The following is a 56,342-nucleotide window of genomic DNA, read 5'->3' on the forward strand; positions in this document are numbered from 1 at the left end:
GCCTTGCGGCGTTGGACCTTGAAATAAAGGTAGAATGAATATCTAACCTTATTTGGTGAGTTTGCTCCATAATACCGACTTTTCCTATAGCTGTAATTCTCAATGACAAGATGGTTTGCACGCTCTCCCCGCCCAAAAGCTCGTGAAACACTACCTTCGTTCTTCTCACGTTTGGCTGCGTCGAAAGGGGTTGTCGCGCGGGATTTCGCTCGCGATATGGGAGTGCCGTTCAAACTACTTCCAAATCCTGATGTTTAATCTTTGTCACGCATTGCAAGGTGGGGTGACCTTGCTTCTGCTGATCTTCAAGATCTCTTGTCGTGGTCGGGTGAAAGGGTTGGGAACGTTCAGATGCGGTTTCGCGGAGAAGTGCTTGGGTCACGAGCGCTCCGAAATCCTGTGATCCGCGGGTGCCCCATTTGTCTTCGTCAGGATGCAGAAACACATGACGGTGACCCAGCAGAAGCTATGGCCATGCGCGGTGACTGGCAATTGCGAGAGGCAACCTTGTGCCTCAAGCACCAACATCCGTTGGTGAGCCTCTGGCGGGTAGACCGGCTTCCAGATCGCTATGATGTCGGCGCGCGTTTGAAAGAAGTCGAAGACGATTTGATCCGAGGTGCTCTTGATCGTCCAAGAGAAGATGCTTCGGCATACGACTTGTGGTTGGATGCTAGGCTCGAACATCGCGGGGATACTACATGGCTCGCGGGTCAGTCACTATATTCGGCAACCACTGTCTCGCGGCTACTGGGAACCGAACTCGCAAAATTCAAGTATGACAAAACCCTTTCGGCGGATGAGCAGCATAGGCGCGCGTTGGGCGATGGCTTTGAAGCGCTTAGAGGTGGAGAAGCCGCCTTTAAGGAAGCGCTTGATCGACTTGCCGCCAGTGCCTCAGGTCCATTGGACAAGCCGGCAAAAGCATTTGGAGAATTGTTCCGTAAGATGTCTCGTGACTTCGTTGCGGACGATACATTCGCAGTCTTCAGGGGCATACTGCGAGAGTGTATTCTTTCTCATTGGCCGTATGCATCAGGCGACATTCTATTGGGAGAGAAAGTCAAGGAGCGCCGTTTGCATTCTGTGGTTACAGCCGCTCGGCAGGTCGAGCTGTGGCCTGCAGGTCTGGACGCCATGCTGGCAGAGGCAGGCGTTTTGGCCAAAGAAGATCAGCGACCCTATAGCCGCAAGGTTTTTGACGCCATCCAACACGTCGATCTCCTATCAGAAATCCCCTCATTGGTGGGGCCAGGTGAAATGCAGACAGCTATGGGCGCAACGAAGGCTGCTCTCATCTCCTTGGAAGAAGGGGGCGTTTTGATACCCCGGACCCGGGCGCCGAAGATAATTGCGAGATGGCGCATTTCAGACGGTATCGGATTGGTTGAAGAAATCGCTGCGCTTGCGATCCCCATGCCAGAAAATCAGCTTAGCTGGGAGACGCTCCAACAAGCACGACGGCGAAAAGGTTTGGATGTCGGAACGATTATCAGGTTGGTGCGCTCTGGAGCATTGAAGATCGCCGCTTCAGACGTTTCTGCCGGATACAGTGGTTTCTCCGTCTTAAAGGCTGGCATTAATGCCATAGTTGCAGGGCGGGCTTCGGTCACGCCTCAATTTCCGGAGTTGTCGGACACAATTTCTGCTGCAGCTTTCGGACGATCTATTGGCCCGCGGGACGGTCGTCGTTTCCTTGCTTTGGTTGAAGCGGGTTATGTTCCCGCCACTGAACTCATCAACCCCAAGACGCAGAAGAAACAACTTCGGATGAACGATCAGGACATTGCTGCGTTTCATCGACAATTTTTGACCCTAACGACTGCTGAAGTTGAGTTCGGCATCAGCCGGAATAGAGCATCGGCGATCGTAAAAGCGCATGACGCAAAGCCGTTTTCGCCAGAGGGTCAGGACTTTGGCTCAATCTGGTTGCGCGTCGACGTAGCACCACTGTTTGCATCAGGCTCCCGTTGACTAAAGACGCGCCAGCGATGCTCGTTAACATTCAACAAATCACAAAAACCAGCTTTTGTCGAAAAGTCGGCCTTTCGATGTCGAACGACAAAAAGGAGAAGAAATGGCGATCCCGGGAGGACTCGAACCCCCAACATCCTGATTAGAAGTCAGGTGCTCTATCCAGTTGAGCTACGGGACCGTGGCTCTTTGATAACGGTTCGGAAAACGGTTCGCAAGCCGGTGACGTTTCCCTAACCGTCTGTTTTTCCAACTTCTTACGGCCCCAGACCTACGGCTTAGAAGGTCCTTGCTCTATCCAGCTGAGCTAAGGGGCCTGTGGTGCGACCCGATGCTTAAACGATTGGACGCGAAGGCACAATCGGGCATTAGCGAGTTATGACACGCATCCCGCACATAGAGCGGCCTTGCTGGCGTCGCTTGCTCGCACGAGCTCCAGAGTGAAGGCCTTGATAAGAAAGCCGCGCGTCGGGCATTTCGACGGGCGTTTCGGATCAAATCACGTTCTATGATGAATCTGATTGGACGAGGCGAGGCGCCTGCCATCCCATCCGATCAACCTCAGCGCACTCGAGCTCGACGATATTAGGGCACAGGTTTCCACGGCGCGCCTCGCCCAAAATATAGTGAGACAGGACTATGGGTCGACGGTGGCGAATACGTCGCTTCCGTCACCTTGCCTTGTAACATTGTGATATATTCAGCCAAAGTCGAAACTTCGGTTAGCGAACGGGAGTAACTCGCCTATGCTTTGGACATGGTCCGGAACAGATATGACCTGCAACGAAGTGACCAAGACCGAACTCGACGACTTCCTGCCCGAAAGCCTGCGCTGCAGGAACGTGTCGCAACTCACGAAGGCCTTGATGGACGGCCTGATTGATAAGCTTGAACGACATAAACGCTGGCCGAGGCCAAGGCGCTCGTATCCGAACCCACGATGGCCGACGAGATCGCTGGTTTGATCGACCTGCAAAAGCACGTTGTCGTTACCCTGCTTGCGGCGGGCATGGAGATCAAGGCGCCAAACCCGCCGCGCGCGTTCGCGTCCGTGCCATAACCGAACGTCAGCGCCTGCCCATCCACCGCATAGTCGAGCAGGTAGGGCAGTACGCGCTTGGGCCGGCGTCTGGCTTCATCAAGTTGCGGTATGGATCCCGGAGGTACCTTTTGATTGCTCGCTGCCGCAACGGGGATATCCGATTGTGACGGATGTGGCGCTGCCAAGTCGGCGCCCTGTCGGCCCCGGGGCATGAATGTGCCAGGGGGGTGCCTGCGGTCAGGCGCGTTGAAACCAGCTCGGGAGGCGTGTGCGGCAGACATAGTTGATGAACGGTGGCTTCACGAGGCCCCGCTTCGCATCCCGCACCGGGTTGTCTCTGATTTGTTCGTACCCGCGTTGCACTGCGCCCTCCCAATCAAGCTCCTCTGCGGCTGCAAGCTTGCGGAAAAACCGCTTCGCGTGGCGGTCGGGATTTGCCCAGCCGTTGACGTTCCAATCCTCGCCAACGGTGTCGGCGACGGACTTTCTGACGTCATTCGTGGTCTTCAGCGCGTCTGAGTTCGCGTGTTTGATGTGGACGAAAAAGACATCGTCGGGCATCTCGAAGGGAAATACGTCTGTTTTCCTGTATCCGCAGAAGACACCGTGGAACCTCAATGGGATTTCCCTGCGCACGGCCCAGGCCTTGCTGTAGTTCCCTGTCACGCAGGCCACGGAGCGCCGTGCGAACACGTTCTCGCCCTCGGCCAGTGGGCCGTCTTCCGTAACCTCGGCAAGATTGAGGCCAAGGCCGAAAATCGCCGGGGCCGACGTTTTCTCGAAGAGCGCGGAAAACGACGCATGGGCATCAGGGTTAAGGCAGACCAGTTCATCCGCGTCGGTCTGGATCACCCAGTCATAGAGGTTGGTCAACCCGGCCTGGATCGAATTCATCAGGCGCATGCGGACGCGATCGAAATGCCGCAACTCCTCGCGCGGGATGGTGATGATGCTCGCTTCGGGACAGATCCGCGCAATTTCGGGGTCATGCCCGTGCGAGATCACATAAAGGTTGCGCGGCCCGAGATGGTGCCCGTAGTGGCGGTACCACTGGGCCAGTGCCCAGTAATCCCGGTACACCATCGTGATCGCACAAATCTTCATACCCGCTCTCCCGCTGCGTTCGGCGTAGCTTCCGATTGGGGCGCGATCAAGGGCGGAGTTCGACAATCCCCTGGCCGCCGCCGCCCCGCGCGAGGCCCAAGCATGGACCCGTGCAGTCCAGATCTGTTCGCCCCCTACGGCGACGTTTTTCCACCAGATGCACAATTTCGTGATCAAAGCGCGGAACCCTCCAGCGCTGGATACCTGTTGGGCCTGTAGAACCGGAGCATTCAGGAGATAATATCATGTCGTATTGGCGCTTTTTCGCAATGATCCTCACATCGACAGTCGTGATGCTGGGATTGATGTACCTCAACACCTATGCTGTCGATCACATATTCTTCAGTGAAACCCGCACCTACATGGCAATCTACATGGGCGCCGTTATGGCAATCATCATGCTGGCGTTCATGTTGGGCATGTATTCCAACCGGACGGCGAACATCGCCATTTTCGCGGGCAGTGCGGTTGTCTTTGCCATCGCCCTGTTTCTGGTCCGCAGCCAGACAACCGTCGCCGACACATCGTGGATGCGGGCAATGATACCGCACCACTCGATCGCGATCCTGACCAGCGAACGTGCCAATATATCGGATCCGCGCGTCCGCAAACTTGCCGACGACATCATCGAGGCGCAGCGCCTTGAGATCGCCGAAATGAAGGCACTGATCGTCGATCTGGAAGGCGGCCCCGCCGCGACGCCCGAAATCGACGGAAAATGAAAGGAAACCCCGTGACATCCAATCAGACCAATCCCAAAGCCAGACTGTACCGGATGGTGATGAAAGAGCATACCTGTCCTTATGGACTGAAATCAAAAGACCTTCTGAAACGTCAGGGCTTTGAGGTCGAAGACCACCCTCTCACATCCCGCGATGAAACCGACAGGTTCATGGCGGAGCAAAATGTGGAAACCACCCCGCAGACGTTCATCGACGGCGAGCGCATCGGCGGATACGATGCCCTTCGGGTGCACTTCGGTCTTGATAAACCCGAGGCTGAACAATCCGATACCAGCTACCAGCCAGTCATCGCGATTTTTGCGGTCGCGTTCCTGATGGCGCTTGGTCTGTCGTGGTACAGTTTCGAGACGATCTTCACACTGCGCGCGTTTGAATGGTTCATCTCCATCTCGATGTGTGTTCTCGCCGTGCAAAAACTTCAGGATGTTGAACAGTTTTCGACCATGTTCCTAAACTACGATCTGCTTGCGCAGCGATGGGTACCCTACGGCAAGGTGTACCCGTTCGGAGAAGCATTGGCCGGCATTTTGATGACGGCAGGGGCGCTGACGTGGATCTCCGCACCGGTGGCGATCACAATCGGCCTAATTGGTGCGGTATCGGTCATCAAGGCGGTCTATATCGACAAGCGTGAATTGAAATGCGCCTGCGTCGGTGGTGACAGCAACGTACCGTTGGGTTTCATCTCGCTGACCGAAAACCTGATGATGCTGGGGATGGGCATCTGGATGCTGATCAAGGTGTTCTGAAGTGGTTGCCCGCACGGGTACCGGATCGGCCGTTACCTATCAGGGGGTAATGCGGCGATCCGGTCGCACATTTCGACCGCCTGTTTCAGATCGCCGATAAGGCGGGCGCGCAGTGCGCTTCCGTTGGAGGCGCGCAAAATGGCCGAGGGGTGTACCGTGACCAGCACGGGCAAGCCGTCCGTGCCCTCTTCGACCCGCCCCGCGCGCTTCAACACATCCGTACCGCTTCCCGTCAGGGCCTGTGCCGCAGTGGCCCCCATGGCAACGATCAACGCAGGACGAATTTGCTCGATCTCTTCCGCAAGCCAAATGCGGCAGGCTTCGACTTCGGACCGATGTGGGCTTTGGTGAATACGGCGTTTGCCGCGTGGCGTGAATTTGAAATGCTTAACTGCGTTGGTGACATAAGCGGCCCGCCGGTCCAGCCCCGCCTCAAGCGCCAGCGTATCGAACAACTGCCCAGCAGGCCCCACGAACGGCCGCCCGGCAAGGTCTTCGTAGTCGCCGGGTTGCTCGCCCACAATCATCAACGGCGCATCCCGCGGACCTTCGCCCGCGACCGCCTGAGTCGCTTTCGCGCCCAGTGGGCAGCGCGCGCAGGACGCAAGCGCACAGGGCATCTCCCGAAGCGGCAAGCGGTCGAGCACTTTCGCGGCACGCGGCGGCGGTTGGCTTTGCGCCTGTTCCTGCATCACGCGGACCTGCGCTTCCGCATTCGCAATCAGTTCGGGGATCAACTCGGCCTCTGGCAGGTTCTTCCAGTATTTCTTGGGCATTTCGGATTGCATCGCCTTGATCTTGAGACGTGCAGGATTGAAGATGTTGGCATAGTAGGTTTTCCACAACGCCTCGGTCTCATCGCTCAGATCCAGCCGCGCACTTTGTACCGCTTTCACCGACAGATCCCCCGCCGCAAACCGCATCGTGACCTCCGGCGTGACGATGGCCCAATCCATATCGGCAAACCGCCGGGTGAAGAAACCTCCGATCAATTCCTCTATCCGATGATCCGGCTCGAACCAGCTGAGAAAACTGCGCCGGTTCGCGCCCTGTTCGGTGACCTCGCGAAAGCGCACGAACGCCTTCATCTTGTGCATGTCGCGGCGAATGTTCTTGCCGATCTCTTCCAGCCGCTGCACCTGCGGGTCGGCGCGGTTCGACAGCAGGCGGGGTGCGCCGCGGCTGCGCAGCAAAACGCGGTAAAGCAGATCATGCGCGCCCGCCGTCCGACTAGCACATACTTGCCGGGCAAGCGGGATGAACGCCTTGGGCACCGTCATGTCGCGTGCCGACGGCAGCGGTGCGCCGCTTGCGCCGAAAAGTCCCGCGTCGCTGTCCTGCATTGCCCAATCGATCTGGTCCGGTGGCACATCATTGCTGGCCAGTGCGCGCGCCGCGTCGCGCCACGCGTCGAACGTCCCGATCCGGGGCAGACGGGGGGCATAGATCATATCAGGGCAAGCTGCTCCGGCGGCGGCGCGAACCGCGCGCGCAAATTGGCCGCATCGGTCAGCCCCCCCGGCGACCAGTCGCGCGTGATGATGAACGGTTTGGCCTTCTTCACCAGGGCACCGATGCGGATCAGATCGGCGTATCCCAACGCCCCGTTGCGACGCGCGGTCAGAATACGCGCGACAGTCTTGGTCCCGAATCCCGGCACCCGCAAAAGCATGTCACGACCCGCACGGTTCACATCCACCGGAAAAGCGTGCCTGTTGGCCAGCGCCCAGGCAAGTTTTGGATCAATGTCGAGATCCAGCATCCCGCCGCTCGACGCTCCTGCGATCTCCTGCGCGCCGTATCCGTAGAACCGCAACAGCCAATCGGCCTGATACAGACGATGCTCGCGCGCCAGCGGCGGCTTGATCAACGGCAGTGCGGCGGCGCTATCCGGGATCGGGGAGAAGGCGGAATAATACACCCGCTTGAGCTTGTACGAACTGTATAGCCGCGTAGAGCTTTGCAGTATCGTCGCATCATCCGCCCCGTCCGCCCCCACGATCAGCTGCGTGCTTTGTCCTGCCGGAGCGAATTTCTCAGCTTTCCGACCGGTGTGCGTCTTTTCCTTTGCCGCCAGCTTGCGCACCTGCACCCGCCCCATCGCGCGCCGAATCTCGTCGGGGTTCTTCTCAGGCGCATAGGTCTTGATCCCTGCGTCGGTAGGCAATTCGATGTTCATCGACAAACGATCCGCCAACAGCCCCGCCTCTTCGATCAGCTCCGGCGCGGCATCGGGAATCGTCTTGAGGTGAATGTAGCCGCGAAAATGGTGCGTGTGTCGCAATTCACGCGCGATCCGGACCATATCCGCCATGGTGTCGTCGGGGCTTTTGATGATGCCCGACGACAGAAACAGCCCCTCGATGTAATTCCGACGATAAAACTCGGTTGTCAGATGCACGACTTCCTCGACCGAAAACCGCGCGCGGGGCACGTTCGAAGAGACCCGATTGATACAATAGGCACAATCGTAGATGCAGAAATTGGTCATCAGGATCTTGAGCAGGCTGATGCACCGCCCGTCAGGCGCATAGGCGTGGCAGATGCCCGAGCCTTCGGTGCTGCCCAACCCCTTGCCATCGACACTGTTGCGCCGGGTGGTGCCGGAGGACGCACAGCTGGCGTCATATTTCGCCGCATCGCTGAGCAGGGCGAGCTTTTCTTTGAGGGTTTGTTTTGCCATGATGTTCTTATAATGTTCCATGCTGGCGCACAGTGCAATGGATAAAAATCACCGATAGGTGGGAACAGATGTCGCACCCTTTGCGTTCACAGGTATGATCAGAAAATACATAGCTTCCGCCGCCCTGTCCCTGTCGCTCGCCGCCCCGATTCACGCAGAGGTGATCGGCAATGTCGATGTTGATTGGCTCGGCAACGATCTGATCATCGAGGCGCTCGACGATCCCAAGGTTCAGGGCGTCACCTGCCACATCACTTATTTTGAACGCGGCATCATCGACCGGCTGCAAAAGGGCAACTGGTTCGAGGACCCGTCCAATTCGTCGATCTCCTGCCGCCAGACCGGGCCGCTTGAAATCGGCGATATCGACCGCAGTGACGAGGGCGAAGAGGTGTTCTCACAGCGCCGCTCGATCGTCTTCAAATCGATACGGGTAAAACGGATCTATGACGAAGCGCACCGGACGCTGGTCTACATCAGCCACGCGCGCGACGTTCAGAACGGATCGGCGAAAATGTCGATGTCGACGGTGCCATTGTACCAACCAGGCGCGCCAAGCAACTGATCGGCACGCGTCTGCGCAGACGATGCGAACGCTGTTGTCTTGGTCTGCCATTCCGCTAGCATGCACCGAAACAATTCCCTCAATGCGGATCGGGCAGAGCTATGAAAATTTCACGTCGAACCTTCGGATTTGGTCTGGGCGCTTTGGGCCTGTCGGCGTGCGGGGGCGGGCTGACGTCCCCGACGCTTACCCCCACAACCGGACTGCCGGCAGATCTGCGTCCCGTGCCGAATACAGCCTACGATAGCTGGGTGGCGAACTTCCGTGCGCGCGCCCAGTCACAGGGTATTTCACCGGCCACCCTGTCATCCGCGTTTCGCGGCACCGGCTATCTGCCCGGATGCGTCAAACGCGACCGGAACCAGACCGAATTCAAACGCTCGCTGGAAGATTACCTTGCCATCGCCGCATCGGACGAACGAATTGCCAAGGGCCGCGCAGCATTTGCCCGCCAGCGCGGAACCTTGGCGGCACTCCAAGACCGCTACGGCGTCGATGCGGAAATCATCTGTGCGGTCTGGGGGCTCGAAAGCTTCTTCGGCGAGCGGCGCGGCGATGTCCCGGTCGTCTCTGCGACGTCAACACTGGCCTTCGACGGTCGGCGCGGCGCGTTCTTCGAAAAACAGCTTATCGCGGCTCTCAGGATCGTGCAGAACGGTGACATCACCCCCGCGCGAATGACTGGAAGCTGGGCCGGCGCGATGGGCCACACGCAGTTCATCCCGACCTCCTATCAGGCGTTTGCCGTCGATTTTAACGGCGACGGTCGGCGCGACATCTGGTCCGAAGACCCGGCCGATGCACTGGCGTCCACCGCCGCGTATCTGCAACGCAACGGCTGGTCGCGTGGCGTCCGCTGGGGGGGCGAGGTCGGCAATGGCGCGCCGCAGGGCAGCATCATCCAGCCGCAGGCGGGCGGGCCGCGTTTTGCCGTGACCCGAAATTTCCGCGCGATCAAACGGTACAACAACTCGGATGCCTATGCGATCGGCGTTGGCCATCTGGCCGACCGGATCGGCGGGGCAGGGCCGCTGCGTGGCGCGTTCCCGCCCGATGCCAATGGCCTGACGAAAGACGACCGGATCGCAGTGCAACAGCGTCTTACCGCGCGCGGCTTCGACACCGGCGGCACCGATGGCGTCATCGGTCCCAACAGCGAAGCGGCGATACGCGCCTATCAGCAAAGCATTGGCGCGGCTCCCACCGGCACGCCTTCGCCCGACCTGCTGCGCAGCCTCGGATAACGTCTCACGCCATCAGGTCAAACGTACTGCGCGCGGTGTGAACCGTGATTTCGTCCAGATCCTGCCCATCCACCAGCGCCAAGAGGATCGCGCCGGCCGGCAGATAGCGCACAAAGACCTCGCCCGCGTCGCCGCCAAAAAGCGTGTCGCGGCCCGGCCCGCCGGTGATCGGACGACGCATGTCCGCGATGGTTCTATCATGGTCCTTGATCGCGATTCTGTCGTCGGGCCGTGCGTCGGGCGGCAGAGTGTTCTCGGGGTCGACATAGGCTATATCTCGCAACCGCGAAAACACCGGCAACATGTCGGCCGGAATGAAATGCGATTCCATTCTGCCGGAACTGGTCCCGCCGTTGCCGGTCATGTCGATCCGCGCATCTTCCAGCGCGTAGAAGATATGCCCGCCCGTCTGCGTCCCAATCAGGAGCCACTGCTGCGCCGCCGCCCCGGGATCATTGTGCACGCCGCCATAGGCAACGGTGCTCACATACGACGGTAAATTCAACAGATCGAGCGGTGCGCCAGCCACGTAAATGCGGTCCGCCGCATCCAGATCCTCAAGCCTGCCCACCGCGACACCTCCCGCACGGAATTTGCCGGTGTTTTCAAAATGATATTGGTCTGCCCCACGCGGCGGGTTGGTGTCACCGTCGGCGTGGGGCGTGGTGGCCAGCGCCGTATCCGGTAATGTCCGGCGCAAAATCAAGAACGAGGGTGTCATCACGCTTGCGGGCATAGATATGGATCGCGGTGCTGCCCTGTTGGGCAACGTCGGTCAGTGTATTCGCAATGATGGTTAACAAATTGATATCACGGCCCCTCACGCCGCAAGAATGCGCGCTGCGACCCGCTCCGCACCGGCAAGCGCACCCTCCATCAATCCGCCCATATCGGGTGCCGTTTCCGTTGAGGCAAAATGCAGATGCCCCTCCCGAAGTCCGTCCAGCATGGCCAACGGACCATAGGCGGGATGGCCGTGCGGCGGTGTGTGGTCCTGTGCCGTCGCAGTCGCCGGGTCCTGCGCCCAATCCTTGAACGCGGTCGCGCGGGGGTGCAGGGCGTCTGTCCCGAACAACCGGCCAAGCTGGTCAATCGCCGCCGCCTCGATCTGCGCGGCTTGTCCATTCCGCTGCGCTGCCGGAATTCCCAGAAAGCCGAACAAGGCGGCGGGGGTTCCCTCCGGTCCGCTCGCATCATGGATCTCGACCATCGGGCCGCGCCGGCTCGTCGCATCGCCAGAAAGCCCCGCCGCGCGCCAGAACGGCCGGTCATAGACCGCGACGAACTTGGCATGACCTGCCATCCAGGTTGGGATTTGCCGCAGGCTCTGCAGCGCCGGACCGGGCAGGGGTGGGTCATACACCAGATTCGCGGCCAGGCGCGGCGGTACTGTCACCACGGTATGCCGTGCCGTGCAGGTACTGCCGTTCTCCAAAACGAGCGCGCCGCGTTCGATCCGCGAGACAGGATGGCTTTCATGCAGCTGCGCGCGCGGCAGGCGTGCCACCAACCCGTCGATCAGCGCCGACAGACCACCTGCCACGCGCAAAGCACCCTCCATCGAAGCGAAGCCGACACCGCGCTGTACCTCCCCGCGCTGGTCTTCAAAGCAAAGATCGCCCGTCGCGTATTGCGCGAAGGCGCGCTGATCCAGATCCTCGATCAACCGCGCCATGCGGGCCTGACCGGGCCAGAACCACGATGGCCCCAGATCGACACCCCCCGCACCGTGGCGCAGCGTGTCGATGCGCCCGCCGAACCGCCCGCGCGCTTCGAACAGCTCGAACCCCACGCCGGCGCGGTGCAGCATATCCGCAAGCGCCAGACCGGACAGCCCGCCGCCCACAATGGCCACATCCGTCTGCATCGGCCCCGCGTCAGACATCGGACCCTGCCGCAATTTCCAAGTGGCCGGTCCTGGTCCAAAGCACCACACCCGCATCCGTGGCGTGCGTCACCCCCGCCGAGGACGATATTTGCCAAGACGGGCCTGCGGCCAGAACCAGCACAGGCAGCGAAAAATCGGCATTGAGTTCCATCATGTTCTCTTTTTGCGTTTCCGGACGGGCCGGTCCAATCGGTATCTGAACCTCTCTGCCCGGATGTCAATCGCCGCGCGAACCCCACGTGCCGACACGGCACGTGGGCTGCCGGTCGGCAACGCGTGCAGGTTTGCCCCGTCCTGCATACGTGCCAAGCGCACCGGAAAGGTAACGCTGCACCGTTACGTCGTTGCCGTTCTCCGCCGAGAAGGCATTACCGTCGATCAGGCCGGATATCCTGCCGTTCCCCGGCGTCACGAAACCGGGCACCGTTTGACACGAAACGCGCTGTTCTCAGAAATTCGCCGTCTGATCAGTACCGGGCGGGCATCTCGGAACTGGCCGCAGCTTGAGCTACCGAAACCATTTATACGTCATGCTACGCTACCACCGCGCGGCCCGGTCTCACTCCCGCGCAGATGTGCATCAAATGCGGATACGAGAATGCGAGATCCGATCGCGAGAGCAGGCCGGGTTTCGCGGCCAGCCTCGTCCGTGCGCGGACCTTGACAACGGCAGAAGGGTTCTGGGCATACTCGGCATTTCAGAGGGCGGGATGGAAATTGTGAGCGGCACCGAAATTCGCATCGAAGGCCAGCCGGTTTTTCTGTTCGGCGATACCGGCTACGACCACCTCTATTTCGTTCGCGTCGACACGGACGGTTCCGAAACGGTGCTGCGCGGGTATCCGTCCGGGGCGCTCGGCACCGGTGACGTTATTTTCGAATACTCCGTCCCGATCGCCGAAAGCGCCGATTACAGGCCGCTCGAAGACAGGGATCTGGTCGGCAGCACGGTGCTGGACCTCGGCGGCAGATCCGTGGACGCCGTTTGGCATCTGATGAACCAGCACGCGCGGGTTCTGGAAGATGCGCAGATCACCTACGGCCCGTTTCTGGACAATTCCAATTCGGCTGCCGCGTCCCTGCTGCACGTCGTGGGCATCGACGTCTCCGAGAACCTGCCGGATCAGCGGGGGCGCACCGATTCCTACATCGGCACCGCCTCGATCCTCGACCGCACCGGGTTCCGGCTCGACGGCACCGGGGAGGATGATCTGATCTTTGGCGCGCGGCAGGGGGATGTGTTTGCGGGCAACGATGGCAACGACACGATCAGCGGGCAGGCGGGCGGCGACGATCTGTCCGGCGGTGCGGGCATTGATTTTCTGAATGGCGGATGGGGCCACGACAACCTGACCGGTGGTGCGGGCGCCGACCGGTTCTACCACGCGGGCCACGCGGGCCACGGCAGCGACTGGATCGCCGATTTTTCCTCCGAACAATCGGACGTTCTGCTGGTCGGAACGACAGCGGATGCCTCCCGGTTTCAGGTCAATTTCACAACCACCGAGGGCAGGGGCGACAACGCGATCGAAGAGGCCTTTGTGATATGGCGGCCCACCGGAACGATCCTTTTTGCCTTGTCGGATGGCGGCGAACTCGATGAAATATGGCTCAGATCAGAGAACGGCAACTTTGACCTGCTGGCCTGATGCGAAACGGAGCGGTTTTTCCCCGTCGGAAATACCGCGTTCGTCCGGGTTCTTTGACCTGGGTCAATACACAGACGACACAACTCTGCGAGCGTAGAGCATTGAATTTTAGGACTTGAGGAGAGCAACCATGGCTACTGCAAACATCACATCCGAATTTCTCGGGCTACTGAACCGGATTTCCGGCGCGTCCGACCCTGTCGGAGAGCTCCTGGGCGTTTCACTCGATAACATGGATGCAGTCGAAGGGCTGACGGATGCCACCATTGGTGAGCCGACCGTCACCTTGGCCACGCCCTCTTTGATACAGGTCGTGCTGCCCGTCGAAGGAGAAGACGCCCTTACTTTCGAAGTCAACGGTTCGGGCATTGGCCCGCTGAGCGACATGGACGATTTCCTGGGGGCCGTCCTTGGCGGCACCGCGACCGGATCGCTCAGCGGGCTGGGCCTGTCGCAGGGTACAACAGAGATCCTCGGCGTGGACCTGTCGTCGACGGCAATCGAAGTACGGTCCGGTGATCAGACGATCGATCTGACCGGGACCTTCCCCACGGCCCTGGCAAGCCTGCCTTCCCTGCTCGGTGCCGCGGCGCTTCTCGATCCCGAAACACTTGCCGAGCTGGACGCCGACGACCGGTCGGCGCTGGTCGCCGCGCTGACGCCGATCTCTCTGAGCGAACTGACGGTCTCCGACGGCGACACCGAAGTCGTGAATTTCACTGTCGCACCGACCGGCGTGACCCTGACCTTGGGCGGGTACACCGCGCAACTGGCCGGTGCCATGCCGGCCAACCTCGGCGCGTTTGCGACGGGGATCTTTGCGGGTGTCGATGCGGGCGGTGATCCGGTCACTTCCGTTCTGGGTGGCCTCGACATCAGCGGCCTCACCGTGCTGAACCCGGCAGGCGTGGCGATCGCCGACCTCGATGGCCCCCTTACGGATCTCGACGACCTCGACCTGACGATCGACGGCGTGGCCCTGCCCGAGGGCGTACCGGTGCTGTTCGATCTGGCTGGCGCCAATGTGGACCTGACCGCGACCGACGAAGGCAGCATCCTGATCGGAACGGTCGGGCAGGACACCCTGGCAGGCGGCGCAGGCGACGATACGGCGCTTGCCCTCGCAGGGGATGATGTAGTCGATGGCGGTGCCGGTGCGGATACCCTGAGCGGAGACGACGGCAACGACAGGCTGCTGGGCGGCGAAGGTGACGACCTGCTCAACGGGGGGCTGGGCACCGATACGTTGAACGGCGGAGCCGGCAACGACACGATCTTTGGCGGCACAGGCGAAGCCGACCTGCGTGACGTGATTTATGGCGGCAGTGGCAACGACGTGATCGACGGCGGCCACGGCAACGACGAGGTGCGCGGGGATGCCGGGAACGACAACATCGCCGGTGGCTTCGGAGCCGACACCGTGCTGGGCGGTGAGGGCAACGACACCCTCACCGGATCGGCCTATGGCGATCTGCTGTTCGGCGCGGAAGGCGATGATTTCATCAACGGCGGCTTCGGCTACGACCGCGTCAACGGCGGTGACGGCGCGGATGATTTCTATCATCTGGGCATCTTCAACCACGGCTCCGACTGGATCCAGGACTACGACGCCTCCGAGGGCGACGTGCTGGTCTTCGGCAGGCCAGACGCGACGCGCGCGCAGTTCCAGATCAACGTGGCCACCACGCCGACCGCCGGTGCCGCCGACGTCGACGAGGCCTTCATCGTCTACCGCCCAACGGGCCAGATCATGTGGGCGCTGGTCGACGGCGACGGCCAGGAAGAGATCAACCTGCAGATCGGTGCACAGATCTACGACCTGACTGACATGATCTGAGCGAAGAAAAAGGGGGGGCGCACAGCCCCTCCACCACAGTGCTGGTTCCTCGCGCCACCGAACGCGCCACCTCCCGTGAAGCGCACCCCACAGAAACTTCGGCACCCCGCCGATCTGTTCCAAATGATTGATGGTGTCCGGAGATGGTGCTGTGAGAGAGGATTGAACTCTCGACCTCACCCTTACCAAGGGTGTGCTCTACCACTGAGCTACCACAGCATCTCGTTTCCGTATCGGCACCATCGCATCTCCGAGCGGCCTTTTTCAAGCCAGGCTCTTGATCCGAACGACGGCAGCGCCGGTGGAGGGCTGATTAGCTTCATTCCGGTTCCCGTGCAACCCTAATTCTGCAGGCAATCTGGACCCCGGCGGGCGCCTGCGCTAGACAGACGGCATGGCAGACAAAACGCCCCCACAGACACCCGCTCAAAAGGCAAAGGCAGAACAGGCCGCCCGCCGTGAGGCGCGGTTGAAGCAGGCGTTGAAGGCGAATATGACACGGCGGAAAATGCAGGCGCGCGCACGCGCCGGGGCAGACACGCCCACAGGCAATGCGCGCGATGCGCAAGACAAGGAACACTGACGCATGGACGCAATTCTGGTACGCGGCGGCAATGCCCTCAACGGGCAGATCCCGATCGCGGGCGCGAAAAACGCCTGTCTCACCCTGATGCCCGCGACCTTGCTCAGCGAAGAGCCGCTGACGCTGACCAACGCGCCGCGCCTGTCGGACATCCGCACGATGACGCAGTTGCTGCAATCGCTGGGCGCTGAAGTGACCTCGCTGCAAGAGGGCCGCGTGATCGCCATGTCGTGCCACGGTGCGATCAACACCCGCGCCGACTATGACATCGTGCGCAAGATGCGCGCCTCCAACCTGGTGCTGGGTCCCTTGCTGGCGCGCGAGGGCCATGCCGAGGTGTCGCTGCCCGGCGGCTGTGCAATCGGTGCGCGCCCCATGGACATCCACACCGACGGTCTGGCCAAGATGGGCGCGCAGATCGACCTGCGCGACGGGTACCTCTATGCCAAGGCCGCCGGGGGCCGGCTCAAGGGCGCGGTGATCGACTTTCCTTTCGCCTCAGTGGGTGCGACCGAGAACATCATGATGGCCGCAACGCTGGCCAAAGGCACCACCGTCATCAACAACGCCGCCCGCGAGCCTGAAATCGTGGACCTCGCGGATTGCCTGCGCCGTATGGGCGCACAAATCGACGGCGACGGCACGGCAACCATCACCGTGCAGGGCGTCGACCGTCTGGGTGCGGCGACGCACCCGGTCGTTGCCGACCGGATCGAATTGGGCACCTACATGCTCGCGCCCGCCATCTGCGGCGGCGAAGTCGAACTGCTGGGCGGTCGGATCAACCTGATCGGCGCATTCTGCGAAAAGCTGGATGCGGCGGGCATCGACGTGACGCAGACCGACCGCGGGCTCAAGGTCAAATGCCGTGGCGCACGGGCGAACGCCGTCGATGTGACGACCGAACCCTTCCCTGGATTCCCCACGGATCTGCAGGCGCAGATGATGGCGCTCCTGTGCACGGCGGACGGTACTTCCGTGCTTGAGGAAACGATCTTCGAGAACCGCTTCATGCATGCCCCGGAACTGATCCGCATGGGGGCCAGTATCGAGGTGCACGGCGGTCGCGCCACCGTGCAGGGTGTCGAACGGCTCAAGGGGGCGCCGGTGATGGCCACGGATCTGCGCGCGTCGGTCTCGCTCATCCTCGCCGGTCTCGCCGCCGAAGGTGAGACGAAAGTGTCGCGTGTCTATCACCTCGATCGCGGCTACGAACATGTGGTGGCCAAGCTCTCGGGCGTTGGCGCAGATATCGAACGGATCAAGGACCAATGACGCAGGACGCAAAATTCGAAGACGGGCGCGAAGCGCCGCTCAATCTCGGCGCGCTCGACGCCGAGGACCTAGCCGTGATCGCGGCGTTGACGCAGGATGCGGTGTTTCCCGCCTCTGAGATGCGCTGGGACAGGCGGCAGGCGCGGTTTGCTCTCCTGATCAACCGGGTGCGGTGGGAGGACAGGGGCAAGGACCGCCACGCGCCCGAACGGGTTCAGTCCGTGTTGATGTTCTCGAACGTGCAGGCCGTCGCGTCACAGGCAGTGACAAAGGGCGATCCGGATCTGGTGCTGTCCCTGCTGGCGCTCCGGTTCGACATGACGGACGATCCCTCCGGCACCGTGACGCTGACGCTGGCGGGCGACGGGGCGATCCGCCTGACGGTCGAGGCGCTGGATGTCACGCTCAAGGATGTGACCCGTCCCTATGCGGCCCCCTCGCGCAAATTGCCGACGCATCCGGACTAGGGCCGGGGACGCCCTTCTATTGCTGCGTCCCATGCCCGCCAATCCACACCCGCCACCGCCCCAATGACGGAGCTTTCAATGCCTGTTTATCTCGACGCCACCGCGCCCGATTTCGAGGCGGCATTCATGACACTCCTGAATGCCAAGCGCGAGGACAGCCCCGATGTCGATCATACCGTTGCGAACATCATCGCGGACGTGCGCACACGCGGCGATCTCGCGGTCATCGCACTGACCGAGAAATTCGACCGCATCGCGCTGAGCCCCGATCGCCTGCGCATCGGCGCACAAGAGATCGTGGCGGCAATGGATGTCGTGTCGGACGAAGACCGTGCGGCGCTTGAACTGGCCGCCGCGCGTATCCGTTCCTATCACGAACGCCAGTTGCCCGAAGATGCGCAATGGACGGATGATGCCGGTGCGACGCTGGGCTGGCGCTGGTCTGCGGTCAGCGCGGCAGGCCTCTATGTGCCTGGCGGGTTGGCGTCCTATCCCTCATCCGTCCTGATGAACGCGATTCCGGCCAAGGTGGCGGGCGTTGGGCGTCTCGCGATGGTGGTGCCCACGCCCGACGGCATCCTCAATCCTTTGGTGTTGCTGGCCGCGCATATCTCTGGCGTGGACGAAATCTATCGCATCGGGGGGGCACAGGCGATTGCGGCACTTGCCTACGGCACCGAGACCATTGCCCCGGTAGACAAAATCACCGGCCCCGGCAACGCCTTCGTCGCCGCCGCCAAACGGCGCGTGTTCGGCAAGGTCGGCATCGACATGATCGCGGGACCGTCCGAAATCCTTGTCGTGGCGGACGGCGACAACGACCCCGACTGGATCGCGCTCGACCTGCTCAGTCAGGCAGAACACGACGAAAGCGCGCAATCCATCCTCATCACCACCGACGCGGCGTTCGGCAAGGCGGTGGGGCAGGCGGTCGAAACGCGGCTGAAAAGCCTTCAGCGCGCACATATCGCAGGCCCTTCGTGGCGGGACTATGGCGCGGTGATCACGGTGCCCGATCTGGACACTGCGGCACGGCTGACCGACCGGATCGCGCCGGAACATCTTGAACTATGCGTCGCCGACCCCGAAGCGCTCAGCGCAAAGATCACCCACGCCGGCGCGATCTTCCTAGGACAGTGGACGCCGGAAGCCATCGGCGATTACGTCGGCGGGCCGAACCATGTGCTGCCCACCGCCCGCTCGGCACGCTTTTCCTCAGGGCTGTCGGTGCTCGACTTCATGAAGCGCACGACGCTCGCCCGCATGACGCCGCAGGCCCTGCGCGCCGTGGGCCCCGCCGCCGAACGCCTCGCCACGTCCGAGAGCCTTGAGGCGCATGGCCTTTCGGTCACAGCACGTTTGCGCAAGCTTAACGACTGAAGTTTATGCTCACCTCAAAGGGGGCTTTCGTGCTACGTATCGCCAAAAGCCCCCGCAAAAAGGGCGTCCCTTGAGCAAGGCACAAAGCAGATGAACCAGGAAATACAGCGACTTCTCAAGCGGCTGCGGCTTGGCCGCACCATCGAGAGCTATCCCGTGACAGTCACGACCGCGCAGATCGAAGGCCAGCAGGTTCACTTCTGTACCAATATGGAAAAGGACCCGATCCAGCGCAAACAGCGCAAGGGCACCTTTTACGAAATGCACGAGCTGCAGGAGCTGGCCAAACATTTCCCGAAGGGCGGTACCTTCGTCGACATCGGTGCAAACGTCGGCAACCATTCGCTTTTCGCCGCGATGTTCATGGGGGCCGCGCGCGTCATCCCGTTTGAGCCGAACCCGCGTGCCTACCGACTTTATATCCAGAACATGCTGATCAACGGCCAGACCGAAAAGGTCGACTTTTCAAAGCTCGGTTGCGGCCTGTCCGACGTCGAAGCGGACGGTTTCGGTATGCAACCAAAGGAGCGCAACCTCGGCGGTGCCAAGATGATCAGCAAGGGCGGCGATCTGCAGGTGTTCCGCGCCGACAGCCTGCTCGCGGAAGAGACACCCGACATGATCAAGATCGACGTCGAGGGGATGGAGCTTGGCGTGCTGCGCGGCCTGTCCGGCCTGCTCGATCGGTGCAGCCCGGTGATCCAGATCGAGGTCGATGTCGAAAACGACGCCGGATTTCAGGAATGGCTGACCGCGTCGGGCTACGAAGTCGCCGACACGATCAAACGCTACCGCCAGAACCTGAACTATCTGCTGGTACATCCCGCCGCCACCGCCGCGCGGCACAAGACCAAGTCCAAAACCGCCTCCCCAAAGGCGAAAACCAAGGCGCGTACGTCAAAGAAAACAAAACCACCCAAAAAGACGCCGCCAAAGATGCTCGCCAGCGCGAAGTGAACCTAGTCCGTCGCGTCTTTCTCTAGAACCAGCCTGTCGCGGAATTGCCCAAGCAGCGGTAAATCCTGCGCGATGATGCGATCAATATCCGCCTCGCTCACCAGCTTGCCGCCCACCATCGCGCGGCTGTCATTGGTGTCGTGCACCGACCGCAGGTACATCACCGGCCCCCCGTGGATCACCCGCACCGGACGCCGCTCCAGTATCTTCTTGTGGGCGATGTTGAACGGACTGCGGGTGGTACCGCTTTTGGAAACAAGCGTCAGCCCCTGCGCCGCCGCAGGCATATTGCGCCGGCGCAACTCGATCCCCCCATCGGGCCGGAACACCAGATTGACGCCCTTGGCATGGGAAATGAACGTGTACGTTTGCCCCGCGTGAAACAGCGATACCGCCGCCGCCGCCTCGCGCTTGATCGTCTCGACGAAACCCGCCCCCACCGCATCGTCGTCGTCAAGGATCGACTGGATCACATGCGGCCCCGTCGCCGTGAGGGACCGTCGGCGGAACTGGTCGATACAGTAGGCCGCGCGTTCCGGCGCTTCGAACAGCACATGCGCGCGGTCGCCCAACGTATCCTTGCACAGCGCTGCCAACCGCGTTCTGAACGGCGCGGGCATCCCTTCGGACGACAGTACGATCAGGCCGAAATCTCCGTCGGTCTGGTCCGACAGGGACCGTAGCGCGATCTGCTCCAACAGCACCGCCCGTTTTTCCAGACGCGCGGAGTCGAACAGCAGATCGGCCGTGCGGCTTGCATCGGACCGCCAGTCAGACCGCCCGAAGAACGAATAGCGCATGAGAAACAAGGACTGCATGAGAGGCTCCGCAACAGCGCACGGGCAACGCCGCGCCGCGACACAGTAATCGCGCGCAGGCCGCCATGACAACGCAAACGCGCAGTGCAACACACCCGTTGACGCAACAGCGCCACACCGCGCAGCGATTGCCCACAGGTCCGCGCTGGGCTAAGCAGGGGCTGATTACCGCTTTGAGGAGATATGCCATGTCGCGTATCACGCATATCGTTCTTGACGACGCCAACCTGCCACCGCCCACCCCCGAGATCGAGCAGGAGCGCCGCGTCGCCATGTTCGACCTGCTGGAGGACAATAATTTCTCTTTGCCCCAGCGCGATGAACGTGCCGTTCCATCCGGCCCCTACCATCTGGGTCTGTCGATCCGCGACAAGCGGCTCGTGTTCGATGTGAACACCGAAACCGATGAAAAGGCTGCGGAATTTCACCTGTCTCTCGGCCCGTTCCGGCAAGTGGTCAAGGATTACTTCCAGATCTGCGAAAGCTATTTCGATGCCGTGAAAAAGCTGCCACCGGCGCAGATCGAAACCATCGACATGGCCCGTCGCGGCATCCACATGGAAGGCAGCCGTGTCCTGCAGGAGCGCCTTGAAGGCAAGGCCGAGATCGACATCGACACCGCGCGCCGCCTCTTTACCCTGATCTGCGTCCTGCATTTTGGGGTCTGACGTGACGCTAGATCTGCCGCAATCCGTTCTGTTCTGCTGCGATCACAATGCTGTCCGGTCACCCATGGCCGAGGGCATCATGAAAAAACTCTACGGGACGGATACTTATGTGCAGTCCGTCGGCGTCGAAAACGACCTCGAAATCGACGGCTTCTCGATCGCCGTTTGCCAGGAAATGGGGGTCGAGCTGTCGCGCCACCGCTCGCGCAGCTTTGACGAACTGGAACAGTGGGGCGAGGACCTGGGCTCGTTCGATCTGGTGATCGCGCTGTCGCCCGCCTCACAGGCCCGCGCGTTGGAGTTATCGCGCTACTACCATCTCGATGTCGAATACTGGCCTATTCTCGACCCCACCGGAATGGGCGAAACCCGCGAGGCCAAGCTGCTGCAATTTCGCGCGGCCCGCGATCAGATCGTCTCGCGGCTGACCGACCGGTTCGGCGCACCCGACTGCGCGACACCCTGATCCGGGTGCCGACGTAAACCGGAGGGCGCAGGCCCCGCTCGAAAAGCCAGGGTTCAGGTTGCGCTACAGCTTGCTGCCGCAGTCTGGCCGAACGCTTTCCACGTGCTCCAGAAGGCGTTGTCCGATGCGCGATCCGACTGCCGCCAGACCTGCAGCTTGTGCGGATCCTTGAACGCTTTCACGCCGCGCCGCTGTTCGGAATTGGACAACCGCTGGTCCGCCACTGCCTGAATACAGCCACACCGCGCCGCACTCGCGCCCCGGCGACCATCTGCTACACAGGCGCGCTGCAAGGCGCCGGTCGCGTACATGACGCGCGGCGCATAGGCACCGCTTGTCGTGATACTTCCTCTGCCGCCACATGCGGCCAGAGTGCTCAGCGCAATCAGCGCGAAAACCATCGGTTTCATGACATCTGCCCTTGTCTGGTGCCGCTGACGGGTTTTCCCATTCTGGCGCGGCTTTGAACTGCTTTGCAACACTATGCACAATCCAGCTGATTCCGCAAATCAGGAATAGCGATGCTAAAGCAGACCTGCCCACTTTATCGCCGCATCAACAAGCGACTGTACCTTCTGGGAATTGAGCAGAAGATGAGCCGCGCCGGCCGGCACGCCCCACTTTATCAAAGTGTCTACCGTCAAATCCGCTTTGCGTCCGAACCACTTTGCACAGGAGGCCGCGCCCGACTGCAAAAGCGAAATTGCGTCCAGAACCCGCGCAAGATCGGGCTTTTCGGCGTAGGCCTCTTTTTCCAAAGCCTTCGCTCCAGCCCAGATTATCGCTGTTTGTGAAACTAATTCCGTAGCATCTTCCAGCGCCTCGGGCGGCGCATTGCCGCCAATCCCGTGACGGTCCGCTGCTATGGGCGCATCAGCCATCGGCAGATCATTCAGCGCATCGCGGACTTTATGCTTGGCAACGATTTTTTCGATTGTTCCGGCTAAGTTCTTTGGTTCTTCATTCCAATTGTCTTCCGGTATCAGCGCGACCTCACGTTGAAGCGCCCAGCTCAGGGGTTTTCCGACCAGGAAGCTTTCATACCAATCGCGCCAGAACGACCATTCAGGGCTGTCAAAGCCGTACACAGAGTTCAGGTCGTCATAAGCCTTGCGTATATCCGGCGGCATCTGCGAACCATGCCATAGCTTTCGTTTGACGAGGTCACGCGGGTCAGGCGTCCTGTCAACAGCGCCTGCATCTATGGCAACCGGCGCGCCCACATAGGACTCAAGAAGTGACAGATCCGGGCCTTCATACCCGGCGAAATAATCGGTCGCTGCGACCACGCCCATTATTGCTTGGGGTCGTGCAGGCGCATCCGCTTTTTCCTGCATCATGAGATGACCGTCAGCATCTGCAACGATCAAGAGCGCATCACCAAGTGCCCGCGTCAGCGTGTCAGCATTTGGAAAGATCTTCGTCGCCGCCTGCAAGGAGCCAGAAAGGTCCAGAATGCGACGGTGCCAAGCTACGAGCACTTCGGGCGCAATTGTTGCAAGACCCTGCGCCTCCAGCGATTGTATCAGCAATGACCTCAGCAGCGATTGGCGAAAATAATCCGGCCCCTGCCAAAGCTCGGGTGGGCGGTTTTCATGGAATACGACAGTCAGGGGAAACATCCGCAAGGCATTGCGGCTCAGGAGCAGGATTGCCTCTTGGCTACCCTTGGCTTCAAACCATCTATCCAGGCTTCCGTGATCAGTTATATCAATCCCGGCGCCCCCATCACCTCCCGCGACATCATCCACCTTGACCGCTCCTCAAAACCCCTACATATCCAAATCATGACACCGCTTTCACACATCCGCAATTTCTCCATCGTCGCGCACATCGACCACGGGAAATCCACCCTCGCCGATCGTCTTATCCAGGAGACGAACACAGTGTCCTTGCGCGACATGAAAGAGCAGATGCTCGACAGCATGGACATCGAGCGCGAGCGCGGCATTACGATCAAGGCGCAGACCGTCCGGATTAACTACACCGCCCTGAACGGCGAGGAGTATGTGCTCAACCTGATCGACACCCCCGGTCACGTCGATTTCGCCTACGAGGTCTCCCGCTCCATGCGCGCGGTCGAAGGCTCGCTTCTGGTGGTCGACAGCACCCAGGGCGTCGAGGCGCAGACGCTTGCCAACGTCTATCATGCCATCGACGCGAACCACGAGATCGTACCGGTCCTCAACAAGATCGACCTGCCCGCCACCGATTGCGACCGCGTCGCTGAACAGATCGAGGACGTCATCGGCATCGACGCCTCCGGCGCCATCCGCGTCTCCGCCAAGACGGGGCAGGGGATCGTTGAGACCCTCGAGGCCATCGTCCACCACCTCCCCGCGCCCACCGGCACGCTCGACGCGCCGCTCAAGGCGATGCTGGTCGATTCGTGGTACGACAGCTATCTCGGCGTGATCGTCCTCGTGCGCATCATGGACGGGCAGCTCAAGAAAGGCGACCGTATCCGCATGATGCAGAACGGCTCAGTCCACCACGTCGACCGCATCGGCGTCTTCCGCCCCGCGATGACCGAATTCGACGCGCTCGGCCCCGGTGAAATCGGCTTCCTGACCGCCTCCATCAAACAGGTCCGCGACACCCGCGTCGGCGACACCATCACCCACGAGAAAAAGCCCTGCGCCACCGCGCTGCCGGGCTTCAAACCCTCGCAACCGGTCGTCTTCTGCGGCCTCTTCCCCGTCGACGCCAACGATTTCGAAGACCTGCGCGACAGCATCGAAAAACTCGCCCTGAACGACGCCAGCTTCTCGTTCGAGATGGAAACCTCCGCCGCCCTCGGCTTCGGCTTCCGCTGCGGCTTTCTGGGCCTTCTACACCTCGAAGTCATCCGCGACCGGATCGAGCGCGAATATGACATCGAGCTGATCACCACCGCGCCCTCCGTCATCTACCACATCCACATGAAGGACGGGACGATGCAGGAACTGCACAACCCCGCCGACATGCCCGACCTCACTTTCGTCGACCACCTCGAAGAGCCGCGGATCAAGGCGACGATCCTCGTCCCCGACGAATACCTCGGCGATGTGCTCAAACTCTGCCAGGACCGCCGCGGCATTCAGCAAGACCTCACCTACGCCGGCTCCCGCGCGATGGTGGTCTACGATCTGCCGCTCAACGAAGTGGTTTTCGATTTCTACGATAGGCTCAAAAGCGTTACCAAAGGGTATGCGAGCTTTGACTACCAGATGCTCGGCTACCGCGAGGACGCGCTGGTCAAAATGTCGATCCTCGTCAACGACGAACCGGTCGACGCGCTCTCCACCATGGTCCACCGCGACCGCGCCGAAATGCGCGGCCGCGCGATGGTCGAAAAACTCAAAGACCTCATCCCCCGCCACATGTTCAAGATCCCGATCCAGGCGGCCATCGGCGGCAAAGTCATCGCCCGCGAAACCCTGTCCGCCATGCGCAAGGACGTCACCGCCAAATGCTACGGCGGCGACGCATCCCGCAAACGCAAGCTGCTCGACAAGCAGAAGGCGGGTAAGAAGAAGATGCGGCAGTTCGGGAAAGTGGATATTCCGCAGGAAGCTTTCATCAGCGCGTTGAAGATGGACGGTTAAAGCCGACCAGCTTCAACGCGACGGTGGGAGGCAGTGTATTGCAAAGCAATGCACGTTCCCACTGGGTTGAAATAGAGCGCAAGGGGCTGGGTGAGCATGGAATTAACGCACGATGATATTTTGGAAAACTACGCTGAGTTATTCGGAGTTGACGATGGTGCAACCGTAAAGCTAATTACTGACTCGATCAGTCAGCTTTATAAAGAGTGGAATATTTTCCTATACTTTTTCTGTGGTCCACGGGAACGTGTGGATGTTTTGAACGAGTCTTCTGGTTCAACGGCTCGTACACTACAGTCGATGCTTTGGGATAGTGCTGTGATGAAAGTACGCAAGCTAACAGATCCGGCAAAATCACGGTCAAATAAAAATTTAAGCATTGAGAATTTGGTGCGGATTGCTTTTGATCACTCCAAACTAGACATCTCGGGCTCATATGAGACCACCATGGCGGAGGTTACGGATTGTCGCAAATATGCTGATAAATATTTAGTTCATCGCGACCTGGGTCACGCCTTGGGAAAGTCTGCCACATCAATAAATCGAAAATCTACTACACTAGCAATTAGGGCTATCGGTAGTTTTGTTAAGACTTTTCATATGGAAACTAGAGATACTCAATATGCTCTGATGCCGATATCATTCGCAGCAGATGAGCAGCAATTTTTAATGCGCCTCCATCTAGGCAATCTTAAATCTAAAGAATTAGAAGCCGAACGATATGCTCGGGCAATTTCTGGTGAAAAAGTCGAAAAATTAGAATACAGATTGCCTGAGTGGATCCGAGATGACGAAAGTCGCCATCCACTATTTGACCTGGACTAAGTATATATCTGCTTTGCCAAATCTCCGATTTGGCAGCGCCCGAACCGCCCCCACGGGGCGGGCGCTTCGCACCAGCCCCTCGGTTCGGGCGCGGTGCTCCATATTGAACGGCGCGGCAGACAGGCTATCTTATCAAGTACCCCATTAGAGGCCCCCATGCTCCACTTCGCCTTCGCCATCTACTCCATCGCCTTCAGCGTCCTTTCCGGTTCGCTGGCCGTCGCCGTGATCGTCGCGGGGTATTTCTCGTGGCTCACGATGATCGGCGCCATGATCGCGGGGGCGCTCGTCTCCCTCCCGGCCACCTATGCCATTCTAAAACAAATGGACTGGTCCGAGCCGGATAAACGGCATGCGGCCAAGCCCGACAGATGGTACATCAGGTAAACTTTCTCCTGATCCCGAGGCCCCATGTCCTGTTCCCTTTGCACCACCGACGCACCGTTGGCCGAAATCCCCGTCCCTGGCGGCCCTGCAGACGCAACCGTCACCATCTGCGCCGCCTGCGCCGACCCCGACACACCCGCCGACCACTTCCGCCCGCTCGCCTCAACCATGTGGTCCGAGGACCCCGCCCTGCAAGTCTACGCCGCGCGCACACTCAAACGTCTCGACACCGACTGGTCCCGCGATCTGCTTGACCAGTTGTACCTCGATGACGAAACCCAAGCCTGGGCCGACAACGTCGCCGCCCCCACCGGTCACAAGGACAGCAACGGCGTCCCGCTCAACCAAGGGGACACCGTCGTGCTGATCAAGGATCTCACCGTCAAGGGCGCGGGCTTCACCGCCAAGCGCGGCACCGCCGTGCACCGGATCTCCCTCGTCCCCGACAACGACGCCCACATCGAAGGCCGCGTCGAAGGACAGCGCATCGTGATCCTGACGGAGTTCGTCAAGAAGCGTTAATGCCCGGCTTTTTCCTTCAGCGTCTCGATCCTCTCCGACGCGTCGGCCTTCGTCAGACCGTCGTCGAACTCTTCACCCGTCTCCTCGCACAGCGTCTTGAGGTAACTCGCCTGCGCGCCGGTCATCGGCTCGTCGCCGGTCACCCAATCGTCGGGGTCCTTGACGGCGTTTCCGGTCGGGTCTGTTTTCGGATTGTCCATGATATTCTCCTTTTGTTCACATCCCAATGCGCCAGCGCCCCGATGGTTCCCGTCTGCACGGGCGGTGTACAGGTGGTGTACACTGTGTGACACTGCCGCAAACAACTCCGAGGCCCCTCATGACCCCCTGTATTCTCTGCGTCGCCATCACCGGATCCGTCCCCACCAAGGCGGCCAATCCCGCCGTCCCAGTCAGCATCGCAGAGCAGATTGAAAGCACCCATGAGGCCTATGAAGCCGGTGCCGCCATCTGCCACGCCCATGTGCGCAACGCTGACGAAACGCCGTCCTCCGACCCCGAGAAATTCGCGCAGTTGCAAGAGGGGGTGAAGAAGCACTGCCCTGATATGATTATACAATTCTCCACCGGCGGACGCTCCGGCGCGGGGCACGAACGCGGCGGGATGCTGTCCCTGCGCCCCGATATGGCCAGCCTCTCGGTCGGGTCCAACAACTTCCCCACCCGCGTCTACGAGAACCCGCCGGAACTGGTCGACTGGCTCGCCTCCGAGATGGTGAAATACGAGGTGAAGCCCGAGATCGAGGCCTTTGACCTCAGCCACATTCACAAAGCCGCCGAAATGAACCGCGATGGCCGCATCCCCGGCCAACTCTACATCCAATTCGTCATGGGCGTGAAAAACGCCATGCCCGCAGACCGAGAAACCTTTGATTTCTATATTAAAACGGTCAAGCGTCTGGCGCCTGATGCGCTGTGGTGTGCCGCCGGAGTCGGCCCGAACCAGATCGTTTTGAATGACTGGGCCATCGCCGCAGGTGGCCACGCCCGTGCCGGTCTTGAGGATAACGTCCGACTCGACCGCGACACACTGGCGCCGTCGAACGCGGCTCTGATCAGGCGGGCGGCGGATCTGTGCGACAAGTACGAGCGCCCGGTAGCGACACCCGGCGAGGCCCGCAAGATGCTGACGCTGCGCCCCGCCTAGATCAAGCCACGCAGATCGAAGCTTTGCGCACCCCCGTCCAGCAACACAGAAAGACAATCCGCGCTGAACTGCCAGACCTCTTCAGTGTGTACCAGATGATGCGTCAAAAGCCCCACGGGCTCTGCCGTGTCACGGTCTCTTTGCCTTGCCAGAGTGCGCACAATTCCGTCGACCAGCGTTGACGGATCCACGAGACCTCGATCACCGCGCCAGAAGATCGGATCGATGTGGGTGTTGATCTGATACACTCCCTCCGCAGCCAATGCGCTCTGACGTTCCCCGAACGTCGACAGCCCGCGGTATCCAGCAGCGGCCAGCACCGGCGTAAACTCGGGCGCGATCCGGTTCCACGGCGGTACAAATACCGGCAGCAGGTCGGTACCGAAAAGCGCTTTAAGCCGACTTAACCCATCGGTGATCTGCGCCTTGGCACGGGGCCTCGGATGCCCGAACTCCGATTTTTTCGCGCCCTGCGGCGCATTGTTTTCATGCCTCCAGCCATGCACCAGAGGTATCAGGCTGCTTTCCGCACGGACGTAGTCGGTCAGGCTCTGGTCGGCAAAATCGGGAATAACGGCGATGTGCGCGGGAACACCCATCCTTGCCGCCAACGCGCGCAACCGGTCGAGCGCCGCTGTCGGTGCGATCGTGTCGTCATCGCGCCACCAGATTGCGGGACTGCGGCCCGCGCGTCGCCATTGGAGCAGTTCATTTTCCACCGGGGACCAATCAATCCGCATTGCGCGCCTCTGCCAATTCGCTGGCGATCTGCACCGTCTGCATTGCGCCGTCAAATCCAGTAGGTGGCGGAGCCCGTCGGGGCGCGTTCATCACACGGGCAAGAGCTTCGAACAGGCTTTGCGGTGTCAGATCCGCCCGTTTAAGGCTTTCGATGCTGTCGCGCCCGGCAAGGGCGCGAGCCCGCAGACCCTGTTCAACTTCGTTGCCTTCATCGAATGGGACGAACACCGCGGGTGTGCCGGCCTGAAGCACATCGAGCGCGGTATTGTATCCGCACAGCGACACGGAGGCTGCCGCAGACACCAGCATCTGGCGAAAATTCGGATCCGCCGGCGTGATGGTTACGTTCGGCGGTGCGACGGCTTGCAGTTGCGCGATCCGCGCGTGCGGGTCGGCACCGCCGACCAACAAACGCCAGTGCCGATGCGGCATGAGCGCCGCCGCAACGACCGCCGCATCGTACACATGTCCGCCCACATCGCCGCCGCCCGCGCTTACCAGGATTTCGTCTTTGCCAAGCAGCGCGGGATGCGCGCCGACCGCAGGCGGTGCGACAAAGCCGGTGTAGCGCAGTTTTTTGCGCAGCGTGTCTGACACCGGCCAACTGGTCTCAAGCGGGGTGAGCGTCGGATCCGAATGGACAAGAACCGCCGTGTAATAGCGTTGCACCATCTCGTCTGCAAACGCGGCTTTGCGCGGCTTCGATGGTGGCGCGAGTATGTCGCGGATCGACGCACAGACCACGGGCGCAGGTCTCAGCTCTCGTGCCGCATCGAGAAGCGCGCCGAATTCATCGCGCAATATCCTGCGGCCGAACGGAAACAGCTCGGTCACAAGGAGGTCGGGATGTCGCGTCGTGAGCTCGGCAACCAGAGCCGCCGCGCGGGCGGCAAGATAATCCGGCCCGGCGGGGCCCGTCGCCGTCAGCAGCCGCGCAAAATCTATTCCGTCAGAGCGGACCGGCGCCAGTTGCACGATCTCGACGTCCCCCTTGTCAAGCAGCGGCGCGGGCATCCCGCCGCTGATCACACACACGTCGTGTCCGCGTGCGGTGAACGCGCGCGCCAGCGTCAATGCGCGGGCCAGATGGCCGGTGCCAAGCAGATGGGTTACGACGATCATGACCTTCATGGCGCGCGCTGCTCCAGTCTCACAGGGTCTTTCAGGGCAGACCAGTGATCGCCGTCGATTGCAAGAATGAACAACCGGTTGCGTTTGATCGCGAAAGGCGCGGCGCCGTCAAAGTTCCACCCAGACGCATGGGCCAGCAGCACCCGCATGACACCGATATGGCAGACCGCAACGGTGTCGCGGCGCAAGGCCTGCGCCCATGGCACGACGCGGTCGCGGACGGCCTGTGGCGGCTCGCCATTCGGTGGCGTATAGTTCCAACCCCAATCCTCGATGTCTCGGTGGTCGCAGGCAGGATCAGCCCGGACGGCGCGGGCCTCCCGACCCTCCCAATCGCCCCAGTGCATCTCCATCAGGGCCGGTTCAGGGCGCGGAGCCATCGATCCGACCAGCGTCGCCGTTTCAATGGCACGGATCAGCGGGCTGGCGCACAAGTCCGCTGTGTCCCAAGGTGCGGGGAGCTTCCGTGCGGCCAATTCCGCGCGCGCGGCATCGTCAAGCGGGATGTCGCTGCGCCCCTGAATACGGCCCGCACGGTTCCATGTGGTATGGCCGTGGCGCAAAAGGGCAAGGCGGATCATAGCGCGACGCCTGCATGCGACAAGCCGTCGCGCAAGGTGCGTGCCGCAGCGGGCAGTAGGTGATTGGCGGCGATATGGGCGCGGATCCGGTCGGACGGTGGTGGGGTATCCAGCGTTGCCCGCACGAGGTGCGCAAGCCCCCGAGGGCCGTCCTCGACCGCCGGATAATCGCGCGGGAAAAGAACGTCGCGTACACCCGGCCGGTCTTGCGCGATCACCGGCAGACCGTGGGCCTGCGCCTCCAGATATGTCATCCCGAACGCCTCGTCGACGCCCGGCCACAAGAGCGCGCCGGCGCGACCGTAAGCATCGGCGAGCCCAGCGGCGTCCAGCTCCCCCAGAAAGCGAACGCGCTCTGCGAAAGGGGCCATCGCTGCGGCAACCGCCGCGCTTTGCGGTCCGTCGCCCGCGATCTCCAGATACCAGTCGCCGGGCACTTGCGCCAGCGTCTGCGCGATCAGCCGGTACGACGCCATCTTTGCACCTGCGCGCATCATCGCCACGCTGAGCAAGCCGCTGCCGCTGCCGACTGCTTGCGGGGGCAGATCGGTCCTGTCTAGAAACGGTGGCAAATGGACCAGTCGCTGCGCGGGTGGCGCGTAGGCGCGCAGAGCCGCGCCGTCGTGTTCCGTCAGATAAAAGATCACATCGGCGGCATCGCAGGCCGCCTCCGCCGCCCGCGCGAAACGGTCCCATGGGCCGTCAAGCCGCTTGCGCGCCCGCGTCGCCTCGACGAGCAGGTAGGGAATCCCGAGCGACCGTGCGACCGTCGGACCAATCAGGTCGGGCGCCTTGTAATAGTTGTGATAGGTGATCCACGCCCGCCATTCCGCGCGCGCGCCTTTTGCGATAATGCCAGGGATCAGCGCGTCGGCCTCCGCGATCAGCGCCGCCTGAATACGGGCCTCGCCGACCGCATCGCGGCTGCGCAGCTGTGCGGCAATCGTGACCTGCGCGCCGCCCATCTGCAACGCTGCTACCAGCCCCCGCGCCATCGCGCGATCACCGGACGGAACCGTATGGTCCGGTGGCTTCAACGGTGCGTAGAAGGCGAGGGGCATCAAGTGCCCGACAGGACGCCGCGCAGGCGTTGCGCCAGATGCGCGATACCCGGCGGCATTGTAAAATCGGCATGCAACCGCGCGTGCGCCGCTTCGGCGAGACGCGGGCCCAATACGGGGTCGCGCGCGACGCGGACCATCTGTGCCGCGAAATCTTCCGCCCGGTCCGCGCTCAGCAGGCCATGAACCTCATCGGTGATGAACTCGGGTATTGCCGACACCGGCGTCGACAGGATCGGTAGTTTCTGGCTTGCCGCTTCCATCAGCACATTAGGCAGCCCGTCACGGTCTCCGTCCGCTGCGATGCGCGCGGGAAGTACGAAAAGATCCGCCGCGCGCATCGCGGCGATCACATCCGGCTGGTCGCAGGCGCCGCGCCAGGTGATGCGGTCCGCCACTCCGGCGGCGCGCGCACGGGCGCGCAGCGGCGCGTCCAATTCGCCACCGCCGATATGGGTCCAGTGCCAGTCCAGATCGCGGGGCAGCAAGGCAAGCGCGTCGATCAGCGTATCGAAACCCTTCTTTTCCACCAGCCGCCCCACTGACATCATATGCAATGGCATCGTGGGGTCTCGGGGTGGCCGCTCCGGTGCTGCGGGAAAGCGCGACAGGTCAAGACCGTGATACACCAGATCCACACGCCCCGGCGTGTCGGCAAGGCTTTGCAAATGGCGCGCGCCGGATGCGGTGCAGGTTGCGCCAAAGGCCGCGCCGTAGCTCTGCGCCGACAGCTTCTCGCGCAATTCCCATTCAGGCGATGTCCAGATGTCCTTGGCGTGGGCGGAAAAGCTCCACGGCACCCCGCGCAGGATCGCGGCATAGCGCGCCACCGACGAGGGCGTGTGCAGAAAATGCGCGTAAAGTGCGCGCAACCCATCGCCCGCCTCATGGGCCAGCACGCAGGCCTGCCCCCAACGCCGGCGGCGGTTGGCCGTATCGTCGCGGGCAAGGTCGCGGGCATAGACATCGGCGGCGGCGTCGAAACCGGGCAGGGTGCAGGCCGCGCCCATCGCCTCATGCACACGGCGCGGCTCAAGGTGCAGGTACTCCGGAAGGTACCGCACCCGTGCCTGCAACCGATCATGCAGCGGATGCGTCTTGGCATCCGTCGGGTGGCGCAAAGACCACAGATCAAAACGCAGGCCCGCGTCTTCAAGCGCAACGAGTTCCTGAGCGATGAAGGTCTCGGACAGCCGGGGCCAGCCTTTGACCACGACGGCGAGAGGCGTCGTCGTCATTTCAATCCTCCCTCTGCATCAGGGCGCGACCGCGCCGCACCACGAAATCAAGCCCGTCCAAAAGCCTGTCGGCTCCCGCCTCGGACGGTTTTCCCTGTGTCGGCAATCCCCGGATCGCCCTGATCATCGCCTCGGGCGTCATGCCGTCGCGGCTTTCATCGAGCATCTGAACAAGACCCAGTTCCTCCGCGCGGCTGGCGCGGATCCACTGTTCGAGACGCGGTGTGGTGCGGGGCACGATCACCGCGCGGCGGTCAAAGCTGAGGACTTCGCAAAACGTGTTGTAACCGCCCATGCAGATTACCCCTTGCGCGCCTGCGAACAAGGCCTCGATCCGGCTGTCGAAGCCGCTGGCCGTCACCCGCCCGTCCAGCCGTGCAACCCGCGCATCCAGCGCGTCGCGCGTTTCACCAGAAAGAAACGGACCATAGACCAGCATCGCGTTCGGTTCCAGCGTCGGATCGGCTTCGTAGGCGGCCAGTACCAGTGACACCATCGCGGCCCCGTCGCCACCGCCGCCCGGTGTGATGAGGATATAGGGCGCCTCGGGCACTTCTGCATTGTCTGTCACCTGACGGCGCAGATAGCCGGTATAGTGGATGCGGGCGCGTGTGGCATCGCTGAGCGGAAGGCCACGGGTGGGATCATAGAAATCCTCCGAGCCATAGACCCAGAATTCGTCGTAATAGGCTTCGGCCGCGTGAACCGCACCCTTGCGCGCCCACTCGGCGGCAAGAACCTCCGGCGCGTCCAGCACGTCGCGCAGACCCAGCACGATCCGGCACTCGCCGCGCGATTGAAGCCATTCGAGCGTCGGCAGCAACTCTCCGCGGAAACCGGTCGGCTCCTTGTCGACGATAAGCAGATCGGGGCTGTACTGCTCCACCGCTGTCTGGATCAGGCCCGCGCGCAAATTCGTGGTCGCGTCGATGTCGAGGCCAAGCGTCTGGCTGATGTAGGAACCGTCAGGCAGCTTTGTCACCCCCGGCAGCCGGATATGATCGACGCGTTCTGGAAACGTGAACCGTCCCGCGACAGGCGAGCCGGTGAGGATGATGGCAGATGCGCGGTCGTCACCCTGCGTCAGCGCCGAGGCCAGCGCGCGCGATCGGCGCAAGTGGCCAAGACCGAAAGTATCGTGGCTGTACAGCATGACACGGCGGCCGGGTACACGCTCTGCGGCATTGTGAATCGCCTCTTGCGGCATGGCTGCCCCCTTTTTCCGTCTGTTGGCGGCTCAAAGCCTCAGGTCACTGCCTGATTTGCCAAAAATTCCCTTGATGTCGTAAACCAGCGCAACTTGCTTGCCGTAGGCCCGGATGGCGTCTGCACCCAACTCGATAAATTCGCGGTGCCCGACCGCCACGATGATTGCGTCGTACTGGCCGTTTTGCGGACTGGCAACCGCGCTGACCCCGTGTACGGTGCTCAGTGTTTCGGTGCCGACCCACGGATCATGTACATCGGCGCGCACGCCGTATTCGTCCAGTTCTGCCACGATATCGGCGACACGGGTGTTGCGGGTATCGGCGCAGTTTTCCTTGAACGTGTAGCCCAAAATCAGAACGCGCGCCGCGCGCACGCCAATATCGCGCTTGAGCATCGTCTTGATCAGGGTTTGCGCCACATGCGCGCCCATGTGGTCGTTGATCCGCCGCCCCGCGAGTATCACTTCGGGGTGATAGCCAAGCTGCTCGGCGCGGTAGGTGAGATAATAGGGATCGACACCGATGCAATGCCCGCCCACCAGACCGGGGCGGAAGGGCAGGAAATTCCATTTGGTGCCGGCGGCCTCCAGCACCTCCAGCGTGTCTAGTCCGAGGCGCGCGAAGATCAGCGCAAACTCGTTGACCAGCGCGATGTTGAGATCGCGTTGCGTGTTTTCGATTACTTTGGCGGCCTCGGCAGTGGCGATTGAAGACGCGCGGTGCAGACCGGCTTTCACGACCGGCGTATAGATCGCCTCGACCCGTGCGAGGGTATCGTCGTCCTGCGCCGCGATGATCTTGATCACGTTTTCCATCGAATGCTCGGCATCGCCGGGGTTCACCCGTTCGGGGGAATAGGCCAGCTTGATCTGCCGTCCCGGTTCAAGACCGCTACCCGCTGCAAGGGCAGGGCCGCACACGTCCTCGGTTACGCCGGGGTAGACCGTGCTTTCCAACACCACCAAGGCACCGTCCGTCAGATGCGGCGCGATGCTGGCACATGCGCCCAGCACGGGCCCCAGATCGGGGGTCTTGGCGTCGGTGATCGGGGTCGGGACCGCGATGATGAACGCGGTCCTGCCTGCCAGATCGGCGGCGTCGTGGGAAAACCGGGCCGTCGTTGCCGCGACCTTTTCATCTGTGATCTCACCGTTCGGATCGTGCCCTGCGCGCAGCGCGTCGATCACGGGCGCGTGGATGTCAAAGCCCAGCACGTCGAACCCCGCGCGCGCCAGCGCAAGCGTCAGGGGGAGACCGACATACCCAAGTCCCAAAACGGCAATCCGATCTTGTGCTGTCTGGGATGGCATCGGCGAGTCCTCGAAGTGAAAATGCGACAGGCACGTCCCGGAGGCGGCTCGCGCATCGCTATGGCATGAAATGCGACCCGGTGTAAAATATCAACAAACACATGACACGCGGCGCTCTACTTCGTGACAGGTGGGGGCGGACCTCGGAATTGCAATGCCGCAGCCGAGTGACTAGCGTCACATCAGGGTGATCGCCACTCTTTGATCGGGCAGGAAAAGGATTTCTATCCATGCTAAACCGCACGGTCGCCGCATTCATTTTCGTTGTTTTCTCCGTACTCATATCGGCCGGACAGACGGACGCACAGGGTCTGGGCAGCCTGTTTCCTGGATCGCAGGTGGACCAGACGACCGGCACCCCCCTCGCACAGGCCCTGAGTCAGGCCGCCGGGGAGGGGAACGCCGTCGTCGTGCTCGATGCTGACGGCAATATCGTCGCACAGGTTGCGGCGCGCGACACCGGCCCCGTGCCGGCGCAGGTGGACCAGCATTCGGCACTGATGAATGCACAGGCCACTGCGGATGCGCTGCGCGACGCGTTGTTGGCGCGGCTGGCGCAACTGCCAGCGGCCATCAACGAGGTGCTTTATATCCTGCGCGCGGCGTCTCCCGATGGCACCATCATGCTTTTCGTCAAGACGCTGGTCCTGAGCCTCGCGCTGTTCGGAATCGGTGTGGTGGTGGAGCGGGAGGTGTTCGCGAAAAGGTTTGCACGCCGTTTCGTTGTGGCACGGGCGCAGAAAGACCCCAAAGGATACGCGGAAAAGATGCCGTTTCTGGTGTTTCGTTTCTGTACCGGGGTCGCGGGCATTCTGGTGTCGATGGCCGTGGCCTATGTGATCGGCGCGCTGCTGTTTCCGCCGCTCGACGATACGGCGATGCAATTCACCGTCACCCTGATCAACGTCGGATACTTTGTCTGCCGTCTGGTGGCGGGGCTGTGGCGGATGATCCTGTCGCCGTTCCTGTCGCAATACCGCATTCCGATCTTCTCCGACCGTGATGCAAAGCGTCTGCACCGCTGGCTTTGGGTGATGGCCAGCTTTGACGCCTGCGCGATCCTGTTCGGAATATGGCTGAGCGAGTTGGGGTTGAACTACGACATCTACGCGCTGGTGACGGGGCTTTTGTCGGCGGCGGTCGTGCTGCTCAACATCCTTCTGGTACTGGTCAACCGGCGCGCGGTTTCCAATGCTTTGCGGCACGGAAAACCTATGGCCGACTGCAGCGCGCTCTCCCGGTTTCTCAGCCGCGTTTGGGCGCCTGCTGTCATTGTCTACGTCATCTTCGCGTGGTTCGAGCTGACCTACGACCTGATCCTTGAAATTCCCAGCTCGATCCCGCTGATCGCGGGCGGCTACGGCGTCCTGATGTCGATCATCATCGTCTACGGCGCGATCAACTATCTGATCGAACGCAGTTTCGCCCGCGCCCGCGCGATCCGTCTACTGCGGGCGCGGCAGGCCGAAGAGGAAAGGGCCGGGCACGCCCACAGTCGCGCCCGCGCGCAGGCCGCGCAGGTGTTGCGACAAGACGGCACAGACCCCGGCGCGGATGCGCAAGAGGCGGGGCCCAACCGCGCGACTGCTTTGGATGCCGCGCCCGACACCGCCAATTCGACAGCAGCCGAGCAGGTGATTGCGATGCCTGAGCGCGACTTGCCGGCGCCCGCGCTTAACAGCTTCGAGGCGCTGGCGCGACGGGTGGCCGGTATTCTCGCGTTCGTCGCGGGGACCTATGCGTTCTTCTACATCTGGGACAATGACAGCACCGAAATGGTCGAAACCGCCGCCGACCGTCTGCTTGACGTGATGGCGGTGATTTTCATCGGCTACATCGTCTATCACGCCTTCCGCATCTGGATCGACACCAAGATCGCCGAAGAAGCGGGCGACGAACCGGAGGACGAGGAAGAGTTCGGCGGCGAGGGCGGTGGCGCGTCCTCGGTATCGCGGCTGGCGACACTTCTGCCGCTGTTTCGCAACTTCGTGCTGATACTGGTGATCGTGACCGTCGGCCTGATCGTGTTGATGGAGTTCGGGATCAATGTGGGTCCGCTGTTTGCAGGCGCGGGCATCGTCGGAGTGGCTGTCGGCTTCGGCTCCCAGGCGCTGGTGCGCGACATCTTTGCCGGTGCTTTCTTTCTCTTCGACGACGCGTTCCGCAAGGGAGAGTATCTGGACGTGGGCGGTGTCAAAGGCACGGTCGAGAAGATCTCGGTGCGCTCTTTCCAGCTGCGCCACCATCTGGGCGCGCTGCACACCATTCCTTTCGGAGAGCTACAGGTGATGACCAACTACAGCCGCGATTGGGTCATCATGAAGCTGCCCCTGCGCGTGACCTACGACACCGATGTGGAAAAGGTCCGCAAGCTGATCAAGAAGCTCGGCATCGCGCTGCTGGACGACCCGGTGATCGGCGAGAATTTCATCCAGCCGCTCAAATCGCAAGGCGTGATCGAAATGCAGGACAGTGCGATGATCATCCGGGTAAAGTTCATGACCAAACCGGGCGACCAATGGCTGGTGCGCAAACGCGTCTACGAGGAGATCCGCGCGTTGTTCGAGCGGGAGGGGATCAAGTTCGCGCATCGCGAGGTGACCGTGCGGCTGGCGGATGGCCCGGTCGGGCATCTTTCCGAAGACCAGAAGCGCGAGATCGCCGCCGCCGCCCATGCATCGCTTGACCAGGACGAAGACGGCGCGGCCACCGCCGACACAACCGACGACCGCTGACGCCTCTATTCGGCGGCGACCGGATGCCGCGTTTTGCGCAAACCGCCCAACCGCAACAGACCGGCGCGCAGCGGCCCGATCCTGCGCTCGAAGATCTGCGCAAAAGCCAGACCAGTCCCCAGCGCCCCGAAAAGCAGGAGCGCATCGCGGGCGATTGCCGTCTCCGGCAGGGCGGCATCCAGCAGATGCAGGGCAGGGTAATGCGTTACATAGATCGAGAAACTCGCCCCGGCCATCCAGCGCACCCACAAGATGTCGCGTACGCTGTGCGCCGCAATCCGGGAAACCCCCAGCAGATGCATCGCCGTGAACACCCCGATCAGCGCGTTCCACATAAATTCGTCCGAGAACGCCAGCACGCTGCGATAGGACGCAGGTTCCAATGATCCCTGCCAGTGCGGCAGGCACACCCGCCCACAGGCAAGCGGCGTATAAGACAGGGCCAGCCAGCGCCAGCGGCCAGCCCGAAGGCCCGGGCGCGGAAGGACGCGACACGCGATGCCACAGCCAGACGCCCATCAACCACGCGGGCATCAGCAAAAGGATTCGCGGCCCGGCCAGCAGTGCCACGCAAATCAACAGCACCCATTTGCGCGGTCCGCGCAGGAACACGGCGATCCCGAACAAAAGATAATACGCCGCCTCGTAGCTGAGCGACCACAGCGGCCCGTTGGAGCCAAGGCGCACGCGGCCCCAGATGTCCCACTCATTGCCGAACATCGTGCCGCGCAGCAGCATTTCCCAAAAGCCCAGCGGCTGATAGAACCCCGCCGGATAGGCGCTGGCATCCACCGCTATTCCGATACGGTCGAACACGCATGTCAGGATGATCGCCGGTATCAGCACCAGCCACAGGCGCGTCAGCCTGTTGAACCCATAGCGCCCCGCCGTGCCGTCCCGCCCCGCTGCATACGCGATCACGAACCCCGACACCACGAAGAAGACGATGACAGCATCGCTGCCAATATTGAGTTCGCGCAGGATGGCATAGTCGCCCCGCGTAAAGCGTGGGTAGGCCAGATGCGACAGCACCACAGCGAAGGTCGCGCCGACACGCAACACATCGAGCCAAAGCGAAAGCCCCCGGTTCATTAAGCGGTCGGCGTGCTGTTGGCGGCGGCGTTCTGCGCGACGGCCGGGTCGCGCGATGTCCCTTTCCAAAGCGCCTCCCAGCTCTCGACGAAAGGATGCAACATCGCTGCGCGCAGTGTTGGGTGCGGCTGCTCGATCAACTGGCCGTTTGCGTCCGCCAGTCCAAAGGTGATGTCTTCATAGGTTTTCGGTACATAGAGGGTGCCGAACATCAGATCCCAAATCGCGAAGACTTCGCCGTAGTTCTTGTTGTAATGCTTCTTGTCCTTGGAATGGTGGATGTGATGCTGCGCGGGAGAGATGAACACATGCTCCAGCACCCGCCCGTAGCTCAGCCAGATATGGCTGTGGCGCAGGTTTGAGCCAAGCATGTTGAAGGTGAAATAGGCTGCGTTTACGCTGCCGATGGTCATGACATCGACATGTCCGACAAACACATACAGCATTACCCCCTGCGCTGAACCGAGGATCAGCCCCCGGATCACGATGCCGATCACGATATACATCGGATGTTTACGCTGTACCGTAAGAGGCGTCATCACCTCGGCGGAATGGTGCACCGCATGGAAGGGCCACAGCAACTGTGTTTCGTGGTGGATGCGGTGCGTCCAGTATACACAGAAATCCAGTGTCAGAACGATGATCAACGTGGCGAGGGCGCTCGTCGTCCAGGAGGTGCCGGCGGCAGCGCCTTGGGCGGGATCACCCGATAAAGCCGTGAGCACAAAATGGCTGACCGCAGGGGTCGCCGCAATCGCCGTGAAAGCACCGCCCATCGTCAGCAAAGTATTGAACGCGAAGATCTTTCCATCGACAAGGTTTGACTTGTGCAGATAGACGTCGCGCGGCAACAACCAGCTGACGAAGCTATTCGGCCTGCCCCGCGCACACCAGATGACGTAGGCCAGAACCACTGTTCCGGCGAGATACAAAAATGCGAGCCGCGAATTCCAGTTGAACAGAAAATCCATGAACTCGCGCAAGAAAAAAATCAGGTCCTGCATTATATCGCCTCGCAACATTTCCGTTCTCGATAGCGAAATAATCTGGCCATAAAATGGCAACGCAGGGCCGCTTTGACGGCCCGGGCCGCCCTTGATCTGCGGCAAATCCGCGCTACGCTTCTGCCCGGACAACAGCAAATACGGAGTGATCATGACATCTTTCAAAACACCATCCAGACGCCAGTTTCTCATTACCGGAGCCGCTGTGACAGGCGCAGTGACGTTTCTGCCCTACGGCGCGCGCGCTGCAGCCCACGGCGGCGATACGTTCGAGACACCCGGCGGTAACATCACGATCCATCCCGTTCACCATGCGTCCTTTGTCGCCGAGACACCCGTCGGGGTGATCTACGTCGATCCGGTCGATGGCGCCGACAGCTACAGCGCGTTTGCCAAGCCGGATCTGGTTCTGATCACGCACGAGCACGGCGACCACTACAATCAGGAAACGCTGGACGGAATCGTCGCCGAAGGCACGCAGATCATCGCAAATCCGGCGGTCTACGATATGCTGCCCGAAGCCATGCAGGCAAAAGCGTCCGCGGTCGAAAACGGCGGCACCGCCACATTCGAGGGTCTGTCGATCGAGGCGATCCCCGCCTACAACACCACCGAAGAGCGCAAGAACTTCCACCCGCAGGGGCGTGATAACGGCTACGTGCTCGGGTTTGATGGCTTCCGCATGTATATCTCCGGCGATACCGAGGACACGCCGGTAATGCGGGCATTGCAGAACATCGATCTGGCGTTCATCTCCATGAACCTGCCCTTTACGATGGACGCGAATGCCGCCGCATCCGCCGTGGCGGAATTCAAGCCGACCTATGTCTACCCCTACCACTATCGGGGCCGTGACGGCGGCACGCAGGATCCCGAGGCGTTCGCCAAGATGGTGGGCACCGACACGGAAACCAAGATGGGCGATTGGTACGAAGAAGGCGAGTTGGGCTGACCGATCGCCGACGCCAAAGGCGAAAGGGCGCGGCGCACACCGCGCCCTTTTCACGTTCGGTAGGGGTCGAGCGACGCGCGCAGGCCGTCGCCGAGGAAATTGAAGGCCAGCACAACCACGATGATCGGCAGCATCGGTGTCGCCGTCCAGGGATAGATCTCGATGCTCGCGAGGTTCTGCGCATCGTTAAGCATCACGCCCCAGCTGACAGCGGGTGCGCGCAGCCCCAGCCCCAGAAAGCTCAGCGCCGTCTCGCCCAGGATCATGGCCGGGATCGACAGTGTTGCGGACGCAATCAGATGGCTCATGAAGTTGGGCAGCAGGTGCCGTCTGATCACCCGCCCGGGCCGTGCACCCATCATCTCTGCGGCGCGCACGAACTCTTCTTCGCGCAGGCTGAGGAATTTTGAGCGGACCGCCCGCGCAAGCCCCGGCCAGTCGAGGATGCCCAGTATGATCGAGATGACAAAGAACACAGCAACCGGTCCCCAATTCGACGGCACTGCCGCAGAGAGCGCCAGCCACAAGGGGAGCTCGGGTAGGGAGCGCAGAATTTCGATCGCGCGATTCACGATCCAATCGGTCCTGCCGCCGAAATACCCGGCCAGCGCGCCAAAGAAGATCCCCAAGGCAAAGCTGACCGTGATGCCGATCAGCCCCACGGTCAGCGACAGTTGCGCGCCGTAGAGGATACGGCTGAAGACATCGCGGCCCAATCGGTCGGATCCCCACAGAAACATCGTCGCCCCGTCGGGCGCACAAAACAGATGCGTATCCGACGGGATCAGGCCAATCAGGTTGTACTGTGCACCTTCGCAGAAAAACTCCAGCGGCATCGGGCTGGTTTCGTCCGTGTGATAGGTCCAGCGGTAGTTTTCCAGATCCGCTTGCGCCGTCGTCGGATAGACGAACGGGCCGATGAAATCTCCGGCGTGCCACAGGTTGATCCCCTGCGGCGGATGATAGAGGTAATCGGCGCTGCGCTCGTTGGCAGTGTAGGGCGAAACGAACCCTGCCACCGGCAAGATAAGATAGCACAAAAGCAGGAACACCCCCGAAATCAGCCCCAGCTTGTGCCGCCGGAACTTGCGCCACACCAGTACATAGGCCGGGGCGTCGAATTCGGCGCGCGCGATTTCGGACAGGTCCGCGTCATCGGTCCAGGGTGCCGTGTCGACAAATCTGTTGGACGGCTGGATCCCCATCAGTCTCGCGCGCCCATGCGAATGCGTGGATCCAGCAGCACCAGCAGCAGGTCCGAGATCATCGTCCCGATCAGCGTCAACAGGGCCACGAACATCAGCACGAAGGCGGCCAGAAACTGGTCCTGGGATTTCAGCGCGGTCAGCAGATAGGGGCCGATCGTTTGCAGGCCCAGCACCACCGACACCAGAACCGACCCCGACACCATCGCGGGCAACAGATTGCCCAGATCGGCGACGAACGGATTGAACGCCATGCGCAGCGGATATTTGCGCAGCATCTTCGACGGCTTCATGCCCTTGGCGATGGCTGTCTCGACGTAGGGCTTGCTCAACTCGTCGAGCATATTGGCGCGCAGCCGCTGCATCATCGCCGCGGCCCCCGACGTGCCGATCACGAAGGTCGGCACGATCAAATGTACGAGAATGGATTTAACCTTGGGCCACGACATCGGCTGGCCCTCGAACGCGGGCGCCATCAGCCCCCCGATAGGCAGATCAAAGTACTTGTGACCATAATAGAACAGCATCAGCGCCAGAAGGAAGTTTGGCGTGGCAAGGCCCAGATACCCGACGAACCCTGCCGTGTAATCCACCCAGGTCTCCGATTTTGCCGCTGCCAGAACACCCAGCGGCAGCGCCACGACATAGACGAAAATGACCGCCGCCAGATTGACCAGCACTGTCAGCCAGAGCGCATCGCCGACGATCTCCGCGACGGGGCGGTCGAATTCGAAGGACCAGCCGAAATTGCCCTGAATCAGCCCGAAAAACCCCTGCGGCCCCGGCGCAAAGCCCGCCCAAATCAGGTATTGCTCCCAAATGGGCCGATCAAGCGCGTATTCGCGGCGCAGGAATTCTGCCTTGGCCACCCCTTCGGCCTGTCCCGTCGCGCGCAGCTCGGCGATCTGGTTGGACAAATAATCGCCGGGTGGCAGATTGATGATCACGAACACCAGGATCGACACGACCCACAGCGTCAGCAGCATCGTCGCAAACCGCATAACGGCATATTGCAGCAACATCATTGGCCCACCTGTCGCAATGGATCGTCAAGGAAGAACTCGTCGATGCGGTGGATGCCAAGATGGGCGCCCGGATCGTAGGCCCAGATCGCTTGCTCGGGGACATTGTGCAACCGGTCGGACACGACGACCGGCTGCGGCGCACCGGCGAGAATCCCGATGGCGAACTGCTCTTCAGCATGAATGTGCAGCATCTCTTCCCAGATTTCGGTGCGTTCGGCGGTATCGGTCGTGCGCGACCACGCCTTTTCCAGCTCCAGCAGGCGCTGGGCGGCAGGCATATCGGGGGCCTCACCGGCCTGTTCCAGCGTCTGGAAATACTGGCCCCACATCGGCCAGGCAAAGAATTCCTGTTGCGTCGGCGCCAAATATTGCGGCGAGGTTTCGGGGCGTGGCAGCCCGTTGTCCCAGCCGTACCAGACCGACGCCATCGTCAGCCCCGCATAGACGCGGTTGCGCAGGATATCGCGGTCCAGTGGCCGCATGATCAGCCGGAGGCCCAGATCACGCCATGTATCTGCGATGATCGTCAGCGCGTTTTCCTCTTCCTGCCGCTCACCTGCCGTTTCGATGACGAATTCCATCGCCCGGCCGTCGGGCAGCTTGCGCAGGCCATTCGCCGCGCGCTCGGTCAGGCCCATCTCGTCCAGCAGCGCGTTGGCACGCGCCAGATCCAGATCCGCCCAGGCATGCAGATCATCCGCATCGTACAACGGGCTTTGCGGCAGCGCCGTCATGCCCCCCTCGCTGGCGAGCCCGAAATAAAGCGCGCGGTTGATCATGCGCCGGTCGATCCCGAGGCTGAGCGCGTGGCGGAACCGCACATCGCGCATGACCTCGCGCCAGACCGGATCGGCAAAATTCAGGTTGGGATAGATCGCGATCTGGCTTGCCGTGCCGTTGGCCCACAGATAGGTGCGGTAGGGCGCACCGTCTGCCTCGCCCTTCTTGAGGATCGCGATATCGCGGAAATCGAGGCCGCGCGCCTGAAGATCGACTTCGCCTGCGTTGGCCTTGGCCGCGATCAGGCCGCCGCCCACCACCGTCATTTCGATCACGTCGATATAGGGCAGCTGTGTGCCCTGCGTGTCGATCCGGTGGTAATAGGGGTTGCGCACGAACAGCGTACGCGAGGAGGCGTCACCGGTGGCGTTGATCCAGGGCTGCAGGGTGGGCAGATCCGGATTGTCGTACTTGTACATGTTGTCGTATTTATTGTGCAGCGCGGCCCAACTTGTGACCCGTGCACCGGCAATCATCCCGGCCAGTTCCGTCGGGGGCGTGAATGCAATGTGAAACTGTTTAAGGTAGTGCGCGGGCCGGTAAATGAACGGTGGGCGGGCCTGTGCCAACAGCGGCAAAAAGCCAGGTTTGGGCGTGTCCCATTCAAAAACCACGGTCTGCGCATCGGGAAAACTCACACGTCCGGGCTTGCCGTTCGCCAACATCCATTCCGGCGGTCCGGTCGGCGTGATCTCGGCGTTGTTGGCCACATGAACCCACCAGTATTCGAAATCGGCAGAGGTGAACGGCGCGCCGTCTGACCATCGGTGCCCGGGCCGCAGGTGCAGCGTGAACCGCTGGTCGTTTTCGTTGGTCACATCGCGCAGGATATCCGGGTACAGCGTATAATCGGGCGCGTATCCCACCAGCCGCCCGTACCCATAGACGACCATCTGGCGAATGTCCTTGCTGCGCGACACCAGCGTGCGCAAGGTGCCGCCCTGTATCCCGGTTCTGCGCCCCTTCGCCTCCAGATCGACGACGAGCGGCGTATCTGGCAAGCGTTGCGCCACCGGCGGCAGATCCCCGGCGGAAACTTCCGTTTGCCAGAACTGCGTCTCGCGCGGCTCGGGCGTTTGGGCGGCGGCGGGCAGGGCCACCGCGAGCAAGAGAGGCACTATGTATCTAAGCATGGCACCGCACCTTGTGGCCGCTTCCCACTTCGCGCAGGGCCGGGGCCTCGGTTCCTTCGAACCGGTACATTTCCGGCCAGCTTGACGGTGCGCCCGCCCCCCGCGCGACAAGATCGAGGTTGATGGGCCGCGTAATGTCGGGGTCTGGCCGTGCCGCGATCAACGCTTTGGTATAGGGGTGTTGCGGATTGTAGAACAGCGTGTCGGGCGGTGCCTGCTCGACGATGACACCGCCGCGCATGACGGCGACATCGTCAGCGATCCGCGACACAACGGCCAGATCGTGGCTGATAAAGAGATAGCTCAGGCCCGCGCGGTCGCGGATCTCTTCGAGCAGGCTCAGGATCTGATCCTGCACCGACACGTCCAGCGCCGAGGTAGGCTCGTCGCACACCAGAAGGCTTGGGTCCAGCGTCAGCGCCCGCGCGATCGACAGGCGCTGGCGCTGGCCGCCCGAAAACGCATGTGGATAGCGCGGCAGCATGTCGGGGCTCAAACCCACCATGCGGACCATCTCGGCGGCCTTTTCGCGCTGTTCGGCGCGGGTGCCGATGCCGTGTATCTCCATCGGTTCGCACAGCGCCGACACCACTCGCATGCGCGGCGACAGGGACGAATAGGGATCCTGAAACACCATCTGCGCCGCGCGCTGGAAGTGGCGGCGCTGGGCGGCGTCCATGTCGTGCACCCGTATCGGGACAGAGCCGGGAGCGGCGCGAAACAGCACCTCCCCGCCCGGATCCGGCTTCACGGCACCCAATGCGACCCGCGCGCATGTCGTCTTTCCCGACCCGCTTTCGCCCACCACGGCCAGCGTCCTGCCGCGCGGCAGCGTCAGAGTTATATCGCGGCAGGCGGTCACGACGAACGGTTTGCGCCAGCGGCCCGTCTTCATGGTGAAGCTCTTGGTAACGTTGCGGATATCCAGGATTGGATCCGCGCTTACCGGTCTTGCCGCCGCGGGGGCCGCCGTCGCGGGAATGACCGGTGCTGCCGCGAACAGCTTGGCAGTATAACCATGCGCCGGCGCGCCAAGGATATCCATGGCCCGGCCGCTTTCCATCACGCGGCCCTTGTTCATCACCACAACGCTATCGGCCATGTTTGCCACGACGCCCAGATCGTGGGTGACCAGAATAACGGCCATGCCGGTTTCGCGCTGCAGATCCTTGATCAGGCCCAGAACCTGCGCCTGCGTGGTGACGTCCAGCGCCGTCGTCGGTTCGTCCGCGATCAACAGGTCGGGGCGTGATATCACGGCCATCGCGATCATCGCACGCTGTCGCATGCCGCCCGACATCTCGAAGGGATAGCTGCTCCAGGCGCGCTCTGGATCAGGAAAGCCCACCCGCTCGAACTGCGCGAGGACCAGACGCCGGGCCTGCGCACCGCTGATCGAGCGGTGCAGATGCAGCACCTCGGCCACCTGATTGCCCAGCCGGTGCAACGGCGAGAGTGAACGCATCGGCTCCTGAAAGATCATCGAGATACGATCGCCGCGCAGGCTGCGCAGGGTCTTGGGCGTCGCGGTCAGGATATCGCAATCGGAATGGCCGCTGCGATAACGGATGCTGCCGGCGCGCAGCTGCGCCGCGGCGGGCAGGATCCGCAGTACCGCCCGACAGGTCAGCGTCTTGCCGGACCCGCTTTCGCCGACGAGCGCCAGCGTTTCGCCCCTGTCCACGCGAAAGCCCACGCCGTCGACGACCGGCGGCGCGTTGCCGAACGCGATGCTGAGTGATGAAACGTCGAGTAACGGCATGGGTATCCCTGTTCGCAGCCTTGAGTGAACCCCATATCCCGCGCAACGTCCAGCGTTCAGACGCGTCGCGTTTTGCTCTCATCTGTGGCAACGGGGGTTACATTGGCCCTGCGATGTACCAGATAGGGTGCATGGCTTACGGAGAGTATCTTATGACCCGCCTCGATCTGTTTATCGCCCGCATGGTATCGCAGCGTGCCTGCATAGATCATGCCATCGAACTGACCGCTGACATGAGCGGTCCGGTGTTCGAATTGGGCCTTGGCAACGGGCGCACCTTCGATCACATCCGCGACCGCATTTCCGGGCGCGATATCCTTGTGTTCGAGCGCACGGTCGCGTCGCATCCCGAAAGCACCCCGACCGATGAACAGTTGGTGATGGGTGATGTATTCGAGACGCTCCCGAGGATGCTGGAACGGCTCGGCCCGACGGTCAGCTTTGCCCACGCTGATCTGGGCGGGCATAACCCGAAGAAGAACGCCGGGTTCGCACGCGCCGTCTCGCCTTTGATCGAGGCGGTGATGGCACCCGGCGGCGTCATGGTTGCGAGCGACCGGATGTATTTCGATACTCTGATCGAATTGCCCCGGCCCGAGGGTGCAATACCGGACCGCGCGTTCATCTACCGAAAACCAACCTGATCCCCCCCCCCGGTAGGCCCCTTTTCGTCCGGTATCCCCATCCGGGCGGTCATATCTTTCCCAAAGATCCGCTTGCACCGTGCGCCGAACCCGCCGGTCCTTCTTTCGGAAAATGGCGAGACAGTCTGCAAAGGACGGTCTACGATCAGAAACCATGAACCCTCCGCTTTGGCACCCCAGATGCCATCGCGCTCTTGCCGATTGTGTCGTTCCCTGTACTCTGGCGGATCATTCCAAGGGCGGCTCAATGACGCAAGACACACCCGACACCGCGCCTGCCGAGGGCAGCAACGACCGCAAGTTCACCAATGCGCCGACGCGCGGTTTGAATGTGTCGCGCGCCTCCCGGCGCGACGGCTGGGACCGGCGGGTTGAGCAGGGATTTGCCATCGCATCCGAAGCGGCGCGATATGCCTCGACAATCAACGCGGTAAGCGTGCCATACTACGCCGGAGAATTCGGCGCGGCAGTCGCCTTTGTCCGTGGTGCGCTGCCCCCCGATTTGCCTCCCGATCTGCCGCGCGCACGGGCGCAGTCCGACGTCGGACCGGCCTTTTACGCGCTTGCCAACGCGCACGAAAACCGCAGCGGCCACGCCCCCGCGCTTGGCCGGCGCGGATAAACAACCAAGGAGTCACCATGCCCGATAAAGTAGCCTATGCCGTCCACGACATGATCGCCGTCCTGCGGATCCAGAACCCGCCGGTCAACGCCTTGAGCCAGGCCGTCCGACAGGGGCTGTCCGACGCGATGGACCGCGCCGAGGCGGACGATGCGGTTCACGCCGTGGTGATCGTCGGAGATGGACGCGCGTTCATCGCCGGTGCCGACATCACCGAATTCGGCAAACCGCCGATGGAGCCGAACCTTCCGGATCTGTGCACCCGTATCGAACAATCGCCGCTGCTCGTCGTGGCTTCCATGCACGGTGTCAGCCTTGGCGGCGGGCTCGAGGTCGCGCTAGGCTGTCATTACCGGGTCGCACAGCCCTCCGCACGGGTGGGGCTTCCCGAAGTGCATCTGGGTATCCTGCCCGGTGCGGGCGGCACCCAGCGTTTGCCGCGCGTGGCGGGTGCCGCGAACGCGGTCGATGCGATCACCACGGGCCGCCACATTAAGGCCGACGAGGCGCAGAAGATGGGCATCATCGACCGCATCGAGGAAGGCGACCCGCAAGAGGTGGGCATCGCCTATGCAATGGACCTGTTGAGCGAGAACGCCCCGCGCCGCCCTGTCAGCGAGATGCCCGCGCCCGAAGGCATCGACTGGGACGCGAAATACGACGCCGTTCTGAAAAAGGGCCGCGGACAGATCAGCCCCGCCACCGCCGTGCGCGCAGTGCAGGCCGCGTCCGAGCTGCCCTTCGACGAAGGCATGAAACGCGAACGCGAATTGTTCATGGAGCTGATGGACACCGATCAGCGCAAGGGCCTGATCCACGCGTTCTTCAACGAGCGCGCGGTCAGCAACCTGCCCGAACTCAAAGGCGTCGAGCCGCGCCACCTGCAATCGGTGGGCATCATCGGCGGCGGCACGATGGGTGCGGGCATCGCCACGGCGGCGCTTCTGGCGGGGCTCGAAGTCGTGCTGATCGAGACGGGCGAGGAACAGGCGACCGCCGCCCGCGGCCGCATCGAGGGCAACCTGCAGGGCGCGTTGAAACGTGGCAAGATCAGCCAGCAGAAATTCGATGCGCTGATCACTGTCGCGCTGACCGTCTCGGTGAAATACGACAGCCTGAAAGATGTCGATCTGGCGATTGAAGCGGTGTTCGAGGACATGGCCGTCAAGCACGAGGTTTTCGCCAAGCTGGACGCCACGTGCAAGCCGGGCTGTGTGTTGGCCACCAACACATCCTATCTGGACGTGAACGAAATCGCCGCCGCCACGTCGCGTCCCGAAGACGTGATCGGGCTGCACTTCTTCTCCCCCGCGCATGTGATGAAACTGCTCGAAGTCGTGGTGGCCGACAAGACCGCGCCCGACGTGGTGGCGACCGGCTTCGCGCTGGGCAAGATGCTGGGCAAGGTGTCGGTGCGCGCGGGCGTGTGCGACGGCTTCATCGGCAACCGGATCCTCGCCGTCTACCGCACGGCAGCGGACCACATGGTGCTCGATGGCGCGTCGCCCTACCAGATCGACCGGGCGCTCACGAACTTCGGCTTTGCGATGGGGCCGTTCGCGGTTGCCGATCTGGCGGGGCTGGATATCGGCTGGGCCACGCGCAAGCGCAAGGCACCGCACCGCCACCCCGAAGAGCGGGTGCCGACCTATATCGACAAGCTGTGCGAGCAGGGGCATTTCGGCCAGAAGACGGGCGAGGGCTATTATGTCTACACCGAAGGACAGCGCGGCGGTAAACCCAATCCCAAGATTGCCGAGTTGATTGCGGCGGAGCAGCGCGAGCGCGGCATTAGCCCGCGTGAATTCTCCGACGAGGAGATCGTGCACCGCTATATGTGTGCGATGGTGAACGAGGCCGCCAAGGTGGTCGGGGAAGGCATCGCGCGCCGCCCGCTCGATGTGGATATGACATTGCTATTCGGTTACGGATTCCCGCGCTACTGGGGCGGTCCGATGAAGTGGGCTGACATTCAGGGGCTGCCCAAGGTGCTGGCCGCCATCGAAGGCTACGCCGAAGAGGATGCCTGGTTCTGGCAACCCGCGCCGTTGCTGCAAAAACTGGTCGACGAGGGGCGCAGTTTTGACGACCTCAACAAGGCGGAAAGGTGACGCGACGGAATGAAATTGTCGTCGTGAAAGACTCGCATTCGCGGGCAATCGCGGTAACGTGGCACTGCAAGGGATGAGAGCAATCGTCGCGGTACCAACGCGCTTGCCGCTGCTAGTTAAAGGCTGAGCGGTCAGCGTACCGCCCGATTGTAAGAGATTTATGGAGAGGAAGACAAAATGGATCTGAGCTATTCCGAGGAAGAAAAGGCATTCCGTGCCGAGGTACGGGCATTTCTGGAAGAGAAGCTGCCAAAAGAGCTGTCCGAGAAAATCCGCACCGGCGCAGATCTGGGCAAGGACGACATCGAACGCTGGCACGCGATCCTGAACGAGCAGGGCTGGCTTGCGCCGAACTGGCCCAAAAAGTTCGGCGGTGCCGAATGGAACGCGGTGCAAAAGCACATTTTCGAGGAAGAGGCGGCGATGGCCCACGCCCCGCGCATCGTGCCTTTCGGTCTCGGTATGCTGGCACCCGTGCTGCAAAAATTCGGCTCACAGGAACAGAACGATTACTGGCTGCCGCGCATCCTGTCCGGTGAGGACTGGTGGTGCCAAGGCTATTCCGAGCCGGGCGCGGGATCGGATCTGGCCTCGCTGAAATGCGAAGCGGTGCGCGATGGCGACCACTACATCGTGAATGGTCAGAAAACGTGGACGACACTGGGCCAGCATGCAAACATGATTTTCTGTCTGGTGCGCACCGACAAGACCGTAAAGCAGCAAGAGGGCATTTCCTTTCTGTTGATCGACATGGAAACGCCCGGCGTCGAAGTGCGCCCGATCATCCTGCTCGACGGCACCCATGAGGTGAACGAAGTCTGGTTCACGGATGTGAAGGTGCCCGTCGAGAACCTCGTCGGTGAAGAGAACAAGGGCTGGACCTATGCCAAGTACCTGCTGACCCACGAGCGCACCAACATCGCGGGCGTCGGGTTTTCGCAGGCCGGTCTGCGCGCGGTCAAGCGCATCGCCAAGGCCGAAATGGCGGGTGGCAAGCCATTGATGCAGAACCCGCATTTTGCCGCGCGTGTCGCACAGGTGGAAATCGACCTGATGGCGATGTCCACGACCAACCTGCGCATCGTCTCCAAGGCGGCGTCGGGAACGGCCCCGGGCGTGGAATCCTCCATGCTCAAGGTCAAGGGCACGATTATCCGCCAGGAGATCAACGATCTGGCCCGCCGCGCCGCTGGCGTCTACGCGATGCCGTTCGCGTCCGAGGCACTCGAAGGCTCGAACGAGGCGCTGCCCGATCCGCTGGCCGCCGGTCCTGTGGCCGCGCAATATTTCAACAACCGCAAGCTGTCGATTTTCGGGGGATCCAACGAAATCCAGCGCGGCATCATTGCCAAAATGACGATGGGAGGCTGATAGCCATGAACTTTGAACTGACAGAAGAACGTCAGATGTTGCAGGACACACTCCGGCGTTTCCTGCGCGACCGCTACGACACCGCGACGCGCAACGCCATCCTTGAATCCGACAGCGGCATGTCGCCCGATATCTGGTCCGAACTGGCCGAACTGGGCGTGATCGGCGCGCTGTTCAGCGAAGAGCACGGCGGCTTTGGCGGCAAGGGGTTCGACATTGCGGTCGTCTTCGAAGAACTGGGCCGCGCCGGTGTGGTCGAGCCGTTTCTGGATACCGCCGTTCTGGCCGGTGGCCTGATCGCCGATCTGGGCAACGATGAACAAACGGCGCACGTCGAAACGATCATCGGCGGCGGTCTGCAACTGGCCTTCGCCCACGGCGAGCCAAGCAGCCGCTATGATCTCGACCGTGTCAGCACCTCGGCCACCGAAAAAGGCGATGACATCGTGCTGAGCGGGCGCAAGGCCGTGGTCGTCAACGCCGAAGCCGCCGACATGCTGGTCGTCTCCGCGCGCGAAAGCGGTGAGGTGGGTGATGCGGACGGTATCTCACTGTTCCTCGTGCCTAAGGACGCGAAGGGGCTGACCATGCAGGGCTATGCGCTGCTGGCCGGGGGCCGTGCGGCGGAAGTGACTCTGGACGATGTCACCGTTCCCGCCTCCGCCCGTCTGGGCGCCGCGGGCAAGGCATCCGCCGCGATCGAGGCGCGCATCGCCGCTGCCAACGTCGCGCAGACGGCTGAGACGCTGGGCGCAATGGAGACCGCCTGCAGCCTGACCAAGGACTATCTGGGCCAGCGCAAGCAGTTCGGTCGCCCCATCGGCACCTTCCAGGCGCTGGCGCACCGGATGGCCGATCTGCTCATCGAGATGGAGCAGGCGCGGTCTTCGGTGATCCTTGCTGCCGGCAATCTGGAAAGCGAGCGCACGGTGCGGGAAATGAACATCTCCGGCACCAAGAACCTGATCGGTCGTGCCGGTCGTCTGGTCGCCGAAGAGTCGATCCAGATGCATGGCGGCATCGCCATGACGCAGGAATATGAACTGGCGCATATCGCCAAACGTATCGTGATGGCCGACCACCGCTTTGGCGACGTCGATCACCATCTGGAGCGGTTCATTGACCTCGCAGCAGCTTGAAGAAGAAAACGCCGGTCTCATTTTCAATGAGACCGGTACACAACGGCTGGTCGGCTATATCGTGGACGTGAACGATCCGCCGCACGGGCGATGCCATCTTGATGTGAACGAAACCCATCTTAACCGGCACGGGGCCTTGCATGGCGGGATTGCCGTAACGCTGCTCGACAACGCGTCGGGCACCACCGGATCGCTGACCGTGGACCGCACCGGCAAGGCACCGTTTCTGACCGTTTCGATGAACACCCAATTCGTCGGATCGGGGCGACCCGGACGGATGACTGCAACGGGCACCGTGACCGGCGGCGGACGCAGCCTGCTGTTCATTGCCGCAGAACTGCGCCACGCGGACGGCACGCTGGTGGCCACATCGACAGGCGTGTTCAAACGCGTCCCACAGGAGAAACTGACATGAGCGCACGGCTGGAAGACGCGGGTGACCGCCTGATCATATGGAACGGCAACACCGAGAAGCGGGGCGCGCTGTCGCCCGAGCTTTATACCTGCATTCTGGAAGCGATGGAGAAGGCGCAGGAGCCGCGCATCCGCTCGGTTATCCTTACCTCCGAGGGGCCGTTTTTCTGTGCGGGCGGGGATCTGACCGTTCTGATCACCCGGCAGGGGATGCCGGAGGAAGAACGCCGTCAGGGCATCGAAGGTCTGCACGATATCATCCGCGCGATGCGCGCCTGTCCGGTACCGATCATCGCCGCCGTCGAAGGCGGTGCGGCGGGGGCGGGGCTGAGCTTTGCGCTGGCCTGCGACATTCTGGTCGCCGCAAAGGGCGCGAAATTTGTCGCCGCTTACGTCAAGGCCGGTCTGGTGCCCGACGGTGGCCTGACGGCACATCTGGCGCGCTGCGTGCCGCGTCAGGTCGCAATGGAGATGTGCCTGCTGGCCCAGCCGGTGCTGGCCGAGCGGATGTACGAACTGGGCGCGGTCAACACGCTTGCCGATACGGGCGGTGCGATGGCGGCGGCGACGGCATACGCCGACCGGCTGGCCAAGGGACCGCGCGCCGCACAAGCCGCGATCCGGTCGATGGTAAGCAATGCCTATGATCTGAGCGAGGCGGACCAGCTTGACATCGAACGCGACGCCATGGGTTTTGCCACCGGTGCGCCGGAAGCCGCCGAAGGCATCGCGGCATTCTTGGAAAAACGCGCGCCCGACTACGGCTGAGACCGCAGAGGCGACGTGCGAAAAGGGAGGAGACCGGCATGGCTCGGGTAGTGGATTTTTTGACGGCGCAGGTGGACCGCGCACCCGACAACATGGCGGTGAGCGATTCAAGCGGTGCCGCCTGGACCTACGCGGATCTCGACCGCGCCAGCGACGATCTGGCGTCTGAGCTGACGGCGGCGGGCGTGGTTGCGACCGACCGCGTGTTGCTGCTCGTCGAGAACTGCGCCGCTGCGGTGGCAACGCTGCACGCAGGCTGGAAGATCGGTGCGGTGGTGATCCCGTTCAACGCGCGCCAGACTGACGGCGAGGTGGACAAGGTGATCCGCCACGCCACCCCCGCCGCTGTCGTGGCAACGGCGCATGTCTCGGGCGATGCGAAGACCCATGGCGAGCGGTTGGGCGGCACCGAGATCACCGGCGCGTTCGGCACGCTGTTGCTGGCGCGACGGGAGTCGGACCCCGACCCGCAGCTGGAGGACGTGGCCGTCCTGCTTTATACCACCGGGACCACCGGCGATCCCAAAGGTGTGATGCTGACGCACGGAAACATGCGCTTCGGTGCGCAAGCCTCGTCAGGCCTGCGCGAGATGACGTCGGATGACGTGGTTTACGGCGTGCTGCCGATGAGCCATGTGTTCGGCCTTGTCTCCGTGCTGACGGGCGCGTGTTTCAGCGGCGCGCATGTCCGGATTGAAGCGCGGTTCTCGGCGCAGAAGTTGTTTGATGCGGCGATGGACGGCGTCACGATCATTCCGGCGGTGCCGCAGATGCACGCGCTGGTGATGCAGTTTACCAAGGAAAAGGGTATGACCCGGCTGGGTGCTCCAAAGCTGCGCTATGTCTCGTCGGGCGGTGCGCCGCTGGACCCGGCGTGGAAGCGCAAGGCGGAAAGCTTTTACGAGCTGCCGTTGCAGAACGGATTTGGCATGACCGAGACCTCCTCGGGCGCGTCCGCGACCCGCAACGAGATCGGCGATCCGGATGTTTCAGTCGGACCGATCACGCCGGGGACGCAAGTGCGCATAGACGATGCGGCACCCGGTGGCAACGGCGCGGGCGAGGGTGAGGTGCTGGTGCGCGGCGCGCATGTGATGAAGGGCTACTATCGCAACGCCGCGGAAACGGCCAAGGCGCTTGATGCCGATGGCTGGCTGCGCACCGGCGATCTGGGTAAGCTGGACGACGAAGGCCGACTGTACATCCTTGGCCGGACCAAGGAGCTGATTATTCACGGCGGCTTCAACGTCTACCCGCCCGAGGTCGAAGCGGCGCTGAACGACCATCCGCAGGTGATCCAGTCCGCCGTTGTGGGCCGGACCAAGGACGGCGACGAAGAAGTGCTGGCGTTCGTGCAGGTCGCCGATGAGGACCGCCCGCGCGTCGAGGATCTGCGCGCCTTCGTGAAGGAACGGCTGGCGGGGTACAAGCGCCCCAAGCATATCATCTTGGCGACGGAGCTGCCGGCGGCACCGACGGGAAAACTGCTCAAGCACAAGATGATTGCGGTTCTGGGCGGCGACCTGCCGTGACTGTGGTGGCATGTCGCGCGCGGCAATGTTTCGCGCGCGAAAGGTTTGCATTAACAACAGGTTAACGGGTTCAGACGTAGACGCCTTCGGCGGCGGCGCGGATCGCGCGGATGTTTTCGCCGTAAGGGGCCGGATCGGAAACCGATCCTCCCTTGAACACCGCCGAGCCAGCAACCAGCACATCAGCGCCAGCCTGCGCGACCATCGGTGCTGTCACCGGATC

At 62.0% G+C, this 56,342-nt stretch carries 54 protein-coding genes, 2 tRNA genes and 1 pseudogene (1 of these 57 running past the window's edge); 29 read left to right on the forward strand and 28 right to left on the reverse strand.

From position 1 onward, the window contains the following. The first annotated feature begins 261 nt into the window (after positions 1-261). A complete protein-coding gene (locus Q1A06_RS15650; protein WP_299565711.1) occupies positions 262-1,974 on the forward strand; it encodes a TniQ family protein in 1,713 nt (570 codons plus the stop codon). Positions 1,975-2,078: 104 nt separating this feature from the next. On the opposite strand, the gene Q1A06_RS15655 is transcribed toward Q1A06_RS15650, so the two are convergent. Together Q1A06_RS15655 and Q1A06_RS15660 are read right to left on the reverse strand one after the other, a co-directional pair. Continuing rightward, positions 2,079-2,155 (reverse strand) — tRNA-Arg (locus tag Q1A06_RS15655). Positions 2,156-3,253: 1,098 nt separating this feature from the next. Further along, positions 3,254-4,120 (reverse strand): glycosyltransferase family 2 protein, encoded by an 867-nt coding sequence (locus Q1A06_RS15660; RefSeq protein WP_299565714.1) that lies wholly within the window; start codon positions 4,118-4,120, stop codon positions 3,254-3,256. A gap of 245 nt (positions 4,121-4,365) precedes the next feature. Here Q1A06_RS15660 and Q1A06_RS15665 point away from each other — a divergent pair, with 245 nt between their 5' ends. Continuing rightward, the gene (locus Q1A06_RS15665) at positions 4,366-4,842 is read left to right on the forward strand and encodes a DUF305 domain-containing protein (RefSeq protein WP_299565717.1); all 477 of its coding nucleotides are present in this window, start codon (positions 4,366-4,368) and stop codon (positions 4,840-4,842) included. A 53-nt stretch (positions 4,843-4,895) separates the two neighbouring features. Next, positions 4,896-5,612, forward strand: coding sequence for a glutaredoxin family protein (locus tag Q1A06_RS15670; RefSeq protein WP_299566072.1), 717 nt, complete (start codon positions 4,896-4,898; stop codon positions 5,610-5,612). A gap of 32 nt (positions 5,613-5,644) precedes the next feature. On the opposite strand, the gene Q1A06_RS15675 is transcribed toward Q1A06_RS15670, so the two are convergent. Continuing rightward, on the reverse strand, positions 5,645-7,063 hold the full coding sequence (locus Q1A06_RS15675; protein WP_299565720.1) for a UdgX family uracil-DNA binding protein: 1,419 nt from the start codon (positions 7,061-7,063) through the stop codon (positions 5,645-5,647). Next, complete coding sequence (locus Q1A06_RS15680) at positions 7,060-8,295, reverse strand: putative DNA modification/repair radical SAM protein (RefSeq protein WP_299566075.1); 1,236 nt, start codon at positions 8,293-8,295, stop codon at positions 7,060-7,062. The genes Q1A06_RS15675 and Q1A06_RS15680 overlap by 4 nt, the downstream gene beginning before the upstream one ends. Positions 8,296-8,389: 94 nt before the next feature. Between Q1A06_RS15680 and Q1A06_RS15685 the strand changes: the two genes are divergently transcribed. Continuing rightward, the gene (locus tag Q1A06_RS15685) at positions 8,390-8,860 is read left to right on the forward strand and encodes a CreA family protein (protein ID WP_299566078.1); all 471 of its coding nucleotides are present in this window, start codon (positions 8,390-8,392) and stop codon (positions 8,858-8,860) included. Between the two features lie 101 nt (positions 8,861-8,961). Next, complete coding sequence (locus Q1A06_RS15690; RefSeq protein ID WP_299565723.1) at positions 8,962-10,104, forward strand: lytic murein transglycosylase; 1,143 nt, start codon at positions 8,962-8,964, stop codon at positions 10,102-10,104. A gap of 4 nt (positions 10,105-10,108) precedes the next feature. Here the strand turns inward: Q1A06_RS15690 and Q1A06_RS15695 are convergent, their stop codons facing one another. From Q1A06_RS15695 to Q1A06_RS15710, 4 genes are all read right to left on the reverse strand, one after another. After that, the gene (locus tag Q1A06_RS15695) at positions 10,109-10,825 is read right to left on the reverse strand and encodes a hypothetical protein (RefSeq protein ID WP_299565726.1); all 717 of its coding nucleotides are present in this window, start codon (positions 10,823-10,825) and stop codon (positions 10,109-10,111) included. Between the two features lie 99 nt (positions 10,826-10,924). Next, entirely contained in the window at positions 10,925-11,989 is a 1,065-nt protein-coding gene (locus Q1A06_RS15700; RefSeq protein ID WP_299565729.1) for an FAD-dependent oxidoreductase, read from the reverse strand. Continuing rightward, complete coding sequence (locus tag Q1A06_RS15705; RefSeq protein WP_299565732.1) at positions 11,982-12,146, reverse strand: hypothetical protein; 165 nt, start codon at positions 12,144-12,146, stop codon at positions 11,982-11,984. Before Q1A06_RS15705 ends, Q1A06_RS15700 begins: the two co-directional genes overlap by 8 nt. Before the next feature lie 63 nt (positions 12,147-12,209). Further along, positions 12,210-12,404, reverse strand: coding sequence for a hypothetical protein (locus Q1A06_RS15710; protein WP_299565734.1), 195 nt, complete (start codon positions 12,402-12,404; stop codon positions 12,210-12,212). A gap of 298 nt (positions 12,405-12,702) precedes the next feature. On the opposite strand from Q1A06_RS15710, the gene Q1A06_RS15715 reads away from it, so the two are divergent. Both Q1A06_RS15715 and Q1A06_RS15720 read left to right on the forward strand, forming a co-directional pair. Continuing rightward, positions 12,703-13,641, forward strand: coding sequence for a hypothetical protein (locus Q1A06_RS15715; RefSeq protein WP_299565737.1), 939 nt, complete (start codon positions 12,703-12,705; stop codon positions 13,639-13,641). A gap of 130 nt (positions 13,642-13,771) precedes the next feature. Continuing rightward, entirely contained in the window at positions 13,772-15,478 is a 1,707-nt protein-coding gene (locus Q1A06_RS15720) for a calcium-binding protein (RefSeq protein ID WP_299565740.1), read from the forward strand. A 144-nt stretch (positions 15,479-15,622) separates the two neighbouring features. Here Q1A06_RS15720 and Q1A06_RS15725 read toward each other — a convergent pair. Beyond that, a tRNA-Thr gene (locus Q1A06_RS15725) sits at positions 15,623-15,697 on the reverse strand. Between the two features lie 175 nt (positions 15,698-15,872). On the opposite strand from Q1A06_RS15725, the gene Q1A06_RS15730 reads away from it, so the two are divergent. The 5 genes from Q1A06_RS15730 (at position 15,873) to Q1A06_RS15750 (ending at position 20,140) form a co-directional block, all read left to right on the forward strand. Continuing rightward, a complete protein-coding gene (locus tag Q1A06_RS15730; protein ID WP_299565743.1) occupies positions 15,873-16,061 on the forward strand; it encodes a hypothetical protein in 189 nt (62 codons plus the stop codon). A gap of 3 nt (positions 16,062-16,064) precedes the next feature. Then, on the forward strand, positions 16,065-17,336 hold the full coding sequence (gene murA, locus Q1A06_RS15735) for a UDP-N-acetylglucosamine 1-carboxyvinyltransferase (RefSeq protein WP_299565746.1): 1,272 nt from the start codon (positions 16,065-16,067) through the stop codon (positions 17,334-17,336). Then, positions 17,333-17,803 carry a DUF2948 family protein gene (locus Q1A06_RS15740; protein ID WP_299565749.1) on the forward strand — a complete coding sequence of 157 codons (471 nt, stop codon included), beginning with the start codon at positions 17,333-17,335 and terminating at the stop codon, positions 17,801-17,803. The genes murA and Q1A06_RS15740 overlap by 4 nt, the downstream gene beginning before the upstream one ends. A gap of 78 nt (positions 17,804-17,881) precedes the next feature. Then, positions 17,882-19,183, forward strand: a complete 1,302-nt coding sequence (hisD, locus tag Q1A06_RS15745) for a histidinol dehydrogenase (protein ID WP_299565752.1) — start codon at positions 17,882-17,884, stop codon at positions 19,181-19,183. A gap of 90 nt (positions 19,184-19,273) precedes the next feature. Then, entirely contained in the window at positions 19,274-20,140 is an 867-nt protein-coding gene (locus Q1A06_RS15750; protein WP_299565754.1) for an FkbM family methyltransferase, read from the forward strand. A 2-nt stretch (positions 20,141-20,142) separates the two neighbouring features. On the opposite strand, the gene Q1A06_RS15755 is transcribed toward Q1A06_RS15750, so the two are convergent. Continuing rightward, positions 20,143-20,958, reverse strand: a complete 816-nt coding sequence (locus Q1A06_RS15755) for a glycosyltransferase (protein ID WP_299565757.1) — start codon at positions 20,956-20,958, stop codon at positions 20,143-20,145. A gap of 188 nt (positions 20,959-21,146) precedes the next feature. Between Q1A06_RS15755 and Q1A06_RS15760 the strand changes: the two genes are divergently transcribed. Next, positions 21,147-21,626: a UPF0262 family protein gene (locus Q1A06_RS15760; protein ID WP_299565760.1), complete on the forward strand. Its 480-nt coding sequence runs from the start codon at positions 21,147-21,149 to the stop codon at positions 21,624-21,626. Between the two features lies 1 nt (position 21,627). Beyond that, positions 21,628-22,092 carry a low molecular weight phosphatase family protein gene (locus Q1A06_RS15765; RefSeq protein WP_299565763.1) on the forward strand — a complete coding sequence of 155 codons (465 nt, stop codon included), beginning with the start codon at positions 21,628-21,630 and terminating at the stop codon, positions 22,090-22,092. A gap of 53 nt (positions 22,093-22,145) precedes the next feature. On the opposite strand, the gene Q1A06_RS15770 is transcribed toward Q1A06_RS15765, so the two are convergent. Together Q1A06_RS15770 and Q1A06_RS15775 are read right to left on the reverse strand one after the other, a co-directional pair. After that, on the reverse strand, positions 22,146-22,502 hold the full coding sequence (locus Q1A06_RS15770) for a hypothetical protein (protein ID WP_299565766.1): 357 nt from the start codon (positions 22,500-22,502) through the stop codon (positions 22,146-22,148). Between the two features lie 114 nt (positions 22,503-22,616). After that, on the reverse strand, positions 22,617-23,843 hold the full coding sequence (locus tag Q1A06_RS15775) for a hypothetical protein (protein WP_299565769.1): 1,227 nt from the start codon (positions 23,841-23,843) through the stop codon (positions 22,617-22,619). A 36-nt stretch (positions 23,844-23,879) separates the two neighbouring features. Here Q1A06_RS15775 and lepA point away from each other — a divergent pair, with 36 nt between their 5' ends. The 4 genes from lepA (at position 23,880) to Q1A06_RS15795 (ending at position 27,413) form a co-directional block, all read left to right on the forward strand. Beyond that, positions 23,880-25,679, forward strand: a complete 1,800-nt coding sequence (gene lepA, locus Q1A06_RS15780; RefSeq protein ID WP_299565772.1) for a translation elongation factor 4 — start codon at positions 23,880-23,882, stop codon at positions 25,677-25,679. A gap of 96 nt (positions 25,680-25,775) precedes the next feature. After that, positions 25,776-26,504, forward strand: a complete 729-nt coding sequence (locus Q1A06_RS15785; protein WP_299565775.1) for a hypothetical protein — start codon at positions 25,776-25,778, stop codon at positions 26,502-26,504. Positions 26,505-26,660: 156 nt separating this feature from the next. After that, positions 26,661-26,891: a hypothetical protein gene (locus Q1A06_RS15790; protein WP_299565778.1), complete on the forward strand. Its 231-nt coding sequence runs from the start codon at positions 26,661-26,663 to the stop codon at positions 26,889-26,891. A 24-nt stretch (positions 26,892-26,915) separates the two neighbouring features. Then, positions 26,916-27,413, forward strand: coding sequence for an alkylphosphonate utilization protein (locus Q1A06_RS15795; RefSeq protein WP_299565780.1), 498 nt, complete (start codon positions 26,916-26,918; stop codon positions 27,411-27,413). Here the strand turns inward: Q1A06_RS15795 and Q1A06_RS15800 are convergent. Beyond that, complete coding sequence (locus Q1A06_RS15800; RefSeq protein ID WP_299565782.1) at positions 27,410-27,613, reverse strand: DUF3072 domain-containing protein; 204 nt, start codon at positions 27,611-27,613, stop codon at positions 27,410-27,412. The genes Q1A06_RS15795 and Q1A06_RS15800 overlap by 4 nt on opposite strands. A 119-nt stretch (positions 27,614-27,732) precedes the next feature. On the opposite strand from Q1A06_RS15800, the gene Q1A06_RS15805 reads away from it, so the two are divergent. Further along, positions 27,733-28,560 carry a 3-keto-5-aminohexanoate cleavage protein gene (locus tag Q1A06_RS15805; RefSeq protein WP_299565785.1) on the forward strand — a complete coding sequence of 276 codons (828 nt, stop codon included), beginning with the start codon at positions 27,733-27,735 and terminating at the stop codon, positions 28,558-28,560. On the opposite strand, the gene Q1A06_RS15810 is transcribed toward Q1A06_RS15805, so the two are convergent. From Q1A06_RS15810 to Q1A06_RS15840, 7 genes are read right to left on the reverse strand one after another with little or no spacing between them, the layout of a single operon-like run. Beyond that, on the reverse strand, positions 28,557-29,279 hold the full coding sequence (locus Q1A06_RS15810; protein ID WP_299565787.1) for a polysaccharide deacetylase family protein: 723 nt from the start codon (positions 29,277-29,279) through the stop codon (positions 28,557-28,559). The two genes, Q1A06_RS15805 and Q1A06_RS15810, sit on opposite strands and share 4 nt — an antisense overlap. A gap of 10 nt (positions 29,280-29,289) precedes the next feature. Continuing rightward, positions 29,290-30,432, reverse strand: a complete 1,143-nt coding sequence (locus Q1A06_RS15815) for a glycosyltransferase (protein ID WP_299565790.1) — start codon at positions 30,430-30,432, stop codon at positions 29,290-29,292. Further along, the gene (locus Q1A06_RS15820) at positions 30,429-31,013 is read right to left on the reverse strand and encodes a histidine phosphatase family protein (protein WP_299565793.1); all 585 of its coding nucleotides are present in this window, start codon (positions 31,011-31,013) and stop codon (positions 30,429-30,431) included. The genes Q1A06_RS15815 and Q1A06_RS15820 overlap by 4 nt, the downstream gene beginning before the upstream one ends. Further along, positions 31,010-32,074, reverse strand: coding sequence for a glycosyltransferase family 4 protein (locus Q1A06_RS15825; protein WP_299566081.1), 1,065 nt, complete (start codon positions 32,072-32,074; stop codon positions 31,010-31,012). The genes Q1A06_RS15820 and Q1A06_RS15825 overlap by 4 nt, the downstream gene beginning before the upstream one ends. Continuing rightward, positions 32,074-33,312 (reverse strand): glycosyltransferase family 4 protein, encoded by a 1,239-nt coding sequence (locus Q1A06_RS15830; RefSeq protein WP_299565796.1) that lies wholly within the window; start codon positions 33,310-33,312, stop codon positions 32,074-32,076. The genes Q1A06_RS15825 and Q1A06_RS15830 overlap by 1 nt, the downstream gene beginning before the upstream one ends. A gap of 1 nt (position 33,313) precedes the next feature. Beyond that, on the reverse strand, positions 33,314-34,519 hold the full coding sequence (locus Q1A06_RS15835) for a hypothetical protein (protein ID WP_299565799.1): 1,206 nt from the start codon (positions 34,517-34,519) through the stop codon (positions 33,314-33,316). 30 nt (positions 34,520-34,549) lie between these two features. Then, positions 34,550-35,830: a nucleotide sugar dehydrogenase gene (locus Q1A06_RS15840; protein WP_299565803.1), complete on the reverse strand. Its 1,281-nt coding sequence runs from the start codon at positions 35,828-35,830 to the stop codon at positions 34,550-34,552. Between the two features lie 230 nt (positions 35,831-36,060). Here Q1A06_RS15840 and Q1A06_RS15845 point away from each other — a divergent pair, with 230 nt between their 5' ends. After that, positions 36,061-38,565, forward strand: coding sequence for a mechanosensitive ion channel family protein (locus tag Q1A06_RS15845; protein ID WP_299565806.1), 2,505 nt, complete (start codon positions 36,061-36,063; stop codon positions 38,563-38,565). 5 nt (positions 38,566-38,570) lie between these two features. On the opposite strand, the gene Q1A06_RS15850 is transcribed toward Q1A06_RS15845, so the two are convergent. The 3 genes and pseudogenes from Q1A06_RS15850 to Q1A06_RS15855 form a co-directional block, all read right to left on the reverse strand. Further along, positions 38,571-38,924 carry a hypothetical protein gene (locus Q1A06_RS15850; protein WP_299565809.1) on the reverse strand — a complete coding sequence of 118 codons (354 nt, stop codon included), beginning with the start codon at positions 38,922-38,924 and terminating at the stop codon, positions 38,571-38,573. A 163-nt stretch (positions 38,925-39,087) separates the two neighbouring features. Then, positions 39,088-39,657: pseudogene (locus tag Q1A06_RS21085) on the reverse strand (acyltransferase family protein); the annotation flags it as partial. After that, the gene (locus Q1A06_RS15855) at positions 39,657-40,661 is read right to left on the reverse strand and encodes a sterol desaturase family protein (RefSeq protein ID WP_299565812.1); all 1,005 of its coding nucleotides are present in this window, start codon (positions 40,659-40,661) and stop codon (positions 39,657-39,659) included. The gene Q1A06_RS15855 and the pseudogene Q1A06_RS21085, both read right to left, overlap by 1 nt. 151 nt (positions 40,662-40,812) lie before the next feature. On the opposite strand from Q1A06_RS15855, the gene Q1A06_RS15860 reads away from it, so the two are divergent. Further along, positions 40,813-41,613 (forward strand): MBL fold metallo-hydrolase, encoded by an 801-nt coding sequence (locus Q1A06_RS15860; RefSeq protein ID WP_299565814.1) that lies wholly within the window; start codon positions 40,813-40,815, stop codon positions 41,611-41,613. Positions 41,614-41,663: 50 nt separating this feature from the next. Here the strand turns inward: Q1A06_RS15860 and Q1A06_RS15865 are convergent, their stop codons facing one another. From Q1A06_RS15865 to Q1A06_RS15880, 4 genes are read right to left on the reverse strand one after another with little or no spacing between them, the layout of a single operon-like run. Beyond that, positions 41,664-42,818, reverse strand: coding sequence for an ABC transporter permease (locus tag Q1A06_RS15865; RefSeq protein WP_299565817.1), 1,155 nt, complete (start codon positions 42,816-42,818; stop codon positions 41,664-41,666). Continuing rightward, a complete protein-coding gene (locus Q1A06_RS15870; RefSeq protein WP_299565820.1) occupies positions 42,818-43,843 on the reverse strand; it encodes an ABC transporter permease in 1,026 nt (341 codons plus the stop codon). The genes Q1A06_RS15865 and Q1A06_RS15870 overlap by 1 nt, the downstream gene beginning before the upstream one ends. Continuing rightward, a complete protein-coding gene (locus Q1A06_RS15875; RefSeq protein WP_299565823.1) occupies positions 43,840-45,756 on the reverse strand; it encodes an ABC transporter substrate-binding protein in 1,917 nt (638 codons plus the stop codon). The genes Q1A06_RS15870 and Q1A06_RS15875 overlap by 4 nt, the downstream gene beginning before the upstream one ends. Then, a complete protein-coding gene (locus tag Q1A06_RS15880) occupies positions 45,749-47,518 on the reverse strand; it encodes an ABC transporter ATP-binding protein (RefSeq protein WP_299565826.1) in 1,770 nt (589 codons plus the stop codon). Before Q1A06_RS15880 ends, Q1A06_RS15875 begins: the two co-directional genes overlap by 8 nt. Positions 47,519-47,670: 152 nt before the next feature. Between Q1A06_RS15880 and Q1A06_RS15885 the strand changes: the two genes are divergently transcribed. The 8 genes from Q1A06_RS15885 (at position 47,671) to Q1A06_RS15920 (ending at position 56,119) form a co-directional block, all read left to right on the forward strand. Beyond that, positions 47,671-48,162 carry a class I SAM-dependent methyltransferase gene (locus tag Q1A06_RS15885; RefSeq protein WP_299565829.1) on the forward strand — a complete coding sequence of 164 codons (492 nt, stop codon included), beginning with the start codon at positions 47,671-47,673 and terminating at the stop codon, positions 48,160-48,162. 247 nt (positions 48,163-48,409) lie between these two features. Beyond that, positions 48,410-48,784, forward strand: coding sequence for a hypothetical protein (locus Q1A06_RS15890; RefSeq protein WP_299565832.1), 375 nt, complete (start codon positions 48,410-48,412; stop codon positions 48,782-48,784). Between the two features lie 17 nt (positions 48,785-48,801). Next, entirely contained in the window at positions 48,802-50,895 is a 2,094-nt protein-coding gene (locus tag Q1A06_RS15895; protein ID WP_299565835.1) for a 3-hydroxyacyl-CoA dehydrogenase NAD-binding domain-containing protein, read from the forward strand. Positions 50,896-51,072: 177 nt separating this feature from the next. Next, the gene (locus Q1A06_RS15900) at positions 51,073-52,266 is read left to right on the forward strand and encodes an acyl-CoA dehydrogenase family protein (RefSeq protein WP_299565838.1); all 1,194 of its coding nucleotides are present in this window, start codon (positions 51,073-51,075) and stop codon (positions 52,264-52,266) included. Between the two features lie 5 nt (positions 52,267-52,271). Then, positions 52,272-53,405, forward strand: a complete 1,134-nt coding sequence (locus Q1A06_RS15905) for an acyl-CoA dehydrogenase family protein (protein ID WP_299565841.1) — start codon at positions 52,272-52,274, stop codon at positions 53,403-53,405. Beyond that, on the forward strand, positions 53,386-53,820 hold the full coding sequence (locus Q1A06_RS15910) for a PaaI family thioesterase (protein ID WP_299565843.1): 435 nt from the start codon (positions 53,386-53,388) through the stop codon (positions 53,818-53,820). The genes Q1A06_RS15905 and Q1A06_RS15910 overlap by 20 nt, the downstream gene beginning before the upstream one ends. Then, entirely contained in the window at positions 53,817-54,587 is a 771-nt protein-coding gene (locus tag Q1A06_RS15915) for an oxepin-CoA hydrolase, alternative type (protein ID WP_299565846.1), read from the forward strand. Before Q1A06_RS15910 ends, Q1A06_RS15915 begins: the two co-directional genes overlap by 4 nt. Positions 54,588-54,625: 38 nt before the next feature. Continuing rightward, positions 54,626-56,119, forward strand: a complete 1,494-nt coding sequence (locus Q1A06_RS15920) for a class I adenylate-forming enzyme family protein (RefSeq protein ID WP_299565848.1) — start codon at positions 54,626-54,628, stop codon at positions 56,117-56,119. A gap of 70 nt (positions 56,120-56,189) precedes the next feature. On the opposite strand, the gene rpe is transcribed toward Q1A06_RS15920, so the two are convergent. Beyond that, positions 56,190-56,342, reverse strand: partial view of a ribulose-phosphate 3-epimerase gene (gene rpe / locus Q1A06_RS15925; RefSeq protein ID WP_299565850.1) — the 3' end only. The gene runs 537 nt beyond the window's last position; 153 of the gene's 690 nt are visible here — the last part of the coding sequence; its start codon lies beyond the right edge, outside the window; its stop codon occupies positions 56,190-56,192.

The sequence above is a fragment of the uncultured Sulfitobacter sp. genome (genome assembly GCF_947497275.1).
GTDB lineage: Bacteria > Pseudomonadota > Alphaproteobacteria > Rhodobacterales > Rhodobacteraceae > Sulfitobacter.

Excerpts from the sequence above, each read along its gene's own strand:
- Q1A06_RS15920 (WP_299565848.1), top strand. The coding sequence starts at position 54,626 with ATGGCTCGGGTAGTGGATTTTTTGACGGCGCAGGTGGACCGCGCACCC.
- Q1A06_RS15865 (WP_299565817.1), bottom strand. The coding sequence starts at position 42,818 with ATGGGGATCCAGCCGTCCAACAGATTTGTCGACACGGCACCCTGGACC.
- Q1A06_RS15900 (WP_299565838.1), top strand. The coding sequence starts at position 51,073 with ATGGATCTGAGCTATTCCGAGGAAGAAAAGGCATTCCGTGCCGAGGTA.
- lepA (WP_299565772.1), top strand. The coding sequence starts at position 23,880 with ATGACACCGCTTTCACACATCCGCAATTTCTCCATCGTCGCGCACATC.
- Q1A06_RS15855 (WP_299565812.1), bottom strand. The coding sequence starts at position 40,661 with ATGCAGGACCTGATTTTTTTCTTGCGCGAGTTCATGGATTTTCTGTTC.
- Q1A06_RS15825 (WP_299566081.1), bottom strand. The coding sequence starts at position 32,074 with ATGCCCCTCGCCTTCTACGCACCGTTGAAGCCACCGGACCATACGGTT.
- Q1A06_RS15680 (WP_299566075.1), bottom strand. The coding sequence starts at position 8,295 with ATGGCAAAACAAACCCTCAAAGAAAAGCTCGCCCTGCTCAGCGATGCG.
- Q1A06_RS15755 (WP_299565757.1), bottom strand. The coding sequence starts at position 20,958 with ATGCAGTCCTTGTTTCTCATGCGCTATTCGTTCTTCGGGCGGTCTGAC.
- Q1A06_RS15815 (WP_299565790.1), bottom strand. The coding sequence starts at position 30,432 with ATGAAGGTCATGATCGTCGTAACCCATCTGCTTGGCACCGGCCATCTG.
- Q1A06_RS15695 (WP_299565726.1), bottom strand. The coding sequence starts at position 10,825 with ATGACACCCTCGTTCTTGATTTTGCGCCGGACATTACCGGATACGGCG.
- Q1A06_RS15675 (WP_299565720.1), bottom strand. The coding sequence starts at position 7,063 with ATGATCTATGCCCCCCGTCTGCCCCGGATCGGGACGTTCGACGCGTGG.
- Q1A06_RS15705 (WP_299565732.1), bottom strand. The coding sequence starts at position 12,146 with ATGATGGAACTCAATGCCGATTTTTCGCTGCCTGTGCTGGTTCTGGCC.
- Q1A06_RS15790 (WP_299565778.1), top strand. The coding sequence starts at position 26,661 with ATGCTCCACTTCGCCTTCGCCATCTACTCCATCGCCTTCAGCGTCCTT.
- Q1A06_RS15770 (WP_299565766.1), bottom strand. The coding sequence starts at position 22,502 with ATGAAACCGATGGTTTTCGCGCTGATTGCGCTGAGCACTCTGGCCGCA.
- Q1A06_RS15665 (WP_299565717.1), top strand. The coding sequence starts at position 4,366 with ATGTCGTATTGGCGCTTTTTCGCAATGATCCTCACATCGACAGTCGTG.
- Q1A06_RS15660 (WP_299565714.1), bottom strand. The coding sequence starts at position 4,120 with ATGAAGATTTGTGCGATCACGATGGTGTACCGGGATTACTGGGCACTG.
- Q1A06_RS15805 (WP_299565785.1), top strand. The coding sequence starts at position 27,733 with ATGACCCCCTGTATTCTCTGCGTCGCCATCACCGGATCCGTCCCCACC.
- Q1A06_RS15915 (WP_299565846.1), top strand. The coding sequence starts at position 53,817 with ATGAGCGCACGGCTGGAAGACGCGGGTGACCGCCTGATCATATGGAAC.
- Q1A06_RS15685 (WP_299566078.1), top strand. The coding sequence starts at position 8,390 with ATGATCAGAAAATACATAGCTTCCGCCGCCCTGTCCCTGTCGCTCGCC.
- Q1A06_RS15690 (WP_299565723.1), top strand. The coding sequence starts at position 8,962 with ATGAAAATTTCACGTCGAACCTTCGGATTTGGTCTGGGCGCTTTGGGC.
- Q1A06_RS15750 (WP_299565754.1), top strand. The coding sequence starts at position 19,274 with ATGAACCAGGAAATACAGCGACTTCTCAAGCGGCTGCGGCTTGGCCGC.
- Q1A06_RS15860 (WP_299565814.1), top strand. The coding sequence starts at position 40,813 with ATGACATCTTTCAAAACACCATCCAGACGCCAGTTTCTCATTACCGGA.
- hisD (WP_299565752.1), top strand. The coding sequence starts at position 17,882 with ATGCCTGTTTATCTCGACGCCACCGCGCCCGATTTCGAGGCGGCATTC.
- Q1A06_RS15715 (WP_299565737.1), top strand. The coding sequence starts at position 12,703 with ATGGAAATTGTGAGCGGCACCGAAATTCGCATCGAAGGCCAGCCGGTT.
- Q1A06_RS15785 (WP_299565775.1), top strand. The coding sequence starts at position 25,776 with ATGGAATTAACGCACGATGATATTTTGGAAAACTACGCTGAGTTATTC.
- Q1A06_RS15760 (WP_299565760.1), top strand. The coding sequence starts at position 21,147 with ATGTCGCGTATCACGCATATCGTTCTTGACGACGCCAACCTGCCACCG.
- Q1A06_RS15800 (WP_299565782.1), bottom strand. The coding sequence starts at position 27,613 with ATGGACAATCCGAAAACAGACCCGACCGGAAACGCCGTCAAGGACCCC.
- Q1A06_RS15730 (WP_299565743.1), top strand. The coding sequence starts at position 15,873 with ATGGCAGACAAAACGCCCCCACAGACACCCGCTCAAAAGGCAAAGGCA.
- Q1A06_RS15890 (WP_299565832.1), top strand. The coding sequence starts at position 48,410 with ATGACGCAAGACACACCCGACACCGCGCCTGCCGAGGGCAGCAACGAC.
- Q1A06_RS15895 (WP_299565835.1), top strand. The coding sequence starts at position 48,802 with ATGCCCGATAAAGTAGCCTATGCCGTCCACGACATGATCGCCGTCCTG.
- Q1A06_RS15885 (WP_299565829.1), top strand. The coding sequence starts at position 47,671 with ATGACCCGCCTCGATCTGTTTATCGCCCGCATGGTATCGCAGCGTGCC.
- Q1A06_RS15830 (WP_299565796.1), bottom strand. The coding sequence starts at position 33,312 with ATGACGACGACGCCTCTCGCCGTCGTGGTCAAAGGCTGGCCCCGGCTG.
- Q1A06_RS15905 (WP_299565841.1), top strand. The coding sequence starts at position 52,272 with ATGAACTTTGAACTGACAGAAGAACGTCAGATGTTGCAGGACACACTC.
- Q1A06_RS15670 (WP_299566072.1), top strand. The coding sequence starts at position 4,896 with ATGGTGATGAAAGAGCATACCTGTCCTTATGGACTGAAATCAAAAGAC.
- Q1A06_RS15880 (WP_299565826.1), bottom strand. The coding sequence starts at position 47,518 with ATGCCGTTACTCGACGTTTCATCACTCAGCATCGCGTTCGGCAACGCG.
- Q1A06_RS15875 (WP_299565823.1), bottom strand. The coding sequence starts at position 45,756 with ATGCTTAGATACATAGTGCCTCTCTTGCTCGCGGTGGCCCTGCCCGCC.
- murA (WP_299565746.1), top strand. The coding sequence starts at position 16,065 with ATGGACGCAATTCTGGTACGCGGCGGCAATGCCCTCAACGGGCAGATC.
- Q1A06_RS15870 (WP_299565820.1), bottom strand. The coding sequence starts at position 43,843 with ATGATGTTGCTGCAATATGCCGTTATGCGGTTTGCGACGATGCTGCTG.
- Q1A06_RS15700 (WP_299565729.1), bottom strand. The coding sequence starts at position 11,989 with ATGTCTGACGCGGGGCCGATGCAGACGGATGTGGCCATTGTGGGCGGC.
- Q1A06_RS15740 (WP_299565749.1), top strand. The coding sequence starts at position 17,333 with ATGACGCAGGACGCAAAATTCGAAGACGGGCGCGAAGCGCCGCTCAAT.
- Q1A06_RS15820 (WP_299565793.1), bottom strand. The coding sequence starts at position 31,013 with ATGATCCGCCTTGCCCTTTTGCGCCACGGCCATACCACATGGAACCGT.
- Q1A06_RS15845 (WP_299565806.1), top strand. The coding sequence starts at position 36,061 with ATGCTAAACCGCACGGTCGCCGCATTCATTTTCGTTGTTTTCTCCGTA.
- Q1A06_RS15720 (WP_299565740.1), top strand. The coding sequence starts at position 13,772 with ATGGCTACTGCAAACATCACATCCGAATTTCTCGGGCTACTGAACCGG.
- Q1A06_RS15835 (WP_299565799.1), bottom strand. The coding sequence starts at position 34,519 with ATGCCGCAAGAGGCGATTCACAATGCCGCAGAGCGTGTACCCGGCCGC.
- Q1A06_RS15840 (WP_299565803.1), bottom strand. The coding sequence starts at position 35,830 with ATGCCATCCCAGACAGCACAAGATCGGATTGCCGTTTTGGGACTTGGG.
- Q1A06_RS15795 (WP_299565780.1), top strand. The coding sequence starts at position 26,916 with ATGTCCTGTTCCCTTTGCACCACCGACGCACCGTTGGCCGAAATCCCC.